Source organism: Streptosporangium sp. NPDC050148, assembly GCF_055586505.1.
In genome coordinates this window covers 88,358-133,942 of sequence record NZ_JBVJIA010000018.1, presented here as the reverse complement: position 1 = coordinate 133,942, position 45,585 = coordinate 88,358, and the positions used below count along the sequence as shown (strand labels likewise).

Annotated in this window: 45 protein-coding genes; 20 read left to right on the top strand and 25 right to left on the bottom strand. The window is 73.5% G+C overall.

Annotated features, from left to right (window positions below; translation table 11 throughout):
* Nucleotides 1–161 precede the first annotated feature (161 nt).
* Nucleotides 162–2,501, bottom strand: a complete 2,340-nt coding sequence (locus ACZ6RT_RS21510; RefSeq protein WP_470155600.1) for an ATP-binding cassette domain-containing protein — start codon at nt 2,499–2,501, stop codon at nt 162–164.
* Nucleotides 2,502–2,564: 63 nt separating this feature from the next.
* Between ACZ6RT_RS21510 and ACZ6RT_RS21505 the strand changes: the two genes are divergently transcribed.
* The 5 genes from ACZ6RT_RS21505 (at nt 2,565) to ACZ6RT_RS21485 (ending at nt 6,306) form a co-directional block, all read left to right on the top strand.
* Nucleotides 2,565–3,353: a TetR/AcrR family transcriptional regulator gene (locus ACZ6RT_RS21505; RefSeq protein WP_399195009.1), complete on the top strand. Its 789-nt coding sequence runs from the start codon at nt 2,565–2,567 to the stop codon at nt 3,351–3,353.
* Between the two features lie 77 nt (nt 3,354–3,430).
* Nucleotides 3,431–3,622 (top strand): DUF6203 family protein, encoded by a 192-nt coding sequence (locus ACZ6RT_RS21500; protein WP_344897129.1) that lies wholly within the window; start codon nt 3,431–3,433, stop codon nt 3,620–3,622.
* Between the two features lie 138 nt (nt 3,623–3,760).
* Nucleotides 3,761–4,372 carry a dihydrofolate reductase family protein gene (locus tag ACZ6RT_RS21495; RefSeq protein WP_470155597.1) on the top strand — a complete coding sequence of 204 codons (612 nt, stop codon included), beginning with the start codon at nt 3,761–3,763 and terminating at the stop codon, nt 4,370–4,372.
* Between the two features lie 334 nt (nt 4,373–4,706).
* Complete coding sequence (locus ACZ6RT_RS21490) at nt 4,707–5,321, top strand: mycothiol-dependent nitroreductase Rv2466c family protein (RefSeq protein ID WP_470155596.1); 615 nt, start codon at nt 4,707–4,709, stop codon at nt 5,319–5,321.
* A 154-nt stretch (nt 5,322–5,475) separates the two neighbouring features.
* Nucleotides 5,476–6,306 carry a putative protein N(5)-glutamine methyltransferase gene (locus ACZ6RT_RS21485; protein WP_399195015.1) on the top strand — a complete coding sequence of 277 codons (831 nt, stop codon included), beginning with the start codon at nt 5,476–5,478 and terminating at the stop codon, nt 6,304–6,306.
* Here ACZ6RT_RS21485 and ACZ6RT_RS21480 read toward each other — a convergent pair.
* Nucleotides 6,275–6,748 carry a pyridoxamine 5'-phosphate oxidase family protein gene (locus ACZ6RT_RS21480; RefSeq protein ID WP_399195017.1) on the bottom strand — a complete coding sequence of 158 codons (474 nt, stop codon included), beginning with the start codon at nt 6,746–6,748 and terminating at the stop codon, nt 6,275–6,277. The two genes, ACZ6RT_RS21485 and ACZ6RT_RS21480, sit on opposite strands and share 32 nt — an antisense overlap.
* A 204-nt stretch (nt 6,749–6,952) precedes the next feature.
* On the opposite strand from ACZ6RT_RS21480, the gene ACZ6RT_RS21475 reads away from it, so the two are divergent.
* Nucleotides 6,953–7,114, top strand: coding sequence for a hypothetical protein (locus tag ACZ6RT_RS21475; RefSeq protein WP_470155593.1), 162 nt, complete (start codon nt 6,953–6,955; stop codon nt 7,112–7,114).
* Between the two features lie 49 nt (nt 7,115–7,163).
* The gene (locus tag ACZ6RT_RS21470; RefSeq protein WP_470155592.1) at nt 7,164–8,873 is read left to right on the top strand and encodes a sensor histidine kinase; all 1,710 of its coding nucleotides are present in this window, start codon (nt 7,164–7,166) and stop codon (nt 8,871–8,873) included.
* Between the two features lie 42 nt (nt 8,874–8,915).
* Here the strand turns inward: ACZ6RT_RS21470 and ACZ6RT_RS21465 are convergent, their stop codons facing one another.
* Nucleotides 8,916–10,130 (bottom strand): TetR/AcrR family transcriptional regulator, encoded by a 1,215-nt coding sequence (locus ACZ6RT_RS21465; RefSeq protein WP_470155590.1) that lies wholly within the window; start codon nt 10,128–10,130, stop codon nt 8,916–8,918.
* A gap of 100 nt (nt 10,131–10,230) precedes the next feature.
* On the opposite strand from ACZ6RT_RS21465, the gene ACZ6RT_RS21460 reads away from it, so the two are divergent.
* Both ACZ6RT_RS21460 and clpX read left to right on the top strand, forming a co-directional pair.
* Complete coding sequence (locus tag ACZ6RT_RS21460; RefSeq protein WP_470155588.1) at nt 10,231–11,472, top strand: cytochrome P450 family protein; 1,242 nt, start codon at nt 10,231–10,233, stop codon at nt 11,470–11,472.
* A 102-nt stretch (nt 11,473–11,574) separates the two neighbouring features.
* Nucleotides 11,575–12,861, top strand: a complete 1,287-nt coding sequence (gene clpX, locus ACZ6RT_RS21455) for an ATP-dependent Clp protease ATP-binding subunit ClpX (protein ID WP_470155586.1) — start codon at nt 11,575–11,577, stop codon at nt 12,859–12,861.
* A gap of 89 nt (nt 12,862–12,950) precedes the next feature.
* On the opposite strand, the gene ACZ6RT_RS21450 is transcribed toward clpX, so the two are convergent.
* The 4 genes from ACZ6RT_RS21450 to ACZ6RT_RS21435 form a co-directional block, all read right to left on the bottom strand.
* Nucleotides 12,951–13,592, bottom strand: coding sequence for a response regulator (locus tag ACZ6RT_RS21450; protein WP_399195028.1), 642 nt, complete (start codon nt 13,590–13,592; stop codon nt 12,951–12,953).
* Nucleotides 13,593–13,686: 94 nt separating this feature from the next.
* A complete protein-coding gene (gene nhaA, locus ACZ6RT_RS21445) occupies nt 13,687–15,027 on the bottom strand; it encodes a Na+/H+ antiporter NhaA (protein WP_399195030.1) in 1,341 nt (446 codons plus the stop codon).
* A 283-nt stretch (nt 15,028–15,310) separates the two neighbouring features.
* The gene (locus tag ACZ6RT_RS21440; protein ID WP_399195032.1) at nt 15,311–15,922 is read right to left on the bottom strand and encodes a TetR/AcrR family transcriptional regulator; all 612 of its coding nucleotides are present in this window, start codon (nt 15,920–15,922) and stop codon (nt 15,311–15,313) included.
* Between the two features lie 211 nt (nt 15,923–16,133).
* On the bottom strand, nt 16,134–16,610 hold the full coding sequence (locus tag ACZ6RT_RS21435; protein ID WP_470155584.1) for an NUDIX hydrolase: 477 nt from the start codon (nt 16,608–16,610) through the stop codon (nt 16,134–16,136).
* A 323-nt stretch (nt 16,611–16,933) separates the two neighbouring features.
* Between ACZ6RT_RS21435 and ACZ6RT_RS21430 the strand changes: the two genes are divergently transcribed.
* Nucleotides 16,934–17,446, top strand: a complete 513-nt coding sequence (locus tag ACZ6RT_RS21430) for a hypothetical protein (RefSeq protein ID WP_470155650.1) — start codon at nt 16,934–16,936, stop codon at nt 17,444–17,446.
* Nucleotides 17,447–17,617: 171 nt separating this feature from the next.
* Here ACZ6RT_RS21430 and ACZ6RT_RS21425 read toward each other — a convergent pair whose 3' ends face one another.
* Nucleotides 17,618–18,238, bottom strand: a complete 621-nt coding sequence (locus ACZ6RT_RS21425; RefSeq protein ID WP_470155583.1) for a lytic polysaccharide monooxygenase auxiliary activity family 9 protein — start codon at nt 18,236–18,238, stop codon at nt 17,618–17,620.
* A gap of 349 nt (nt 18,239–18,587) precedes the next feature.
* Between ACZ6RT_RS21425 and ACZ6RT_RS21420 the strand changes: the two genes are divergently transcribed.
* From ACZ6RT_RS21420 to ACZ6RT_RS21410, 3 genes are all read left to right on the top strand, one after another.
* A complete protein-coding gene (locus ACZ6RT_RS21420; protein WP_470155581.1) occupies nt 18,588–19,196 on the top strand; it encodes a TetR/AcrR family transcriptional regulator in 609 nt (202 codons plus the stop codon).
* A 19-nt stretch (nt 19,197–19,215) separates the two neighbouring features.
* Nucleotides 19,216–21,180 carry an alpha/beta hydrolase gene (locus ACZ6RT_RS21415; RefSeq protein ID WP_470155580.1) on the top strand — a complete coding sequence of 655 codons (1,965 nt, stop codon included), beginning with the start codon at nt 19,216–19,218 and terminating at the stop codon, nt 21,178–21,180.
* Nucleotides 21,181–21,410: 230 nt separating this feature from the next.
* A complete protein-coding gene (locus ACZ6RT_RS21410) occupies nt 21,411–21,992 on the top strand; it encodes a GNAT family N-acetyltransferase (protein ID WP_470155579.1) in 582 nt (193 codons plus the stop codon).
* A gap of 117 nt (nt 21,993–22,109) precedes the next feature.
* Here ACZ6RT_RS21410 and ACZ6RT_RS21405 read toward each other — a convergent pair whose 3' ends face one another.
* The 3 genes from ACZ6RT_RS21405 to ACZ6RT_RS21395 all read right to left on the bottom strand — a co-directional run bounded on the left by ACZ6RT_RS21405 (nt 22,110) and on the right by ACZ6RT_RS21395 (nt 24,899).
* Entirely contained in the window at nt 22,110–22,877 is a 768-nt protein-coding gene (locus tag ACZ6RT_RS21405; RefSeq protein ID WP_399195044.1) for an MBL fold metallo-hydrolase, read from the bottom strand.
* A 59-nt stretch (nt 22,878–22,936) separates the two neighbouring features.
* The gene (locus ACZ6RT_RS21400) at nt 22,937–24,319 is read right to left on the bottom strand and encodes a BNR repeat-containing protein (RefSeq protein WP_470155578.1); all 1,383 of its coding nucleotides are present in this window, start codon (nt 24,317–24,319) and stop codon (nt 22,937–22,939) included.
* Nucleotides 24,320–24,431: 112 nt separating this feature from the next.
* Nucleotides 24,432–24,899 (bottom strand): MarR family winged helix-turn-helix transcriptional regulator, encoded by a 468-nt coding sequence (locus ACZ6RT_RS21395; protein WP_470155577.1) that lies wholly within the window; start codon nt 24,897–24,899, stop codon nt 24,432–24,434.
* Nucleotides 24,900–24,942: 43 nt separating this feature from the next.
* Here ACZ6RT_RS21395 and ACZ6RT_RS21390 point away from each other — a divergent pair, with 43 nt between their 5' ends.
* Nucleotides 24,943–25,422 carry a MarR family winged helix-turn-helix transcriptional regulator gene (locus ACZ6RT_RS21390; protein WP_470155576.1) on the top strand — a complete coding sequence of 160 codons (480 nt, stop codon included), beginning with the start codon at nt 24,943–24,945 and terminating at the stop codon, nt 25,420–25,422.
* A gap of 174 nt (nt 25,423–25,596) precedes the next feature.
* On the opposite strand, the gene ACZ6RT_RS21385 is transcribed toward ACZ6RT_RS21390, so the two are convergent.
* The 3 genes from ACZ6RT_RS21385 to ACZ6RT_RS21375 form a co-directional block, all read right to left on the bottom strand.
* Nucleotides 25,597–25,734, bottom strand: coding sequence for a hypothetical protein (locus ACZ6RT_RS21385; protein WP_470155575.1), 138 nt, complete (start codon nt 25,732–25,734; stop codon nt 25,597–25,599).
* A gap of 70 nt (nt 25,735–25,804) precedes the next feature.
* Nucleotides 25,805–26,893, bottom strand: a complete 1,089-nt coding sequence (locus ACZ6RT_RS21380) for a TRM11 family SAM-dependent methyltransferase (protein ID WP_399195054.1) — start codon at nt 26,891–26,893, stop codon at nt 25,805–25,807.
* 416 nt (nt 26,894–27,309) lie between these two features.
* Nucleotides 27,310–28,251, bottom strand: coding sequence for a lysostaphin resistance A-like protein (locus ACZ6RT_RS21375; RefSeq protein WP_470155573.1), 942 nt, complete (start codon nt 28,249–28,251; stop codon nt 27,310–27,312).
* A gap of 85 nt (nt 28,252–28,336) precedes the next feature.
* On the opposite strand from ACZ6RT_RS21375, the gene ACZ6RT_RS21370 reads away from it, so the two are divergent.
* Nucleotides 28,337–28,960, top strand: coding sequence for a TetR/AcrR family transcriptional regulator (locus ACZ6RT_RS21370; RefSeq protein ID WP_470155572.1), 624 nt, complete (start codon nt 28,337–28,339; stop codon nt 28,958–28,960).
* Nucleotides 28,961–29,094: 134 nt separating this feature from the next.
* On the opposite strand, the gene ACZ6RT_RS21365 is transcribed toward ACZ6RT_RS21370, so the two are convergent.
* Genes ACZ6RT_RS21365 through ACZ6RT_RS21355 form a run of 3 tightly spaced genes read right to left on the bottom strand, consistent with a single transcriptional unit; the run spans nt 29,095 to nt 31,979 of the window.
* Entirely contained in the window at nt 29,095–29,892 is a 798-nt protein-coding gene (locus tag ACZ6RT_RS21365; protein WP_399195060.1) for an NAD-dependent epimerase/dehydratase family protein, read from the bottom strand.
* A 57-nt stretch (nt 29,893–29,949) separates the two neighbouring features.
* Nucleotides 29,950–30,933 (bottom strand): glycosyltransferase, encoded by a 984-nt coding sequence (locus ACZ6RT_RS21360; protein ID WP_399195062.1) that lies wholly within the window; start codon nt 30,931–30,933, stop codon nt 29,950–29,952.
* A 5-nt stretch (nt 30,934–30,938) separates the two neighbouring features.
* Nucleotides 30,939–31,979, bottom strand: a complete 1,041-nt coding sequence (locus ACZ6RT_RS21355) for an iron-containing redox enzyme family protein (protein ID WP_470155569.1) — start codon at nt 31,977–31,979, stop codon at nt 30,939–30,941.
* 162 nt (nt 31,980–32,141) lie between these two features.
* Here ACZ6RT_RS21355 and ACZ6RT_RS21350 point away from each other — a divergent pair, with 162 nt between their 5' ends.
* Both ACZ6RT_RS21350 and ACZ6RT_RS21345 read left to right on the top strand, forming a co-directional pair.
* The gene (locus ACZ6RT_RS21350) at nt 32,142–32,561 is read left to right on the top strand and encodes a pyridoxamine 5'-phosphate oxidase family protein (protein ID WP_399195066.1); all 420 of its coding nucleotides are present in this window, start codon (nt 32,142–32,144) and stop codon (nt 32,559–32,561) included.
* 96 nt (nt 32,562–32,657) lie between these two features.
* A complete protein-coding gene (locus ACZ6RT_RS21345) occupies nt 32,658–33,479 on the top strand; it encodes an APH(3'') family aminoglycoside O-phosphotransferase (RefSeq protein ID WP_470155567.1) in 822 nt (273 codons plus the stop codon).
* 155 nt (nt 33,480–33,634) lie between these two features.
* On the opposite strand, the gene ACZ6RT_RS21340 is transcribed toward ACZ6RT_RS21345, so the two are convergent.
* Entirely contained in the window at nt 33,635–34,684 is a 1,050-nt protein-coding gene (locus ACZ6RT_RS21340) for an Acg family FMN-binding oxidoreductase (RefSeq protein ID WP_470155566.1), read from the bottom strand.
* Nucleotides 34,684–35,610, bottom strand: coding sequence for a universal stress protein (locus ACZ6RT_RS21335; protein WP_399195072.1), 927 nt, complete (start codon nt 35,608–35,610; stop codon nt 34,684–34,686). The genes ACZ6RT_RS21340 and ACZ6RT_RS21335 overlap by 1 nt, the downstream gene beginning before the upstream one ends.
* Before the next feature lie 435 nt (nt 35,611–36,045).
* On the opposite strand from ACZ6RT_RS21335, the gene ACZ6RT_RS21330 reads away from it, so the two are divergent.
* Nucleotides 36,046–36,894: a universal stress protein gene (locus ACZ6RT_RS21330; RefSeq protein ID WP_399195074.1), complete on the top strand. Its 849-nt coding sequence runs from the start codon at nt 36,046–36,048 to the stop codon at nt 36,892–36,894.
* 143 nt (nt 36,895–37,037) lie between these two features.
* Here ACZ6RT_RS21330 and ACZ6RT_RS21325 read toward each other — a convergent pair whose 3' ends face one another.
* Together ACZ6RT_RS21325 and ACZ6RT_RS21320 are read right to left on the bottom strand one after the other, a co-directional pair.
* Nucleotides 37,038–37,457, bottom strand: coding sequence for a DUF6157 family protein (locus ACZ6RT_RS21325; RefSeq protein WP_399195076.1), 420 nt, complete (start codon nt 37,455–37,457; stop codon nt 37,038–37,040).
* A gap of 200 nt (nt 37,458–37,657) precedes the next feature.
* A complete protein-coding gene (locus ACZ6RT_RS21320) occupies nt 37,658–38,824 on the bottom strand; it encodes a DUF418 domain-containing protein (RefSeq protein WP_470155564.1) in 1,167 nt (388 codons plus the stop codon).
* A gap of 206 nt (nt 38,825–39,030) precedes the next feature.
* Here ACZ6RT_RS21320 and ACZ6RT_RS21315 point away from each other — a divergent pair, with 206 nt between their 5' ends.
* Together ACZ6RT_RS21315 and ACZ6RT_RS21310 are read left to right on the top strand one after the other, a co-directional pair.
* The gene (locus tag ACZ6RT_RS21315; protein WP_470155562.1) at nt 39,031–40,326 is read left to right on the top strand and encodes a hypothetical protein; all 1,296 of its coding nucleotides are present in this window, start codon (nt 39,031–39,033) and stop codon (nt 40,324–40,326) included.
* A 209-nt stretch (nt 40,327–40,535) separates the two neighbouring features.
* Entirely contained in the window at nt 40,536–41,234 is a 699-nt protein-coding gene (locus tag ACZ6RT_RS21310) for a (2Fe-2S)-binding protein (RefSeq protein ID WP_470155560.1), read from the top strand.
* An 84-nt stretch (nt 41,235–41,318) separates the two neighbouring features.
* Here the strand turns inward: ACZ6RT_RS21310 and ACZ6RT_RS21305 are convergent, their stop codons facing one another.
* From ACZ6RT_RS21305 to ACZ6RT_RS21290, 4 genes are all read right to left on the bottom strand, one after another.
* Nucleotides 41,319–41,981 (bottom strand): response regulator, encoded by a 663-nt coding sequence (locus tag ACZ6RT_RS21305; RefSeq protein WP_470155558.1) that lies wholly within the window; start codon nt 41,979–41,981, stop codon nt 41,319–41,321.
* 126 nt (nt 41,982–42,107) lie between these two features.
* Nucleotides 42,108–43,316, bottom strand: coding sequence for a sensor histidine kinase (locus ACZ6RT_RS21300; protein WP_470155557.1), 1,209 nt, complete (start codon nt 43,314–43,316; stop codon nt 42,108–42,110).
* 17 nt (nt 43,317–43,333) lie between these two features.
* Nucleotides 43,334–44,350, bottom strand: coding sequence for a DUF418 domain-containing protein (locus tag ACZ6RT_RS21295; RefSeq protein WP_470155555.1), 1,017 nt, complete (start codon nt 44,348–44,350; stop codon nt 43,334–43,336).
* A 471-nt stretch (nt 44,351–44,821) separates the two neighbouring features.
* Nucleotides 44,822–45,274 (bottom strand): hypothetical protein, encoded by a 453-nt coding sequence (locus ACZ6RT_RS21290; RefSeq protein WP_399195090.1) that lies wholly within the window; start codon nt 45,272–45,274, stop codon nt 44,822–44,824.
* Nucleotides 45,275–45,585 lie beyond the last annotated feature (311 nt).

Below are 45,585 nucleotides of genomic sequence, written 5' to 3'. Positions count from 1 at the left end.
CCCCAAGCCCCCCCCCACCTCCCCTCCCACCCCCCCCCCCCCCCCCCCCCCCCCCCCCCCCCCCCCCCCCCCCCCCCCCCCCCCCCCCCCCCCCCCCCCGCCCCGGGCCCGTTCCCGTGCTCGCCCGGCGGCCACGTGCCGCGCGGGCCGGGCTCGAACGGTCAGCCGGTGTTCTTCCCCAGGTAGACGCGCAGGTGCCGGGCGGTGAGCGAGTCCCCCCGGGCGACGAGCTCGGCGGGCGTGCCGGTGAAGACCACCCGGCCGCCGTCCTGACCGGCCCTCGGACCCATGTCGATGATCCAGTCCGCGTGGGCCATCACGGCCTGGTGGTGCTCGATGACGACGACCGTGTTGCCGTCGTCGACGAGCCGGTCGAGCAGCGCAAGCAGCTGGTCCACGTCCGCCAGGTGCAGGCCGGTGGTGGGTTCGTCCAGCACGTACGTCGTGGCCCTGTCCGCCATCCGGATGGCCAGCTTGAGCCGCTGCCGCTCGCCACCGGACAGCGTGGTCAGCGGCTGGCCCAGGCCGAGGTAGCCCAGGCCCACGTCGGAGAGCCGGTCCAGGACGGCCCGCGCCGCGCCGGAGCCCGCACCCGCCCCGAAGAAGTCGCGCGCCTCGGTCACCGACATGGCCAGCACCTCGCTGATGTCCTTGCCGCGCAACCTGTGGGTCAGCACCTCGGGGGTGAACCTCCTGCCCTCGCACTCCTCGCACACCGACGCCACCCCGGCCATCATCGCCAGGTCGGTGTAGACCAGGCCGATGCCCTTGCAGTTGGGGCAGGCCCCCTCGGAGTTGGCGCTGAACAGGGCCGCCCGTACCCCGTTGGCCTTCGCGAAGGCGGTGCGGATCGGGTCCAGCAGCCCGGTGTAGGTGGCAGGATTGCTGCGCCGGGAGCCGCGGATCGGGCTCTGGTCGACCACGGCCACGTCCGGGCGTCGGGGGAGCGACCCGTGGATCAGCGAGCTCTTGCCCGAGCCCGCCACGCCGGTGACCACGGTCAGCACGCCGAGCGGGACGTCGACGTCCACCTTCCTGAGATTGTGCAGGTCGGCGCCCCTGATCGGCAGCCACTCGGCGGGCCGGCGCACCCGCTCGCGCAGCCGGGCCCGGTGGTCCAGGTGACGGCCGGTGAGGGAGCCCGAGCGCCGCAGGCCGGCCACGTCCCCGGTGTAGCAGATCCGTCCCCCGGACGTGCCCGCGCCCGGACCCAGGTCGACCACGTGGTCGGCGATCTCGATCGTCTCGGGCTTGTGCTCGACGACCAGGACCGTGTTGCCCTTGTCGCGCAGGCGCAGCAGCAGCCCGTTCATCCGCTCGATGTCGTGCGGGTGCAGGCCCACGGTGGGCTCGTCGAAGACGTAGGTGACGTCGGTCAGGCTGGAGCCGAGGTGGCGGACCATCTTCACCCGCTGGGCCTCGCCACCGGACAGGGTGGCGGACTCGCGGTCCAGGCTCAGGTAGCCCAGCCCGATCTCCACCAGCGAGTCCAGCGTGTTGCGCAGGGTGGCGATCAGCGGCCCCACCGACGCGTCCTCGATGCCCGCGACGAAGGCGGCCAGGTCGCTGATCTGCATGGCCGAGCACTCGGCGATGTTGCGGCCGTCGATCCTGGAGGCCAGCGCCGCGGGGTTGAGCCGGGTGCCGCCGCACGCGCGGCAGCCGGTGAAGGTCACGACCCGGTCGACGAACGCCCGGACGTGCGGCTGCAGCGACTCGCGGTCCTTGCCGAGGTAGGTCCGCCGGAGCTTGACCAGCAGTCCCTCGTAGGTGGTGTTCGTGGTCCCGATCTTGATCTTGGTGGCGGGCCTGTTCAGCAGGTCGTCCCACTGGGCCGGGGTGTAGTCCCTGAGCTTGACGTCGGGGTCGAAGAAGCCGGACAGGGCGGTGTTCTGCCAGTACCAGGAGCCCACGGTGAAGTTGGGCGCCGTGATCGCCCCCTCGTTGAGCGAGAGGCCGGTGTCGACGAAGGCGCCGACGTCGATGTCCGACACCCGGCCGAGCCCCTCGCACTCCGGGCACATGCCCTCGGCGCTGTTGAAGCTGAACGCGCTCGAGGTGCCGACGTGCGGGACGCCGATCCGGCTGAAGACGATCCGCAGCATGGTCTGGGCGTCGGTCGCCGTGCCGACCGTGGACCGGGAGTTGGCGCCCATCCGCTCCTGGTCGACGATGATCGCCGCGCTCAGGTTGCGCAGCGAGTCGACGTCGGGCCGGCCCAGGCTCGGCATGAACGACTGGACGAAGGCGGTGTAGGTCTCGTTGATCAGGCGCTGCGACTCCGCGGCGATCGTGCCGAAGACCAGCGAGGACTTCCCGGACCCGGAGACGCCGGTGAAGACGGTCAGGCGGCGCTTGGGGATGTCCAGGGAGACGTCGGCCAGGTTGTTCTCCCTGGCCCCGCGGACCTCGATCACGTCGTGACCGTCCGCGGCGCGGGCCCGCCACCGGGCGCGACCGCCGGGAGCCGGCCGGTCGGACGGGAATGCGAACCTTCTCATTGATATCCTTAGGGTGTAAGGAGATGGCCCGGACAAGTTAGTTTATGTCGTAAGGAGTTGCAAGTGACGGTCTTCGCCGGACAGGGTGACGCGCACCGCTCCATGGCCCTGCTCTGGCGCGTCACCGACCCCCCGCAGGCGCGTCCCGGGCCCAAACCCGCGCTGAGCGTGGAGTTGATCGTGGCGGCGGGCATCGCCGTCGCCGACGACGAGGGGATGGCCGCCCTGTCCATGCGCGCGGTGGGCGAGCGGCTCGGGCGCACCGCCATGGCCCTCTACACCTACGTCCCCAGCAAGAGCGAGCTGGTCGAGCTGATGTACGACCACGCGCTGGCCGAGCTGCCCACCGGCTACGACCTCACGGCGGGCTGGCGGGCGGCCGTGACCGCCTGGGCCGAGGACGTCTGGGAGTTCTACCTGCGGCACCCGTGGGTGCTGCAGGTCTCCCCGGCGCGCCCCGTGCTCGGCCCCAACGAGTACGTCATGCTGGAGACGGTGCTGCGCGCGCTCCGCGAGACCGGGCTGCCGGCCGGCGTGCTGCGCCGCGTCGTCGGCGCGCTGACGCACTTCGTGCGCGGGGCGGCGCAGACGATCGCGGAGACCCGGCGGGCCCCGGCCGAGACCGGGGTGTCCGACGACGAGTGGTGGTACGCCCGCTCGGCCCTGCTGCAGGAGGTCGCCCCCGACTTCGCCGACCGCTTCCCCGTCCTGACCTGGATGGAGGGCGAGGGAGCCTACCGCTCCGAGGACGAGACCGTCCCCTACCTGGAGCAGGAGGCCAGGGAGACCTTCGCGGCCGGGCTCGCCGTGTTCCTGGACGGGATCGAGGCGGCCGTGAGCCGGAACGGGTGACGTACCGGCCGGGAGTTCACCGCATCGTTCTGCGTGCCCCTCGTCTAATCGGCTCTTCCCAGGGCAGGAACCGTCCCATGAGAAAGTTCTTCAAGGTCGTGGTGGCACGCTGGCTGGCCCGTACGCCGTTGGGCCTGGCCGTCCTGGGAGTGGGCTGGCTGCTGGGCCGGCGCAAGCAGCGCGCCCAGGTCGAGCAGGGGCGCGGCGGCAGGCGCGCCTACGGTTCGCAGAAGACCAGGCCCCTGCCCCGCTCGGGCCGGCGCCGCTGAGAGGACCGGGCGTCCTCCGGGGCGTCCGGTCACGCGGCTCCGATCTCGCCGCCTCCGGTGTCGATCCGCGCGACGGCCGTTCGTGTAGGGGGTGAGACGCCGGCACCGGGCCGGCGGGACCCCTGAAGCGGAGAGACGATGAGCATCGTCGTGACGGTCAACAACATATCGCTCGACGGCGTGATGCAGGCCCCCGGCCGGGCCGACGAGGACCCGCGCGGCGGGTTCGAGCACGGCGGGTGGAGCCGGCCCTACAGCGACGAGGTCGCGGGCCGGGTGATGGGCGAGGGGATGAGCCGGACGCGGGCACTGGTGCTCGGCCGCAGGACCTACGAGGACTTCTTCGGCTTCTGGCCCAGGCAGCGGGACAACCCCTTCACCGAGGTACTCGCCGCCACGCCCAAGTACGTCGCGTCCAGGACACTGCGGGAGCCGCTGCCCTGGGCCAACTCCGTCCTCATGGCCGGTGACGCCGCGGACGAGGTGGCCCGCCTCAGGAAGGAGCCCGGGGGTGACCTGGTGGTGCTCGGCAGCGGAGACCTGCTCCGGTCGCTGATGCGGCGCGGGCTCGTCGACCGGTACGTCCTGCTGATCCACCCGCTGGTGCTGGGAGCCGGACGGCGCCTGTTCGCGGAGGACGGCGCCTTCGACGCCCTGCGGCTCGCCGACTCCGTGACCACGACCACCGGTGTGGTGATCGCGACCTACGAACCGGCCGGGTCCGCACCGGGCGCGTCCGGCCCGGTCTGACGCGTCGGCTTGATGCGCCCGGCGCGTTCCCCTTCGGCCTCCGAACGGCCCCACGACGTCACCGGTGCGGTGGCGCGACGTCACGGTGCGACGCCCGGGTGTCCGGACGTCCGGGCGCCGGGTGTCCACGCGTCCGGGTGTCCGGGTGTCCTGGTGTCCGGACGTCACGATGGCGCGGCGGCACGCGCCTTCGCCGCGGGCTCCGTACACTGCGCCAGGACGGGGGCGACCCCGCGGTGCCCCGCCCCCGACCGGCCCGCCTCTCGCGGGGCCGCGCGGGGGAGCGGTGCGTGAGGCGGCCATGGCGCCGGTGACGACGAGCGGAGAGCGTGCGATGACGGACAAGGCGATCGCGGACTTCTGGTTCGACCCCTCCTGCCCCTACACCTGGATCACCTCCCGGTGGCTGCTGGAGGCACGGAAGGTCCGTCCCGTCGAGGTGCGCTGGCACCTGATGAGCCTGTCGGTGCTCAACGAGGGCCGCGACGACGACCCCGAAGGGGACACCGAGGGCTACCTGTGGGTGCCGGTGCGGGTCTGCGCCGCCGTGCTGGAGCGGTACGGGCAGGAGGCCCTCGCGCGGTTCTACACCGCGATGTGGACCGCCGGGCGCGCGCACGGGCAGCAGTGGCCCGACTCCCTGCACGACGCGCTGACCGCCGCGGACCTGCCGCTCGACCTGGCCGAGGCCGGTGCGTCGACCGCCTACGACGAGGCGATACGCGCCTCGCACGCCGAGGGCATCGGCCTGATCGGCGAGCACGTGGGCACGCCGGTGGTGGCGGTCACCGGTGCGGACGGGGAGCGCGTCGTGTTCTTCGGTCCCGTGCTCTCGCAGGTCCCCACGGGGGAGCAGGCCGGCCGCCTGTGGGACGGGACGCTGCTGGTGGCCGGGACCCCCGCCTTCCACGAGCTCAAGGGCTCGCCGCACGCCACCCCCCGGCTCTGACCCGGATCGGGTAGTGTTGCCCCGTCCGCAGGACCTACCGAGGAGGTGAGACCCATTACCGCTGCATCAGGTCGGGTGCTCCCTTCTCGCATCCGCGCGGTCCGTCCGGCATAGGAGACCGAGGGAGCCCCGTGGGCTTCCCGAAAGGTTCTCCATGTCGCTTCTTCCGTCGCTTCTGTCCTTGCCCGTCGTCGTCTCCAGGCTCCGTGCCGCCGGCTGTGTCTTCGCCGAGGAGGAGGCGGAGCTGCTGCTGTCCACCGCCCGCACGCCCGCCGATCTCGCCGGGATGGTGGAGCGGCGGGCCGAGGGCCTGCCGCTGGAACACGTCCTGGGCTGGGCGGAGTTCTGCGGCACGCGGATGGCGGTGGATCCGGGGGTGTTCGTGCCGCGCCGCCGCACCGAGTTCCTGGTGCACCGGGCCGTCGCCCTGGCCCGCGGTGCCCTTCCCGCCCGTCCCGACCGTCCGGCCCTGCCGAGGGTGGTCGTCGACCTGTGCTGCGGCTCCGGTGCGGTGGGCGCCGCGCTGGTCGCGGCCCTGGACGACATCGAGCTGTACGCCGTGGACATCGATCCCGCCGCGGTGCGGTGCGCTCGCCGCAACGTGGGCGACGGCGGGCGGGTCTACGAGGGTGACCTGTACGAGCCGCTGCCCGCGGTGCTGCGCGGCCGGGTCGATCTTCTGGTGGCCAACGCGCCCTACGTGCCCACCGAGGCCATCGGGTCGCTGCCCGCCGAGGCCCGGGTGCACGAGCCGCTGGTGGCCCTCGACGGCGGCGAGGACGGCGTCGAGGTCCAGCGGAGGGTGACCGCCGGGGCGCCGCTCTGGCTGGCGCCGGACGGTCACCTGCTGGTCGAGACGAGCGAGCGGCAGGCGCCGCGGACCGTGGCGGCCTTCGCCCGGAACGGGCTGGAGGCGAAGGTGGCCCGTTCCGAGGAGCTGGACGCCACCGTCGTCATCGGCCGCCGTGGACCCGGCGGCCGGTGATCTCGTTGGCCGAGATCCGGACGTAGAGCGTCCGCTCCCCGCCGGCCCAGGGCTGTACGCCGGTGGCCTGTGCCGCGGCCAGCTCCTCGGGGTCGGAGACGTGGTGCACGCCACCGCGTACCAGCACGCTCCACCCCTCGCTGGCGGCGGCGTCGAGCTGGTCGACCTCAAAGGCGATCTTGAACTCGACGCCCTCCACGCCGGTCCGCAGGCCCGCGTCGAAGGGGCCGCCCACGGCGGTACGGAAGATCACCGTTTCCTCGTGCAGCACGTAGTTGACCGGGAGGATCACCGGTCCGCCCTGGTCGTCGAAGGCGACCCGGCCCACCCCGCCCGGGGCGATCAGCCGCAGGCACTCCTGCCGGTCGAGCGTCTCCAGTGCGCCGGGAACGCCCCCGTGCCCGTCGCCGGCCGCACCCTGCTCGCCCATACGCTCCTCCACGGTCGATCCCCTTCACTCCGGCCTCGCGAGGGAGACGTCCCCTCAGAGGAAACGTTACCGCCGGGCACGACCGGCCGAGCCGGGGACGACGGGGACACGACGGGGACACGACGGGGACACGACGGGGACGGGGCAGCGGGCACGGCGGGGCACGACGGGGCACGACGAGGCCTGCACCTTCCCGGCGGGCAGGTCACCGTCGAGGTGGAGACGGGTGTCGTGACGCTGGGCGGCGAGGTCGCCCGGCGCTCGCAGGTCGCGCCGCTGCTGGAGGCCGTCCGCGAGGTCGACGGGGTGGTGGACGTCAGGGGCGCCCCGGCCTTCCGGTCCGATGACCTGGCCCGCGTCCCGGCGCCGTACCTGTGAACCCCGGACGAGGTGGGCCGCGGTGCCGCCGGATGCCACACTTCCCCCTATGACGGAAAAGGAGTCGCGTTCCCTGATCCCGAACATGCGGTTGGACGAGCTGCTGTCAGAGCTGCAGGGGCGTCTGGAGGCGGTGCTGGCCACCCGGGACCGGGTGCACGCGCTGCTGGAGGCGGTCGTCTCGGTGGGCAGCGACCTCGACCTGGAGGTGGTGCTGCGCCGCATCGTGGAGACCGCCACCGAACTGGTCGACGCCACCTACGGAGCCCTGGGCGTGGTCGGGCAGGAGAGCACGCTGGTGCAGTTCGTCCCGGTGGGCCTGGACGAGGAGGAGATCGCCCGGATCGAGCACTGGCCGCACGGGCTGGGCCTGCTGGGGCTGCTGATCAAGGAACCGCAGACCCTGCGGCTGGCGCACATCACCGACCACCCGGCCTCCTACGGGTTCCCGCCCGGCCACCCGCCCATGGGGTCCTTCCTGGGGGTGCCGATCCGGGTGCGCGACGAGGTGTTCGGCAACCTGTACCTCACCGAGAAGCGCGGCGGCGGGGAGTTCGACGAGGAGGACGAGGCGATCGTGTCCGCGCTGGCCAGCGCGGCGGGCGTGGCCATCGAGAACGCGCGGCTGTACGAGGAGACCCGGCGGCGGGAGATGTGGCTGCAGGCGTCGGCCGAGGTCACGACCGGTCTGCTGTCGGGGGCCGAGCCGCACGAGGTGCTGACCCTGATGGCGAACCGGGCACGGGGCCTGGCCGGCGCCGACATCGCGATGATCATGCTCCCGGACCGGGACCGGAAGATCCTGCGGGTGGTGATCGCCGACGGTCCGGAGGCCGAGGAGGTCGAAGGGGCCGGCGGGGCCGAGGTGGACGTGGAGGGCTCGCTGGCCGGGCGGGCCCTGTCGAGCGGGGAACCCCTCATGGTCAGCGCCCTGTCCGAGGCGGGCCTGCCGGACGCGCTGTCCGACCGGCTGTCGGTGGGACCGGTGGCCGCGGTGCCGCTGGGGGCCACCGGTGCGGTACGCGGGGTGCTGACGCTGGGCAAGCGGCCGGGGCGCATCCCGTTCAACCCCACCGAGCTGCGCACCCTGCACTCCTTCGCCGGTCAGGCGGCGATCGCGCTTGAGCTGGCCGAGGCCCGCCAGGACGCCGAGCGGCTGGGCCTGCTGGAGGACCGCGACCGGATCGCCAAGGACCTGCACGACGTGGTCATCCAGCGCCTGTTCGCGGTGGCGATGACGCTGATGAGCATCGTGCGGTTCGTCGAGCACCCCGAGGCGTCCGACCGTCTCCAGCACGGGATCAACGAGCTGGACGAGACGATCCGGCAGATCCGCTCGACCATCTTCGCCCTGCAGACCCCTCGCCAGGCCGCCGATCCGAGCCTGCGCGCGTGGATCGTGGAGCTGGTGGAGGGCGCGCGCGGGCACCTGGGCTTCATGCCGGGCCTGCGGATGGAGGGCCAGCTCGACAACAAGGTCCCCGAACCGGTCGCCGAGCACCTGCTGGCCGTGCTGCGCGAGGCGCTGTCCAACATCGTGCGCCACGCCAGGGCGACCCGGGCCGACGTCTTCGCCGAGGCCGCCGACGACACCCTCACCCTCATCGTCACCGACGACGGGGTCGGGCTTCCCGGTCAGGGCAGGCGCAGCGGCCTGCGCAACATGAGCGACCGGGCCACGGCGCTGGGAGGCTCCTTCGAGGCGGGCGCGTCCGCGACCGGCGGGACCCGGCTGGTCTGGCGCGTACCGCTGCGCTGAGAACATGCCGCCCCCGGGTGGCCCCCGGAGCGGTCCCGCAGGTCAGCCGCGGTGCCCCGCCCGTCCCGGGGGGACCGGGCCGTCCGACGGGGCCCGGCCGGGCGGAACCGTGCCGGTGCCGGTGGTCACATCGGGATCGGTGCCGGTGGCCGCGTCGGTGCCGGTGCCGGCGTCGGCGGTACGGGTCCCCGCGGTGGCCGAGGCGACCCTGTGGCACGCACCGCGGCCGTCGGCGCGCAGCACGATCCGGCCGGCCTCGACGCGTACCGCGGACTCGGTCCCCTCGCCTGCGGCGGGCAGGCCGGCCGCGGCGGCGATCGCGCCCGACCCGTCGAGGACCACCCGCAGCCGCGGCCAGGCCGGGCGCGGGAACGCCTGGCGCAGGCAGCCGCAGAGGTCGGCGACGGCCAGCCGGGCCAGCGGGGCCAGCTCGTCGGAACCGCCGGTGACCACGACGGCGGTGATCGCGACCCCCGGCGGGGCCGCCCGTACGGCCTCCTCGACGGCCTCCAGCCGGTGCAGGCCGAGGATCGCCACCACGCCGTCGCCGGCGAGCGGCGCGGGCTCGCCGCGTACCGCGTCCGCCGCCTCGGGCGGTGACCAGGGCTCGTCGGCCGGTCGCGCCCGGGTGTTCCACGGGGTGGCGAACCGGCGGTCGTCGAGATCGAGTTCCGTCAGGTGCTCGCAGGCGCTGACGATGTTGAACGGCTCGGTGAAGCCGGGCGCGGCGGCGGCCATCAGGCTCGCCCCGTGCAGGGTGGTGAGCGCGGCCTCGGCCATCCACACCAGCCCTCCGGCGGACGGCGCGGACGGGCGCAGCCCCTCCAGGGCCAGCCCGAGCAGGATCGCGTCGAGTTTCATCAGCTGCGCGAACGGCAGCCGGAGCCGCTCGTCGGCGAGGATCTCGGGCATCAGCTCCATGCCGAGCCGGGCGAGACCGCGGGGCTCGTCGGTGGTGAGGGGGAGCCTGGCCAGCCAGGCGCGGGCCAGCGCGCCGAGGGCCTCGCGGGGGGTGAGGCCGGGTTCCTGGTGCGGCGGCTCGGGACCGCGCTCGGCAAGGTCGGCCAGGACCGTGAAGTACAGCGCCCGTTTGCCGGAGAAGTTCGAGTAGACCGCGCCCCGGGTGAGCTCGGCGCGCTCGGCGATGCCGTCGATCTTGGCGTCCCGGAAGCCGCGCTCGGCGAACTCCTCCCTGGCCGCGGCCAACACCCTGGCGCGGTTGTGCTCCTGCGACTGCGCCCTGCTGAGCCGGCCCATCGCCCTCCCGCCTCACGTTGCCGCCGATTCCGATCCAAGATACCGTCACCACTCAGATGATGAGATCATATGATGTGACCATCCGAAATCGGGAGGACGTATGACCGCAGCCGACCGGCACGTGGACCAGGCCCCGGATGGCCCGGGGATCCCAGAGATCCCGGAGATCCTGCTCACCGACCCGGAGGTGATGCGCGACCCCTTCGCCGTCTACGGCCGGGCGCGGGAGCGGTCACCGCTGGCGCGGCTGTCGGCACCGGGCTTCGGCCCCATGCTGGCCGTCACCCGCCACGAGGACGCCAGGACGATGCTGAGCGACCCGCGGTTCGAGATCACCGCCGGCAGCTTCATGCGGCCCGACGTCCCCGAGGACTGCGTGCCCTACATGCGGACCATGAGCGAGATGGACGGGACCGAGCACGGCCGGCTGCGCAGGCTGGTCTCGCCCGCGTTCAGCGCGCGCCGCGCCGAGCGGTTCCGGCCGAGGATCGAGCCGCTCGTCGCCCGCCTGCTCGACGCCCTGCCGGAACACGCCGAGAACGGCACGGTGGACCTGCTGCCGCACTTCGCCAGGCCGCTGCCGATGGACGTGATCTGTGAGCTGGTCGGCATCCCCGAGTCCGACCGCCCGCGCTGGCGCGCGTACGGCCTCACCGTGGCGTCGGTCATGGGTCCCGAGTTCACCGCGGCCGTTCCCGGCATCATCGAGGGCGCCAAGGCCGCGGTCGCGCTGCGGCGCGAGGAGCCCGGTGACGACCTGCTCTCCGACCTCGTCCGCGCCCAGACCGAGGACGGCGACCGGCTCGACGACGTCGAGCTCGTCACCCTGGTCTGGCACCTCGTCCTGGCCGGGCAGACGCCCGCCAACCTCATCGCCAACGCGGTGGAGTTCCTGCTCACCCACCCCGAACAGCTCGGCGCGCTCCGCGAGGACCCCTCCCTGATGCCCCGCGCCGTCGACGAGCTGACCCGCTGGTGCGGCCCGGTGCTGCTGTCGATCCCCCGCTACGCCACCGAGGACGTCGAGCTCTTCGGCACGCCGGTGCGCAGGGGCGAGCCCGTCACCGCCGTCATCGCCGCCGCCAACCGCGACCCGCGCGCGTTCGACGGCCCCGACCGGGTCGACCTCACCAGGCCCGCCGGGGCGCCCGGCCACCTCGGGTTCGCCCACGGCCCGCACTTCTGCCTGGGGGCCTCGCTGGCCCGGGTGCAGACCGAGGTCGCGATCACCGAACTGCTGCGCCGCTTCCCGGACCTGGCGTCCGTGCCGCCCCGGGAGGGGGCCGGGCGCGCCCTCGACCCGGGGACCTGGCGCCTGGTCTCGCTTCCCGTGACCCTGTGACACCGCCGGGCCGGCCCCCGTACCCACCGGGCCGTCCCCGGCGACCCGGGGGCCCGGCCCCGGCCCCTTTCCCGGAGCGCGAACATCGAGGAGACGCTTTCCATGGCACGCATCGGTGACCGAGGCGCCCTGCCGAGGTGCACGTTCTGCGGCAAGAGCAACAGGCAGGTCGCACGGCTGATCGCGGGCCCGGCCGGTGTCCACATCTGCGACGAGTGCATCGCGGTGTGCACCGAGCTCATGGAGGAGGACCGCGAGGACGTCCCGCCGGCCGGGCCGGCGCGGGTGCCGGCGCCCAGGGAGATCGACGACTTCCTCGGCCGGTACGTGGTCGGCCAGGAGAACGCCCGCAGGACGCTCGCGGTGGCCGTCCACAACCACTACAAGCGGCTGCGGTCGGCGGCGGCGGGGGACGGCAGGGACGGCCCGGTCGAGCTCGCCAAGTCCAACGTCCTGATGGTCGGCCCGACCGGCTCCGGCAAGACCCACCTGGCCCGCACGCTCGCCCGGATGCTGGACGTCCCGTTCGCGATCGCCGACGCCACCGCGCTCACCGAGGCCGGGTACGTCGGGGAGGACGTGGAGAACATCCTGCTCGGACTGATCCGGGCCGCCGACGGCGACGTCGCCAGGGCCGGGACCGGCATCGTCTACATCGACGAGATCGACAAGATCGCCCGCAGGAGCGAGAACCCGTCCATCACCCGGGACGTCTCCGGGGAGGGCGTGCAGCAGGCCCTGCTCAAGATCCTGGAGGGCACCGTCGCGAACGTGTCCCCCGACGGGGGGCGCAAGCACCCCCAGCAGGAGTTCCTCCGGATCGACACCACCGGCGTGCTCTTCATCTGCGGGGGCGCCTTCGACGGCCTGGAACGGATCGTCGAACGGCGGACCGAGCGCTCGGGCAGCGGGTTCGGCGCCGCGATCCGCACCCGCCGGGAACGCGAGGAGCGGGACCCGCTCGCCGGGGTCATGCCCCAGGACCTGCTGGAGTTCGGGCTGATCCCGGAGCTGGTCGGCCGCCTCCCGGTGATCTCGACCCTGCGGGCCCCGGACCGGGCGGCGCTGACGCGGATCCTCACCGAGCCGCGCGACGCACCGGTCGGGCAGTACCGCACGCTCCTCGCGATGGACGGCGTGGAGCTGGAGTTCACCGAGGAGGCCATCGCCGCGATCGCCGACCAGGCCCTGCTGCGCCGCACCGGCGCCCGCGCGGTCCGCGCGATCCTGGAGGAGGTCCTGCTCGACGTGATGTACGAGGTGCCGAGCCGCGACGACGTGGCCCGGGTCGTGGTCGGCCGCGACACCGTCCTGGACAGGGTCAACCCGACCCTGGTGCCGCGCGAGCGGCGCGACGACGGCCGGGAGCGGCGCGAGAGGTCGGCCTGAACGGCCGTCACGACCGCTGGTGCCGCGAGGGCCCGGCCGTGATCACCGGTGCCGTGGCACCCCCGCCCGGGTGGCCGACCGGTCCCGGCTCAGCCCCTGCCGTCGCTCTTCAGCCGCGCCGCCATGGCCGCGACCTGGGTGCGGCGCTGCATGTTGAGCTTGGCCAGCAGGTTGGAGACGTAGTTCTTGACCGTCTTCTCGGCCAGGAACATCCGCTCGCCGATCTGCCGGTTGGTCAGGCCCTCGCCGATCAGCTCCAGGATGTGGCGCTCCTGGTCCGACAGGGCCGCCAGCGGATCCTCCTTGTGCGACCTCTCCCGCAGCCGCGACAGCATGGAGGCGGTGGTCTGCGGGTCCAGCAGCGACTGCCCGGCGGCCACGGTACGGACCGCGCCCACCAGATCCGAGCCGTGGATCTGCTTGAGCACGTACCCCGACGCCCCCGCCATGACCGCCTCGAACAACGCGTCGTCGTCGGCGTACGAGGTCAGCATCAGGCACGCCAGCCCCGGCAGCCGCGAGCGGACCTCGCGGCACACGTCCACCCCGCTGCCGTCGGGCAGGCGCACGTCCAGCACGGCCACGTCGGGCTTGAGGGCCGGGATCCGGGCGATGGCGGATTCGGCGGTACCGGCCTCGCCGATCACCTCGATGTCGTCCTCGGAGCCCAGCAGCGCGGCCACACCCCGCCGTACCACCTCGTGATCGTCCACCAGGAAAACGCGAATCATGTCCCGAACGCTAGCCGCTCGGCGGACGGGCCGCATAGAGGCCAAGGTCCCCGCCGCCCCGTCGGTGCTCGCGCGTGCCCGCGCGGTCGTTCCGTCACGGGGTGTCCCGCGGCCGCTCCCGGCCGGAGGCGGTGGCCTGGTAGAGGTCGGGGATGCCGTCGTGGTCGTGGTCGGCCGCCTCGGCCTCGCTGATGCGCCGGTAGACGCGGTTGCGCAGGCGCAGGATCACCGCCGCCAGCAGCGCGGCGGCCAGCGAGCCCACCAGGACCGCGACCTTGACGTGATCGTCGCGCTCGCTGCCGATCCCGAAGGCCAGTTCCCCGATGAGCAGCGAGACCGTGAAGCCGATACCGGCCAGGATCGACAGCCCGGCCACGTCCACCCAGGACAGGCCCTCGTCCAGGTGGGCACGGGTGAAGCGGGCCACCAGCCAGGTCGCGACCATGATCCCGGCGGGCTTGCCGACCACGAGCCCGGCGACGATGCCCACCGACACCGGGTCGGTCAGGGCGGTGGCCAGGCCGCTCAGGCCGCCGAGGGCGACCCCGGCCGACAGGAACGCGAAGACCGGCACGGCCACGGCGGCCGAGAGCGGCCGCAGCCGGTGCTCGAAGTGCTCGGCCAGGCCGGGACCGGCCTCGGGCCCGCCCGCCCGCTCGCTGCGCAGCACCGGGACCGTGAAGGCCAGCAGCACGCCCGCGACGGTGGCGTGCACCCCCGAGGCGTGCACCAGCGTCCAGGTCGCCGCGGCCAGGGGCAGCAGCAGCCACCAGCTGCGCACCCGGCGCTGGACCAGCACCGCGAACACCGCCAGCGGCACCAGCGCGCCCAGCAGCGGCAGGATCGACAGCTGTGCGGTGTAGAAGACGGCGATGATGACGATGGCCGCCAGGTCGTCGACCACGGCCAGGGTGAGCAGGAAGGTGCGCAGCGCCGAGGGCAGATGCCGGCCGATGACCGCCAGCACGGCCAGGGCGAACGCGATGTCGGTGGCCGTGGGGATCGCCCAGCCCCGCGCCGCGCCGTCCCCGGCGTTCAGTGTGAGCAGCAGGTACAGCGCGGCCGGGACGATCACGCCGCCGAGCGCGGCCGCCACCGGCACCGCGGCCCGCCGCACCTGGCGCAGGTCACCGGCGACGAACTCGCGCTTGAGCTCCAGGCCCGCCACGAAGAAGAAGATCGCCAGCAGGCCGTCGGCGGCCCAGGTGGCCAGGGTCAGGTCCAGGTGCAGGACGTGAGGGCCGACCGTGACCTCGCGCAGGGCCTGGTACCCGTCCGACCAGGGGGAGTTGGCCCAGATCATCGCCACCACCGTGGCCACCAGCAGCAACGCCCCGCCCACGGTCTCCCTGCGGAGGATGGCGGTGATACGGCTGGTCTCGGCCCACGAGCCGCGGCCGAACAGGTTGGACATGCCGGACAGGGGACTGGACATCGTGCTCCGTTTCCGGGTCGGGTCAGAGACTGCCGACCAGACTTCCCGGCGCACCTGTGCCATCCACCCTACCGGGGGGCCCGATGGAATCCGGTGGGCGGGGGCACACGACCGCTCTGTTCCGTCCGGTCCCCGTCGCGTCCGGTTCCGTCCCGTCGCGTCCGGTCACGGCCGGGTTCGCCGTGACCGTCCTGCCTGAGACCTGTTCTGCCGGGTCCGTCCCGCCTGGTCCGGCTCGCCTCGGGCCGGGCCGTTCCGGCCTCAGGCGCTCCCGTGAGCATGCTCAGGTGGAGGTGATCCCCGCGTCCGTGAACTCGGAGCGGTACCGGGGGCCCGGAGCGGGGGCCGGCCGGGGCGTCCTGCGACCCCGTCCCAGCAGGCGGATGCCGGTCAGCCGCAGGCTGCGGTGCAGCTCCTCGTCGGACAGCTCGGGGAACGACGCCACCGCGCTCATCAGCCCGGCCAGCGCCGCGGTCAGGTAGACGCGTTCCCACGCCTCGGTCCGCCCGTCGTTGCACAGGCCGCGCACCTGGTCGCGGTAGCGGTCCATCCGCTCCCGGATGACCGGCCTGGCACGGATCTCGGGATCCCGCTCCAGCAGGGCTATCACGGTCCGGTGCTCGACCAGGAAACCGATGAAACCGTCCAGCGGGGGGCGGGCGCACCCGGAGCCGTTCTCCGCGGAGAGCCGTTCGAGGTCGGCCAGGACGGGGGCGAGGGCCGCGTCGAGCAGCGCGTCCTTGGTCCGGAACAGGCCGATGACGGCCCTGCCGGACAGGCCGGCGGCGGAGGCGATCATCTGCAGGGTCGTACGGTCGTAGCCGTTCGCCGCGAACAGGCCGAGCGCCGCCCGGGTCACCTGGTCGTTGCCCTGTGCCGGCACGGTCATGGTCATGGTCATTTTCTCCCCGTCGTCGCAGCGCCCCGCGGGTGGCTCTGGCGTGAGGGGTAACAATGCATATGCGCAGGTCATTTCCACTTTTAGGGAATTTTACCGTCGTCGGTGACATACCTCCCGGGGCTCCGTCAAAGGCGCCGCCCGGTCGCTCGTCCGGTCGCTCGTCCGGTCGCCGGCCCGCCCGCCCGGTCGCTCGTCCGGCCGCGTTCTAGGGCGCCATGCGGCGCAGCATCCGCAGCGTCCACGGCGGGCAGGCCGGATCGGCCTCGGCCTCGGCGAGGGTGAGCCAGACCGTCTCCGCGACCTCCAGGGGAGCGGCGGGAACGGGCCTGGCCCGGTCCGGCATCCGCCCCGAGAACGTCACGTTGATCACCGGGTCGCCGTCGTCGGTCACGAAGAACGTGCTCTCCACGTAGGTGAGCCCGACCCCCGTGACGTCGACGCCGATCTCCTCCATGACCTCCCGGCGCGCGGTCTGCTCCAGCACGTCGACCCCGGCGCCCTCGATCTCGACCTTGCCGCCGACACCGGCGAGCACACCGGGGGCGTGCGCCTCCCGCGCGCCACGCCTGATGAGCAGCCAGCGGTCATCCCTGTACAGGAAGACCTCGACGTTCACGACGAAGGCCGGTCGGCCGCCTCCGGTCGTACAGGCCCGCACGCCGGGCGTGGATGCACTCGTCACATCCGGAGACTCTACGCAAGGACCACCGCTCTCGATCATCGAACGGCGGCTTTCACGTCACCCCGGTGCCGCCGGACACGACCGGGTCCGGCGTGCGGGCGCACGTCGGCGGTTCCGCAGGGTGCGGGCGGGCTCCGGCAGGGTCGAAAGTCCCATGGGGGCGGGACGTTCGGGGCCCGACGGGGTGTCGTTGGGCACTGTGGGCGAAGGCGGGCCAGGCGATGGAATGAGGACGTAAGAGAGAGCAGGAATCACCACAGCGGATGGAAAGGGGAGCCGTCATGGCCACCACGAACGCACGAGGCACCGATGCCGGGCAGGTCATGGACGCCACCTTCATGCCGGAGACACGCCGGCCGGAGGCCTACGCCTGGGCGATCACCCGGATCGGGCTGGGCTTCATCTTCCTGTGGGCCTTCCTGGACAAGACCTTCGGCCTGGGGTTCGCCACCCCCGCCGAGCGGGCCTGGCTCAACGGCGGCAGCCCCACCACCGGCTTCCTGAAGGGCACCGGGGAGAACGCGCTGGGCGGGGTGTTCACCGCGCTGGCCGGCCAGGCCTGGGTGGACTGGCTGTTCATGCTGGGGCTGCTGGGCGTGGGCACCGCCCTGCTGCTGGGCATCGGCCTGCGCATCGCCGCCGTCGCCGGAGGCCTGATGATGGTCCTGATGTGGGCCGCGGCACTGCCGCTGGAGACCAACCCCTTCCTCGACGACCACCTGATCTACGCCGTGGTGCTGGCCGGGCTGGCACTGAGCGGAGCCGGTGCCACCTGGGGCCTCGGCACCCGCTGGGCCGCCACCGGCCTGGTACGCCGCCACCCCGTCCTGCGCTGACCCCTCCGCAGAGCACGAAAGGCCCGCTCCCCGCACCATGCGGGGGGCGGGCCTTTCGCCGTTCCCGGCCCCGGCCCTTTCAGGGTCCCGCCCTCGTCCTGGCCGGCGGGCCGGCCGTTGACGTCGGACGAGGGCGGGGGACGGAGGACGGCCGATCCGGTGGACGGCGGCTCAGGTGAAGTTCACGTCACTGCAGATGTAGTACGACTGGTCCATGTGCGAGGCCTGCCAGATCGTGTAGACGACCGCCCGGCCGCTGCGCCCGGAGGTGTTGACGTCGATCAGGTAGTTCTGGCTGGGCGCGTACCGGCCGGTCGTCCTGACCAGTTGCAGGTCGTTCCAGGTCAGCGGCCGGGTGGCGGGGTCGAAGCCCTGGCGGGTGATGTAGACCCGGAAGTAGTCGGCGCCGTGGCTGGCCTGGTCGTACAGGCGCAGGGTGAAGTTGGCGCCGATGTTCGTCGTCTTCCAGGCGCCGACGGTGTCCAGGGCGGTGTACCGGCCGCCCTGGGTGCGACCGGCGCTGCACAGCTGGCCGTTCGGGATCGCGGCCTGGTGGTTGCCTCCGACGCCTTCGCGGTAGAGGCCGTTCCAGTTCCACATGGCGTTCGGGTCGGTCCGCCACGCCTGCCAGCACATCGGGTCGGACTGCTGCATGGCGGGGTTCTGGAAGTCGTTGCCCCAGCGTAGCCAGCAGCCGTAGTTGCGCGACGCCGGATCGACGACCGATCCGTGCGCGGAGGCGGAGCTGGCCCAGGGGATCATGGCGAGCACCAGTGCGGTGAGCAGGGCCACGGCGCGAAACGCCGAGCGGCGTCGTGCGGGGCCCGTCGTCCTGGGGCGTGGTGCGGGGAGTGCAGGACGGTGCATCGTGCGTTCTCCTCTTCCGGCGGGGGGTTCCGGGAAATGGGAGCGCTCCCATGCGCTATGGCGATATTACCTGACAAATCACGGTTGGGAAGTGTCAAGGTGAGAAGTTGAAACTTTCAGGCCTCGGCTTCGTGATCTCTCTCCGTGTACGGATGATCGTCGGAGATGGTGCTGCTCCCGGTGTCGGCGGGACGATTACGAAACATCGGTAGCGAAACAAGAGGCATGACGGTACCCTCATTTTCGCTACTCGTGTATCGAAAAGAGGGCGGACATGACCGAGAGCCGTCGCGGCCGGCCCCGCGACACCGACATCGACGAGCGCGTCCTGCGGGCGGCCACCGCGATGCTCCTCGAACACGGCTATGCCGGGCTGTCCCCCAACGAGGTCGCCGAATGGGCCGGGGTGGCCAAGACCACGCTCTACCGTCGCTGGCCGACCAAGGACCACCTGGCCATCGCGGTGGTCGCCCGTCTCCAGGAGGACGACGAGATCACCGACACCGGTGACATCCGGCGCGATCTGACCGGCTACATGGTCAAGATCGCCGCAGCGCTCGAACGCCTGCGGTCGGCGGGCAGACCGGCCGGAGAGCACGACGCGTCGGCCGGGGTGGTGGCCGAACTGGTCGCCGCGGGCGCGCGTCACGACGACATCGGGCGGCTGGGACGCGAGGTCTTCGCCCGGCGCAACGCCCTGGCCCACGCCCTCATCACCCGGGCCCGCGAACGCGGGGAACTCCGCCCCGGCCTCGACCCCGTCGTGCTCCTCGACCAGCTCGCCGGAGCCCTCTACTACCGCGTCCTGATCACCGGGGCCCCCATCGACCGTGCCTACACCGAACGCCTCGTGGCGACCGCCCTCGACGGCGCCCGGACCTGACGAAGGAACGCCCCCCGCGATGCCCCTCCCCTCACCGAAGCACCTCACCGCCGCCCTGACCGCCCTGACTGTGCTCGCCACCGTCACCGCACCCGCGTCCGCCGCGCCGCCTCCCGCCGCGTCGTCCTCCGCCGCCGCGCGGAACGCCCCGGCCCTGGAGGACCGTCCCTGTCCCGTACGGGTGCCCGAGGGCACCCGGTGCGGGTACCTCGTGGTCCCCGAACGGCGTGACCTGCCGGGCGGGAGGAGCACCAGGGTGGGCTTCGCCGTCCACCGCTCCACCGACGCCGGACGCAGGCCGGACCCGGTCGTCTTCACCAGCGGAGGCCCGGCCTCCGCCTCGATCCCGCTCACCGGCCTCATGGCCGAGATGTTCCGGGACCGGGACGTGGTCGTCCTGGAACAGCGCGGGAGCAGATGGTCCAGCCCCTCGCTCGGCTGCCCGGAGACGGTACGGGCGATGCTGGACACGCTCGCCACCCCCGGGCAGGCGGCGCAGGAGACGTCCGTGATCGCCGCCGGTGCGGCGGCGTGCCGAGAACGGCTCGGCGTGGACCTGCGGGGGTACCGCACCGGGGAGATCGCCGCCGACGTGGTGGACCTGCGGCGGGCCCTGGGATACCCCCGCTGGAACCTGTTCGGGGTGAGCTACTCGACCCGGTCGATGCTGGCGGCCGCCGCCGCCGATCCCGAGGGCACCCGCGCGGTGGTGCTCGACTCCTTCCTCCCGGCCCCGGTGGACTGGTACGACGAGGCCACCCGCGACCTGACCGACACGGTCGCGAAGCTGGCCGGTCAGGGATGGCCCGGCCTTCCGGCGCGGTTCACGGAGATGGTCACCGGCCTGAACAGGACACCGGCCGTCGTCACCGTCCGGGATCCGCTGACGGGCGGGCCGCTCACCCTGCGGCTCACCGGTGACGACGTGGCCACGATGCTCGGCGAGGCCATGCAGGCGGTCGAGGTCCTGCCGATCGTGCCGGTCCTCGTCGACGCGCTGGCGGCGGGCCGTCACGAGGTGCTCCAACCGCTGGCCGACGCGGCAGGCCCCGGGCTGGCCACCCACGAGTACGGCCTCTACCACGCCGTGCAGTGCCAGGACGAGGTGCCGTACAACACCTTCGCCCCGGCGCGGCCCCGGCTGTTCACCGCGGTCCACGACCGCGCGGTGTGCGGGGAGTGGAGGCTGCCACCGGCCGCCGTCACCCCGGCCACCACGCGGGCGCCGGTCCTGGTGGTCGGCGGCGCGTACGACCCGACCACGCCCACCCGGACGGCCCGTCACGCCGCCGGGGCACTGCCCGGCGCCCGGTTCGTCGAGTTCGCCGGGGTCGGGCACGCGGTCTTCGCGTCCAGCCGGTGCGGCAGGCAGACCATCGCCGCCTTCCTCTCCGACCCGGCGGCCGGGCCGCCCTGCGACCCGTCCAAGGCCACCTACCGGATCCTGCGGCCGGGGGAGCTCCACCTGACCTCCGCCCTCTACCGGGCCCGGCGTGAACCGTGGACGCTGCTGCCGGTCGTGCCGCTCGTGATCGTCGCGCTGGTCCAGCTCGGCGCGGGCCTGCGGCGCCCGCGCCGCCGCCTTCCCTCGCTGGCCGCGGGAGCGTCCGGCCTGGCCTTCATCGGCCTGACGGCCGCCACGCTGTACAGGACGATCGCGGAGAACGAGATCGTGGCCGCGGTGGGCGTGCCCTCCGCGGTGCCGTGGTACGGCCTGCTGGTCGGGCTCGCCCTCGCCACCACCCTCGTGGCCGCCGCCCGGGGCACGGCCGCCCGGCACCCTACCGGCCGGGGCGCGGCCGCTCGGGACGCGACCGGAAGGGAGGAGACCGGTCGCGAAGCGGGCTCCGGGGGAGTGACCGCCGAGGGAACGGCCCTTGGGGAGGCGGACGGGCTCGGGGCGTGGAGGCGCCGGGGCGTCCACCTGCTCGCGGGGTCGGTGTACGCGGGATTCCTCGCCTGGTGGTGCCTGTACGTCGTGTGACCGTTGTCGGCGGGAGACCGATCGCCTATCGTCGGTCACCGATGAACACCGACGTCGATCCCGGACCGGATCCCGGACCGGATCCCGGACCGGATCCCGGACCGGATCCCGGACCGGATCCCGGACCGGGCACGGAACCGGGCCGCCCGGCGGACGGGCGGGGAGCCGCGGGCCCTGACGCGGGAGCGCCCGTCGGGCCCGTCCTGTCGCCCGGCCTGGAGATCCGGCCGATGCGCGACGACGACGCCGGGCCGGTGCTCGCGATCTACCAGGCCGGCCTGGACGGAGGGCAGGCCGGCTTCGAGACGACCGCCCCGAGCTGGGAGCACTTCGTCTCGGGAAGGCTGGCCCATCCGCGCTACGTCGCCGCCCTCACCGGCACCCCTGCCGGAACCGACCGTCCCTCCGAGACCGGCACCCCTGCCGGAACCGGAACCCGTACCGGAACCGGCGCGCCTGCCGGGATGGGTGCGGGCCCCGTCCCCGGCGAGGTCGTCGGCTGGGTGGCGGCCTCACGGGTGTCGGCGCGTCCGGTGTACGCGGGCGTGGTCGAGCACAGCCTCTACGTCCGCCCGGGGCTTCGGGGCCGCGGTGTCGGCCGCGCGCTGCTGGCCGCGTTCATCACCGCGAGCGAGGAGGCGGGCATCTGGACGATCCAGAGCGGGATCTTCCCCGAGAACACGGCCAGCCTCTCCCTGCACCTGTCGCTCGGATTCCGCGTGGTCGGCGTCCGCGAGCGCGTCGGCCGCCATCACGGGGTCTGGCGCGATGTGATCATGCTGGAACGACGCAGCACGGTCGCGGGGACCTGACGGCGCGCTTCTCGTGCGGATCCCCTCGCGCGACGTCCGGCGCCGGTCTTGAGGGGGGCCGGGACCCGGTACACAGGTCCGGGTGGCCTTCGAGCCGGTTCGAGCCGGACCGCAGCGCTAACCGACCGGGAAGACGGCGTCGGGGGCGGCGTGGTCGACGGGGCCGGTGAACCGGGTGGAGGCGCGCTCCACCGCCTGCCGCGGCGTGAGGAACGGGCCCACGTGGGTGACGATCAACCGGCCCGCCCGGGCCGAGGCGGCCGTGTCACCGGCCTCCTCGGGCGTGTGGTGCACCCGCTCGCCCTCGGCCGGTGCCTGCGCGCTGTCGGCCTCGCACAGCAGCACGTCGCAGTCCCGGGCCAGGCTCGTCAGGTTCGCGCACGGCGCCGTGTCCCCGGAGTAGACCAGGGAGGAGTCCCCGTCCTCGACGCGTACGGCGAAGGCCGGCATGCCGTGCGCCACCTCGCGGCTGGTCAGGGTGAGCGGGCCCACCCGCGCCCGGTGCCCGTCGTGCAGCTCGTGGACGGCGAAGGCCGACTCGATCGGGCTGCGGGACGGGCCGTTGGTGAGGAAGCGCGCCAGCCGGTCGGCGATGCCCGGCGGGCCGTACAGGGGGATCGGCGCGCTGAGCCGTACGTCGGCGTAGAGGGCACCGTAGTAGGCGGTGAGCAGGTCGGCGCTGTGGTCGGCGTGCAGGTGCGAGATCCAGATCGCGTCCAGCTCGTCCAGCCCGACGTGCCGCCGGAGCCGGGCCAGCGTGCCGGTGCCCGCGTCCATCCACACCCGCGTGCCGCCGCCGGAGACCAGATATCCCGAGCACGGGTTGTCCACGTCCGGGTAGGGCGTCGCGCTTCCCAGAACGGTGAGACGGAGATCGTCGCTCATCCGGAGAGCGTAGAGCACGTGCTCCCCGGGATCGGGGGACGGGGTCACCGAGGACGCGTTCAGGCCGGGGACGCGGCCGTCCTGACGTCGAGGACGCGCAGCGCCGAGGGCCTCGTGCCCTCCGACGCCTCCTGGTACATGATCGACATCAGGTCGTGGGTCCGGACGCGGGAGGCGTCGACCAGCACCTCGCCGAAGGCGTTCAGGCCGGCGCCGTCGTGGCGCGTCCTCCAGTCCGTCCAGCCGCTCGCGGCGCTCGCCGTCACGATGCGGCCCCTCGGCATGATCACGTAGGCGTCGTCGTTCCGGTCGAGCACCAGCCGGGAACGCCCGTGGTCGTCCAGCGGTTCGGGAAGCTCCCGTTTCCGCCAGCGGCCGTCGGCCCGCAGGGACAGGTGGAAGACGCGGCCGTGGGTGCGGCGCTGGGCGGCGAAGTCGCTGACGCACCGGGTGAAGCGGAGCGGGACGTGGCTGATCAGCACGTGGGGGCGGCCCTGGGAGTCGACGGCCTGCGCCTCCTGGTTCATCAGGGCGTGGTCGACCCCCAGCGGGTCCACCACGTGGCCCGGCGTGTCCAGCGACACCAGCAGGTCCGTTCCGGTCACGGCGGCCACGGCGCCGTCCCCGGTCCTCCAGGTACGGCCCTCGTCGTCGCTGTGGACGTAACCGGTGTCGTGGTTGGAGCACCCTCCCGGATGGCAGAGCACCGCGCCGCCCCGGGCGTCCTCGCGCCAGGTGAAGGTCGCGTGCAGCCGCCCCCGGGTGTCGTAGCCGATGCCGTGCAGGTACATGTTGCGGGTGTCGCTGACGCCGAAGGCCGTGGTGTGGCGGCCCTCGGCCGACGACCACCGGCCGAGCCTCCTCCAGGTCCCGCCCGCGTACTCCGCCAGCTCGCACCAGCCGTTGCCGGAGTGGCCGGTCCGGTAGCCGAGCTGCAGGTCGCCCCGGGGCGTGTTCAGGAAGCGGGGATAGGTGATGTCGCCCAGGTCCACCCCGCACAACGACCGCTCCACCTCGCCGAACGCCGCCGCCGTCCACGCGGGTCCCCCGGCCCCGCCCGCGAGGTGCGGTACGGACCGCAGGTAGAAGACCCGGTTGCCGTGGGTGTCCATGGCCACGTGCAGCCGGCCGTCCTTCGCCGACACCCCGAGGGAGATCGTGTTGTGGGAGTCGTCGGCGCTGAGACGGTGGGGCAGCGCGACGACCTCCCAGGGGCGGCCGGTGCCGGTCACGTCGCGCCGGGCGACCAGGGCGTGCCGGTCGGCGGTGTACCAGGCGGCGTACTGGTGGCCGCCGTGGGTGAGGATGCCGTCCTGCTGGTAGGAGGCCGTGTTGACCAGGCCGTCGTAGGAGACGAAGTACAGCGCCCGCGGATCGAGCGTCGTGTGCCCGGCGATCCCGACCGAGGGCGGGCCGGCCGGGCGGGAGGTCGGCGCGTCCACGGCCCCAGTGAAGCAGCCGATCGTCACCTGATCAACCGGCCGGCGGATCCGGTCCGGGGGATCCGGGGCCCGGCCGAGGGGGCGGGGCCGCCCCGCCCGCCGGGCCCGGGTGTCAGCGGGCCTCCAGGTTGGCCGACATCCGCGCCAGCACGTCGATCGCGGCCAGGTACTCCTCGGTTCCGATCCCCTCGGTGGCGCGGGCCCGGACGGCGTCCACCCGCACCCGCAGCTCCTCGTGCGCCCGGACCCCGTCCGGGGTGAGGGTGAGCCGTTCCCCGTCCGCCAGCCACCCGCGCTCGCGCAGGTCGCCGGCCACGGGGCGCAGGGTCGGCGTCTCCTCGTCGAGGAAGGGGGCCAGGACGGTGTCGAGCTCGGCGACGGTGGGGGAGCCGGTGGGGGAGCCGGTGGCGAGGACGTTCAGGACCTGCCAGTGACGGCGGGTGAGCCCTTCGCCGGCGAGGAGGTCGTCCAGGGACCCCTCCAGGGCGCCGTGCAGGTGCCTGATCCAGTAACCGAGGGGACGTCCCTGCCCGATGATCTCGGAGGTCTCCATGGTGATCGCCTTTCTCGAGAGATACATGTACTTTGACATTAACATGTCTTATTACATGTACAATCGAGGCGTGGAGGATGAGCAGGCGGTCGCCGCCGTCGAACGGGCCATGGTGGAGATCCGGCGCAGCCAGACCCGCCGGGCGCTCCAGCGTCTCGCGGCCGCCACCGGCCCCGGAGCCCCCGTTCCGCTCGATCCCGCCCTGTTCGGGGTGATCGACGCGGTGGAGGAGGGGGAGGGCGCCGTGACGGTCACCTCGGTCGCCGGCCGGCTGGGCGTCGACCAGCCCCGCGCCAGCCGTCTGGTGGCCAGGGCGGTCGAGGCGGGGCTGGTCCGGAGGGTGGCCGACCCGGACGACGGCCGTCGCAGCACCCTGGAGCTGACCGCGCTCGGCGCCGAGCACGCCGAGCGGGTCCACCGGTTCCGCCGCGAGGTCTTCGGCGCGGCGATGCGCGGCTGGCCCGAGCGCGACCGGCGGGAGTTCGCCCGCCTGCTCACCGCCTTCGTGGCGGAGCTGGGGGCGCGCCACCGCGGGACGAGGGAAGCGTGAGGCCGCAGGTCGTGTCCGGCGGCGATCCTCGCGGCCCGGCCCCCGGCCCGATCCCGCGCCGGGGGCCGGGCCGAGGACGCCGGAGTCCGGAGTCGGATGCGCGTGCTCCCGGCCGGCCCGGGAGCGGGATCCGGTCGTACGGGAGCGTGGCCGGTCACTTCACCGCGCCGCCGGTTATCCCGGAGATGATCCTCCGCTCGACCCCAGCACGATCCCGCTCGCGCTGGGGTCGCTGACGTACTCGGCGGCGTGCCGCACGTCGGCGGCGCGGTCGGACTCGATCACCCGGACCCCGACGACCGGCCCGGCCACCCGGCGGCCTCCTCGACCCCCTGCAGGGTGCAGGCGTAGCCGTAGAGCGTCGTGTCCGACGTCACCACCGTCACGGCGCTCGCCCGGCCGGAACCGAGCGCGCGGGCGCGGTGAACCGGGCGACGAACGGCTGCGCGCCGGAGATCCGGACCCGCTGCACGTGCGTCGGGACGAGGCCCCACCGGATGCCGGTGGCGATGTCACCGGCGTCGGGCAGCAGCAGCACGGCCGTGCCACCAGGGGCCAGGACGCGCCGCAGCTCCGCCCACCAGCGCTCCGGGGAGGAGGCGAGCAGGCCGCCCGCGGCGACCTGACCGCCCCAGGGCGGGTTGCACAGGACGCGGTCGGCCCCGCCGTCCGGCAGCGGCAGGCGACCGGCGTCGGCCCGCGCGACGGTCACCGGCAGCGTGCCCGCGTTCTCCCTGGCCGCCCGCACCGCGTCCGGGGACAGGTCGAAGCCGCGGAGCAGGACCCCCGGCCGCTGGGAGGCGGCCTCGATCAGCAGGGTCCCGGCGCCGCAGCAGGGGTCGAGGACCGTCAGCCCCGGCCGAAGGTCGGCCATCCGCGCCATGGCGGCGGCCAGCGGGGGGTGCAGGGTCCCGGCCAGGGAACGCCGCTTGTACTCGCGCCGGTGCAGGGGCCGGTCGGTGATCCTCAGCATGAGGGTGGCCCGCGCGCCGTCGAGGGTCAGCCGCCACCCGGTGTGACCGGCGGGCGGCGCCAGGCCCGTGCGGCGCGAGTGGTACCCCACCCCCAGCCGGTGTGCCAGGACCCGGCCGACCGCGTCCTCGGCGTCGTAGCGGTTGAAGTTCCGCCCGCCCAGGAACGACGCCGAGACCTCGACGCCGGTGACCGGGCCGGAGCCACCGTGCCGGCGCCGCGACCGCGTCAGCTCGTCGAGGTCGGCCTCACCGGCCAGCTCGGCCAGCCCGGAGAGCCCTTCCTTGGCGGTACCGATGTCGGGCCCCTGCGCGGCCAGGAGGAACACGTCGTCGGCGGTGCTCAGCCCGACGGTCCGCGGCCCCGGGCGGAGGGTGTGAAAGTGGACTTCGCGATGCCCCAGACGGGTGACCGTCGAGAGCCCGGGCTGGAGGATCTCGGCGGCGACCGCCTGCTCCAGACCACGGACGCACCGCGCCACCAGGCGCGCCGCCGTCACCGGACGGCGAGGACGCTGGGACGCGGAGCGGTGAGGAAACGTGCGCGTTCGCGCATGATGATCGTTCTTCTCCCACGTCGGCCCGAGGCGGCGCCACGCCGCCTCGCGTCACCGGCGACGGGACGACCTCGTCTCGCCGGTGGGGGCCTAACGCAGGCTGAAGAAGAACGCGAACGTCATGGGGGAGATCATAATCGGCCGGGACCGCACCGGCAACCGGACGCCTCGCCGCGGGCAGGGCGGCGCTCACCGGTGCCCGCCGCGCTCACCCGCTCACCGTGCTCACCGGTGCTCACCCGCTCACCGTGCTCACCGGTGCTCACCCGCTCGCCGTGTTCACTCGCTCACCGTGCTCAACGGTGCTCACCGTGTTCATCGGCGACCGGAGCGACCGGGGCGGCCCGTGGCGACGGGCGCTACAGCAGGCCGAGCAGGGTGGGGGCGGCGTTCATCGCGCCGTGGACGGTGAGAATGGGCCACATCAGCCGGTACCGGCTCCACAGGTAGCCGAGGAAGAGTCCCTGCACCCCCTGGCCGGCGAACACCGAGGCGAGATCGGTGGGAAGGTCGCCGGTGCCCTGGATGCCGATGTGCCAGGCCGCGAAGGCCAGCGAGGCGAGCACGATGGCGGGCCAGGGGCCGAGGAGGTGTTCCCACCGGGTCTGGAGCCAGCGCCGGTAGAAGACCTCCTCGAGCAGGGCGTTGAGGACGAACACCGCGACCACGGTGACCAGCACCGTCACCGGGTCGAGGCCGGTCGTCCAGTCGCCGTACGGCCGGGCGAACGGGCCGGCGAAGGACAGGACGATCCAGGCCGCCACCGGCACCGCCGGCCCGTAGCGGCGCCAGGCCGAGGGCCGCTCGCGCACCTCCCGTCCCGGTGTGGCGTCGCGACGTGCCGTCCGGGACGACGGCACCGCCTCCCGGTCCGAGACGTCGCGGCGTGCCGGCGCCGCCACCTCCCGGTCCGGCGCGCCACGGCGCGTCAGCCGGAACAGCAGCAGCGGGACCGCCACCAGCAGGACGAGCTTGAGGATCGTGTGCGCAGGCTCGGCGCCGTGGCCGCCGGCCGTCACCAGGCGCAGCGACACCGCGAACAGCACGGCGGCGGCCAGCAGGACGCCCGCCTGCAGCCGGAGCTCCCGCGTCACCGGAGCGCCGCCGGCCCGGGGCGGCCGGGGAGGCACCAGCCGGGTGAGGACCAGCCCGGCCAGGACCGGGATCCAGGCGTGCCACATGGGCCGGGTTCCGGCGTGGTCGGCCGTGTACCTGATCTCGCCGCCGGTGGTCCAGGCCAGCCAGAGGGCCGATCCGGCGATCACGGCCAGGCCGACGACCAGCACGGCCAGGGCGGGCACTCCGAGGGACGGCGACCGCCGTGACGTCTTATTTAGCACATTTGTACTTTATAGGAAATCGTACGGGCGTGCTGTAATGGGAGCCATGCCGAAGATCGTCGACCACGACCAGCGACGGGAGGAGCTCGTCCGCGCCGTGTGGCGGGTCATCAGCAGCGAGGGGATCGAGGGCGCGACGGTCCGCAGGGTCGCCGAGGCCGCGGGCGTCTCACCCGGCGGGCTGCGCCACTACTTCGACAACCAGTCCGGCCTGCTCGTCTTCGCGGCCCAGGCGATCGGCCGGAGCCTCGCCTCGCGCATCGCCGGGCACCTGCGCGCGGACCTGCCCGGTACGCGGCGCGCCCGGCTCATGCTCGAGGAACTCCTCCCGCTGGACGAGAACCGCCGCGTCGAGGTGGACGTGTGGCTGGCCTGCCTGGTGCGCTCGCGCGTCGACGAGTCGCTGGCCGGCCTGCGCGCCTCGGGCTGGGAGGGGGAGCGTCACGTCTGCCGGCTCGCCGTCGCCTCCTGCGCCGGGACGCCGTTCCCCGAGGAGATCGGGCGACGGCTCGGGGATCCCGAACTGGAACGGCGGGCCGCACGGCTGCACCTCTTCATGGACGGCCTGACGCTGCAGACGGCGACCTACCCGCACCTGTTCACCGCGCGGGACGTCCGCACGATCCTCGCCGAGGAGCTGCGCCCGCTGAGCGAGGCGCCGACCCGCTGACGGCCCGCTTCCCGGAGAGACCGACGACCCGCTCCCGGAGACAGGGGGACGGCCGTGGCGCGTTCCGGACGGGCGCTCGCCCGAGGACCCGTTCCAGGAGGGGGCCGCGGCCCCGGCGTGCCCGGGACGGGCTCTCACCCGCCGGAGAGGTGCCGGAGGGTGTAGTCGGCGGCGGCGAAGTCACCGCCCTGGGGGTCGTCGTCGCCCAGGTGACCCGCCGCCCCCGCGAACCGGTCCGCGTACGCCTCGGCGTCGTCGATCGGGCGGTATCCGAGCCGGTCGTCCAGCTCCCAGAACCGGCGCGTGTTGGCCGAGACCGCGTACACGGCGGCGAAGGTGACGTCCGGCCCGGTCAGCGCGGCCCAGACGAAGCCCGCGCAGTCTCGGGGGCTCAGCCAGGTGGCCAGGTGCCGGGGATCGGCGGGCTCGGTCTCCAGGCTGCCGATGCGCAGGCAGACCACCTGGAGGCCGAACTTGTCGGCGTACAGGCGGCCGAGCGCCTCCACGGCGACCTTGCTGACCCCGTACAGCCCGTCCGGCCGGGGAGGCATGTCCGCCGAGACCGTCCGGCCGGCCGGGTAGCAGCCGGTCAGCCGGTTGCTGCTGGCCAGCACCACGCGCCCGACGCCGGTGCGCCGCGCGGCCTCCAGCACGTACTGGGTGCCCAGGACGTTGCCCTCCAGGAGGTCGGGGAGCGGAGCCTCGTCCGGGACCCCGGCCAGGTGCACGACCGCGTCGGCGCCCTCGATGATCGACGCCACCTCCCCGGCCGAGGACAGGCCGGACCGGTGGACCTCCTCGTTCGGCCCCCCGGCGGTCAGCGGCACCCGGTCCACCGAGATCAACCGGCGCACCCGGGCGCGCAGCGGCCCCCGCAGCACGGACCCGACCCGCCCGGCGGCACCGGTGAGCACGACCGTTCCCATCGTCATGGGTCGCAGTCTGTCACCGGCCACCGACGCTTTCCCTCACCGGCCGGTCGGGTTCCCTCACCGGCCGGTCAGGACACGATCCGACGGCGGGAGCCTCCTGAGGTGACGGACGGGGTGCGCGGGGGTCCGCAGGCGACGGCCGGCGTAGCGGACGCCGCCGTGGACGACCCGTGAGGCCAGGGCCAGCCAGATGCAGGTGGCGCGCTCCAGCACCCAGACCGGCGCGAACAGCACGGTGACCGGGGGGAAGACCCTGCGCCCGCCCGCCTTCCTGCGGCCGGTCTCGGCCATCGCGACCGTCAGGGCGGCACCCGCGAGGATCGGGCGGGGACGGCGCCGCAGCAGGCCGGCGACCAGCAGGGGGGCGATCGCCAGGAAGAGCACCATCCGGGCCGGCTGCGCCAGGTCGTCGTAGGCCTGGCGGACCCGCTGTGACCAGAACCTGGCCGGATCCGGAGGCAGGCGGCGGACGTAGAGGTCCAGCGGGCGCTCCTCGCGCCCGCCGTGGGCGCGGACGGTGCGGATGAGCTCCAGGTTCTCGAACAGCACGTCGCCGTCGTAGCCGCCCATCGCGACGAACGTCGAGCGGCGGATGCCGAACGTGCCGGGATAGTCGGCGCCCAGGGCGCGGTTCAGCAGGGTCCGGGCGGTGTCCCAGCGGGCGTGCCAGGGCAGCGGGTCGAAGTAGTTCTGCGGGCGGACCAGGTCGGTGGTGCGCAGCAGGGCGTCGATCCTGGCGAGCTCGGCCTCGTCGTAGCGGACGTCGTCGTCGGCGATGACGACGTGCTCGGCGCGCGCCAGGCGCATGCCGGTGATCACCCCGTTGACCTTGCCGTTGGCGAACCGCAGGTCGGCGTCGGGGGGCACGTGGCGCACCAGGCCCTTCCAGCGGTCGGCGTGCCGTTCGAACAGGGGAGAGGGGGAGCCGTCGACGACGGTGACGTTCACGAGCCCGCCGAGCCCGCGCAGGTACTCGGTCAGCTCGTCCAGGTCGCCGTCGTCGTCCCAGCGCAGCGGCAGGACGTAGTCCATGGTCGGCATGTCCGTCACCGGCCCGCCGCCATCAGGTCGGCCTGGCGCAGCGAGGTGACGCCGAGCCGCCAGCGGTCCATCAGGTGCTCGGCGAACAGGCGGTCCAGGGTCAGGCCGCAGGCCGCGCCGTACAGGACGTCCTGGGCGAGGCCCGGCTCGGCGTCGGCGAACCCACCGCACATGTCGTGGGCGGCGATCTGCTCGTGGACGGCGTCGGCCTGGACGTGCTCGTCGTAGAAGCGGCAGGCCGCGGCGTCCCCGCCCAGCCGCCGCAGCCCGCGGGCGTAGGTGAGGTTGGGCAGCGACGAGGTCATCTCGAAGGCCGCGAGGTGGCCGAGCAGGGCGCCGCGGTGGCGCCGGTGCAGGCCGAACAGCGACATGGTGTTGCCGATCGCCAGGGTGATGGCCGGGACCCGCTCCAGGTGGGCGCCGTAGGAGTCGTCCAGGTCCAGGGCGCGCATGGTGGCGCGGAACAGCTCCGAGTGCATGCGGTCCAGGCGGCCGCCGCCGTACTCGTCGGTCTGGATCTCCACCAGGGCGGCCTTGGCCGCGCCGTGCAGGCGGGGGATGGCCCAGGTGTGCGGGTCGGCCTCCTTGAGGTGGTAGATCGAGCGGTGGGCGACGAACTCGCGGAACTGCTCCAGATCGGCCTTCCTGGCCAGGAAGGCGGCGAGCCCGGGGCCGCCGTCGGTGGTCGCCACCAGATCGGCGAGCGCGCGGCGCATGGGCGTGCCGCCCGGCGGGGAAGGGCGGGGGACGGTACGGCGCAGGCCCTCCTCGAACAGACGCTCCAGGTCCTGTCGCAGCGCGAGCAGGGAGGGGTTCCACTCCCACTCGTCGTCGACCTCCTCGAAACCCCGGTAGTGCAGCTCGTAACAGGCGAAGAGGGCCAGCTGCAGGTCCTCGTCGTACAGCGCAGGTCCCTGAGGGGAGAAGGAGGGAGGATCGAAACGACGGGGCGGGCTCGCCAGCTCCTCGAAGAGGAAGGCGGTGAGGGGACCTCGGGGTGTGGGCAGCTTCATCGTGGACTCCCACTCGTCGAACACCTGTGCCATACGCACCTCCGTGCCCCCACGTCGCGGGGGCTAACCTGCGGGGATGTCCGGCGGTGAGAACGCCTGGTCAGGGTCGTGACGGGACGACCAGGGCAGATCGCCGGGAAGGACGGGACTTTGGTCCCTAACGTCCGCCGGAGGCGAGGAGGCAGCCTGGAGGGTATGAAGCTCGACTCGGCAGGTCTGCAGATCCTCTCCCGGCACGAGTGCGTGGCGCTCCTGGGGTCGGTCCCGATCGGGCGCATCGTGTTCACCGACCGCGCCCTGCCCGCGGTCCAGCCGGTCAACTTCGTGCTGGACGCCGAGCGGGTGGTGATCCGTACCGCCGCCGGTTCCAAGCTGGCCGCGGCGGCACAGGACGCGATCGTGGCGTTCGAGGCCGACGAGTTCGACCCGGGGACGCGTACCGGATGGTCGGTCACCGTGGTCGGGCCCGCACGGGCGGTGCGCGAACCCGAGGAGATCGAGCACCTGGCCGGGCTTCCGCTGCACACCTGGGCGCCGGGCGGCCGGGACCACTACATCGTGGTGGGGACCGAGCACGTCACCGGCCGCCGCCTGTCCTCGGTGGACGTGGGCTAGGTCGTCTCGTCCGGCTCACGCCCTGCCGCACGCCGGGTACGTGGCGGGAGGTCCTGCGATCCCGGACCGGCGTGCCGAGCCGACTAAGGTGTCGCCATGAGTGATCGTCCCGGACCTCGGGCCATGTCGCCGGTGCTGCTCGGCGCGGGCGGTGGCGACTGGTCGCCGGTCACCGCGGGCGAGTCGGGAGCCGCCGTCTTCCGCGACGCCGACGCCACCCGGTACGCCAAGTGCGTGCCCGCCGCGGACGCGGCCGGCCTGAGGGCCGAGCGTGACCGGGTCGCATGGCTGAACGATCAGGGTGTGCCCGGCCCCCGGGTGCTCGACTGGCACTCCGGCGACACGGGCGCCTGCCTGGTGACCAGCGCCGTTCCCGGCGTGTCCGCCGACCAGGTGCCCGCCGAGGACCTCCGGGCCGCCTGGGAACGCATCGCGGACGCGGTCCGCCGGCTGCACGAGGTGCCGGTGCCGCGATGCCCGTTCCGCCGGGACCTGGACGCCATGGTCGCCCTGGCGCGCGACGTCGTGGCCCGTGACGCCGTCAAGGCGGAGTTCCTCCCCGTCGAGCAGCGGCACACGCCCCCCGGGGAACTGCTGGACCGCCTCGTCCGGCAGGTACCACGGCGACGGGAGCAGGAGACCGCCGACACGGTCGTCTGCCATGGGGACCTGTGCCTGCCCAACATCATCCTCGATCCGCGGACCCTGGACGTGTCGGGCTTCATCGACCTGGGCCGCCTCGGACGGGCCGACCGTTACGCCGACCTGGCGCTGCTGCTCGCCAGCGCGCGGGAGACGTGGGAGGACGAGGAGCGGGGGCGGGCCGCGGACACGGCGTTCGCCGAGAGGTACGGCATCGTCCTCGACCACGACCGCCTGCGCTTCCACCTCCATCTCGACCCGCTCACCTGGGGCTGATCGATCCCGCGGGGATCGTCTCCCGCGGGGATCGTCGGGCGGGCCGGAGGAGGACGCCTGCGACACGGGGTCCGGCCGGAGGACGGCCCCGGTCCTCCGTAGCGGGTGGCGATGCCGCGCCGCCGCCCGAGGCGGCCGACGGTGTCGCGCCGCCCCTACGCCTCACGGCCGGAGGCCGACGGCCATGGGCGGGAGGGGGCCGGAGGTCGGCGTTCGTCGAGGATGTCGCCGACGGGACGCCGCACGGCCGAGGACCGGTCGAACGTGACCCCCAACCTCATGATCATTTGTGGGTGCCGTCCGTCGCAGAGCTCCTCGCTCAGGAAGGCGCGCAGGTGGGGGTTCTCCAGGGCCTGCGTGTGGAAGGCCGCGCTGACGCCGTGGGCACAGGCGTGCAGCAGCAGACGCTGCAGGGCCTGCCCGGCGCCGACCCGGTCGGGACGCCGGTCGTCGGAGGTGGTGAGGATCGCGACCACGCCGGTGGAGGTGGAGAAGAACTGGTCGTCGTCACCGCCCCAGGGATGGCCGTGGGCGTAGTCGCGCTGGGCGAAGTGCGGGCGGGTGACCCGGGGCTCGCGCGGGTAACCCGTGGCCGGCACCCCGTCGGTCCGGCCGCTGCCCGGGGGACGGGCCCAGCGGGCCACCTCCAGGTCGGCCGGGCGGTCCCGGGACAGGGCGTCCTGGGCGGCGCCGGTGATCTGGGCCAGGATGCGGGTCCCGGCCTCGGAGGTGACCGGTCGCAGGTGCGCCCCCTCGGTCCCGGCGCGGGCGGCGAGGGCCCTCAGGAGCCGGTCGGGGACGGGAAGGTCGGTGAAACCGGCCCGGTGGGTACGCCGGCGCTCGATCTCGGCGTACAGCAGCCGGGTGTCGTCGTCGGCCGTCACGGCCTGACCGGCGCGCACGGTGGCCACCAGGGCGGGCCGGTCGGGGTCGGGCAGGACGCGCACCACGGGCTCGTGGCCCAGGGCGCGCAGCGCGAGCCGGACGTTGAGCAGGGCCGCGCCGCAGCCGATCAGCATCTGCCGGCCGGTGGCGTCACCCAGGCGCAGCCTGCGCTCGTCGTCGGCGCGCAGCGCGAGCTCGGAGCCGTCGATGACGAACGACCAGGGCTGGGTGTTGTGCACCGACGGCGCCCACCTGCCCGCCTCCACCGCCGCGCGCAGCACCGAGGTGATCTCCGGGGAGGTCTCCGGGGAGGTCTCCATCACGCCCTCCCGGCGGCGCGTACCACGGCGACCGGGCAACGGGCGTGGTGCAGGACACCGTGGCCGACCGAGCCCAGCACGACCGCCCCGAGCCCTCTCAGGCCGCGCGACCCGACGACGACCAGGTCGGCGGTGGCGGAGGCGTCGCAGAGCGCGCCGGCCGGGTGCCCGCAGACCACGACCTGCTCCACCTCGACCTTCGGGTACTTCTCACGCCAGGGAACGAGCGTCTCGGCGGCGACCCGCTCCTCCGCCGCGGAGATGTCCTCGACCAGCGGCGTGTAGACGGCCGCACCCGGGCTCAGCACGGGCATCTGCCAGGCGTGGACCGCCCTCAGCCCGGCGCCGCGCCGGGCGGCCTCCTCGAAGGCGTATGCCAGGGCGGCCTCAGAGTGGTCGGAGCCGTCGAAGCCGACGACGATCCGGCCGTACGTCCGCCCGGGGCCATCGGAGGTGCCGGGGGTCCCGGGGGTCTCGGGTTCCCGGGGCTCGGGGGAGTGCTCTCCGGGACCGACGACCACGACGGGGACGTCCAGGTGGCCGGCCAGGGTGCGGGAGACCGAGCCGAGCAGCAGCCCGGTGAACCCGCCCAGCCCACGGCTGCCCACCACGATCTGCACGGCCTCCGCGGCCTCGTCCCGCAGAACCTCGGCCGCCGGCCCGTCCTGGAGGACGGTCAGGACGTCCAGGCCCGGAACCCGTTCGCGGGCCAGGTCGGCCGCGGCCCGCAGGGTGTCCCTGCCACGCTCGGACACCGCCTCGTGGAAACCGGGCGGGGTGTGCATCGGGATGTCGTACGTCCACGGCTCGCACGCGTGGACGATCCTCAGCGGGAGCCCGCGGCGTGCCGCGTCCTCGGCGGTCCAGACGACCGCCCTGTCCGCCGCGGCCGAGCCGTCCGTTCCCACCATCACGTACGCCGTCATGCGGGCCTCCTCGACGTGTCCGATTCTCGGTTCACCTCTCCATACGACCACGGTCGGGTTGTCTCCACAGCGGCCGAACGACCCTCCCGGCAGGGACTTCGGTCCCATGGTGGTGCGGTGGCTCGACGGCGCGACGGCTCGACGGCGCGGTGGCCGCCGTGACGGGGCCGCGCCGATCGTGTACGGCATCGTGTCCCCGGCGGTCCGGCGGTCCGGTGTGCCCGGATATGCCGGGGGCGTGCCGATCCTGGGCGGCATCGTGTCCACGCCGGCCCGGTGTGCCCGCGTGTGGTGGGTCCTCCCGGCGGGAAGGGACGAAAGACCCTGTCCCGAGGCGGTGAGGTCGGGACCTGCGACCCTGGAACCGGGATGCCCGGCCGAGGTCCCATGGTGGAGGAGGATCCGACGGACCCTCCTGAGGAAGGGAGAACGGCCATGTCCGGTCCGATCATCGCCGGGACCGACGGCTCCGCCGGCGCCACCACCGCCGTCGAGTGGGCCGCCGACGACGCCGCCCGCGCGGGCCTGCCGCTGCGCGTCGTCACCGCGGTGTACCCCCGGCCGAGCGACGTCCCCAGGTCCATCGTCCTCGAGGAGGACGTGATCACCGCCGACGCCCGCAGGGTGCTGGCCGAGGCCGAGGCCACGGTGCGCGCCCGGCGGCCCTTCGTCGAGGTGAGCACCGCCCTGATCGAGGGCCCGCCCCCGCTGGTCCTGCGCGACCAGGGCCAGGCCGCCGAGGAGATCGTCATCGGCACCCGGGGGCTCGGCGGCTTCGCCGCGGCCGTCCTCGGCTCGGTCAGCATGCACGTCGCCGGGCACGCGCACTGCCCGGTCGTGGTGGTCCACCCGAGCACCGGGCCGGCGCACGACGAGATCACGGTCGGTGTCGACGACTCCGACGCCTGCGAACCCGCCCTCGCCTACGCCTTCCACCAGGCGGGCCTGCGCGGCGCCAGGCTGCGCGTGGTCCACGCCTGGCAGCTCCCCGTGCACGCCTTCGCCCCGGAGGCCGCCTACGCCATGGACGACATCCGCGCCGCCCAGCACGTGGTCGTGGCCGAACGGCTCGCCGCCTGGCGGCAGAAGTACCCCGGGGTCGATCTCGTCGAGGACGTCCGGTGCGCGCACCCCGTCGACGCGCTCGTCGAGGCCTCCGAGGGCAGTGACCTGCTCGTCGTCGGCTCCCACGGCCGCGGCGCCCTGAGCTCGCTGCTGCTGGGCTCGGTCAGCCGGGGCGTCCTGCACCACGCCCGCTGCACCGTGGCGGTCGTGCGCTCGTAGGTCGCGCGGTTCCCCGCCGGGACCGGCCACGAGGACACGCCGTGCCCGTCGGTGCCCGCCCGTTCCCGTCATGCCGGAGAGGCAGGGGAGGCCGCCCTGTCCCGTTTCGCGTCGCGCTGGACACCCGGGACGTTCTGGGCGGGCTACGCCCGGCGGGAGCGGAGCGCCTTGAGGATCTTCACCCCGGTCACCTCTCCGGCGACGACGGCCCTGTACTCCTCCGACTCCATCGGGCAGAGCCTCACCCGTCCGGCCCCGTCGAACAGCAGGCCCCAGCCGTACTTCTTCGGCAGCGGCGACGAGCGCAGGCACGCCTGCGGGGTGGCGAAGAACCGCTCGCGCAGCTGTACCCGCTCGGCCGCCGGTGGCGGCGGCTCCTGCCGGTTCAGCCAGCTTCCGAAGAGCACGTCCTCCTGGGTCAGGCCACCCGGATCGGCGTTGATCATCTCGAACTGCACCACCGCGACCGTCCTCTTCCCGGCCCTGGGCACCGGCACCACGGAACCGTCTACCGGGCAGTCGTCCGCGACCGCGATGAGGGTGTCGTAATAGTTCAGATCCATGCAGGCATGATGCCCCGCCCCCCTCTCATCCGGGTAACCGCGGTTCTCCGCACGTCGCGGGACGAGGGCGGCCGCGCCGGAACGGTCCGGCCGCACCGTGACGCGGGTTCGGCGACCGGGACGGATCCGGTGATCTCCCGCCCACGTACCGACGTGCCGACGTGTCGGGGGTAGGGGAACGGCGCGCGGGGACGAGGCGGTCAGCGGGCTCGCGCCGGAGCCGGGGTGGACGTGGTGAAGCGTCTCAGCACCCATTCGACCGGGCCCTGCCGGTGGTGGCGCAGCCAGCGGTCGCTCAGCACCAGCAGGATCACGTAGATCGCCGCGGCCACGCCCATCACGGCGACCGGCGTCAGCCTGCCGGCCAGCCCCAGGCCGTACCCGGTGAAGACCAGGCAGGCCAGCACCGACTGGCCGATGTAGTTGGAGGCCGCGGCCCGGCCGGCCGGAGCCAGGGCCCTGCCGATCGCCGGGACGCGGCCGATCAGGGCGAGCAGGGTGACCACGTACGCGGCCGACAGCAGGGGTGAGGTCACCGTGTTGACCGCCAGGCCGAACAGCTCCGTGGCGCCGTGGGACTGGGACGTCCAGGTGACGGCGACCGCGACGGGCATGCCGACGCCGTACCCCAGCCACAGGATCCGCGGGACCAGGTGGGCCCAGCGCTCCCGCTCCTCGAAGAGCCGGCACTCACCGGCCACCATGCCGAACAGGAACATCGCCATCGCCGTCGAGCCCTGGCCGAGCCACACGATCGGCGCGAGGACCGGATAGGTCTCCAGCTGGAACCGCAGGAAGGTCAGCGGCCCACCGGTGACCATGGCCTCCACCCGCGCGGAGGCCGCGCCGCCGGGGGCCGGGGGAGGCATGCCGACAAGGTCGGACATGACGAGCCCGGCCAGCACGAGCCAGATCGCCGCCGTCACGCCGATGATCCAGCAACCGGCCCTGATCGCGGTCCTGGGCCGGATGCCGCGCATTGCCAGCAGCAGCACGCCGAGCACGGCGTACAGGGTGAGGATGTCGCCGGCCCAGAGCAGGAGCCCGTGCAGCACGCCCAGGACGAACAGGCTGAGGCAGCGGCGGAGCATGCGCGTCCTGACGTCGCCCTCACCCCAAGCCCGCCGCTGCAACGTGAAGGAATAGCCGAACAGGAACGCGAAGATGACGTAGAACTTCGTCAGCGTCAGGGTGCGGACGACCAGATCGACGGGACCCTCGCTGAGCGGCATGGTGCCCAGGTCGGCGGCGTATCCGGGGTCGGCGAAGAAACCGATGTTGGCGGCCAGGATGCCGCCCAGTGCGAAGCCGCGCACGGCGTCGATCTCGTGAACGCGCCGGGGCGCGGGTGCCGTGGACTGGTTCATGCCCTGATGCTACGAAGCCGGAGAGTGACAGGGCCGGTACTTCGGGTGAGCGAATCTGGCCGGAGTCGGCCGCCGGTGCGCGGGACCCGCCGCGTCATGCCCAGGCCCGGTCGGGCCGGGGTCCTGCCCGACCGAGGCGGGTCCCGGTCCGGGCGTCCGCCCGTCCCGCGACGGAGGTACGGGCCGATGGCCCTACAGTTGCTGTCGTGGATCGAGTCGAGGTCGCGGTACGCAGGCCGCAGGGTCCGGATGAGCGACTCCGCGTGGGAGCGGTGCTCTCACGCACCGGGACCCTCGCCAGAGTCCGGTGGAACGACGACGGTGTGGTGGAGGAGAACGTACGGCTCGGCGGTGAGAACCTGCTGGCCGTCGTCGGCACCCGGCGACACCAGTTCCTGATGGACCTGCCCTCCCTGATCGAGCGCTTCACGGCCGATCCGGTCACCGTGGTCCTGGACCTTCTGCGCGAGAGCCCGCGAGGGCTCAAGGCGCCGGCGATCAAGGAGCTCCTCGTCGAGCTGGGCCTGGACCCGGCGATCGTGGACCGGACCTGGCGGAGCGTGCAGGCGCGGCTGTCCAGGCACGACGACGTGTACATCAAGGCGAACACCTACCGGTGGAAGCGGCCCGTCCGGTCCAGGGACGGGCTCGGTGACTCGACGGCCGGTGATCCTCCGGCGCCCGCGACTCCCGAGAGCGAGACGAAGCCCGGGGCGGGGGTCGGCCCGGAGCCCGGGACCGAAGGCGGGGCGGCCGGTTCCCCGGCTTCCGGAGCGGCCCCCGAGACCTCCCGGACGGTCACGGCTCCCGCGGTTCCGGAAACGGTTCCCGGCACGCCCGAAGCGGCTCCCGGCGCTCCCACGTCCGGAGACCCTGTCCCTGCTCCCGGTGACCCCGAAGGGGATCGCGCGCTTTCCGAGGCGACCCCGGCGCCCTCCACGGCCGCGGATGAGAAGCCCGGCCCGGAGGCCGACGGGGAGATCGTCCAGAAGCCCGTCCAGAAGCCCGGCCGGAAGTCCGACCAGAAGGCCGATCGCAGAGCCGCTCGGAAGGCCGACTCCAAGGGAGATGAGACGGCCGCTCCGGTCGAGACGGCGGAAGAGCGCGCACGTGCGCTCGCCGAGCGGTGCGAGCGGCTGGAACAGGACCTGCGGACCGTCGCCGACAGGGCGATCGGCCTCCGTGCCGTCCAGGAGCGGCAGCTTCGGCTGGACGGAGCCCGGGTGCTCGCCGACCTCGCGGCGGAGATCGAGGAGATGGTGACCGGCGGGGCCACCCCGGAGGTCGTGGTGGGACGGGTCCGGGACCTCGTGGCGGCACAGGCGCTGCGTCCCGTCGGGAAGGCGGGCGAGGAGACGGCCTTCGACCCGGCCGAGCACGAACCGCTGACCGGCGCGCCCGAGCCGGGAACGCCCGTGCGCGTCGTCCGTCCCGGATACCGCTGGACCGCCTCCGAGGGGATCCTGCTGCACAGGGCGCTGGTCGAACGATCGGGGACCTGATCAGGGTTCTGACCGCGCCGACGATGCCCGCCGGTCCGCACGAGGGCACCGGACGCGCCGTCGAACGAGACGAGGGCACCGGAGAGGCCATCGAACAAGACGAAGGCGGCGAAGGGGTCATGGAACGGGACGGGGTCACCGGGCGGGACGAGGACACCGGACGCGCCGGCGGACCGTCTCCCCGCGGGGCCCCGCTCGCGAGGACCGGCATGACCTCGTTGCGTCCCGCTCCGCCGGAAGCGGTCGCCGCGGCCCTGGCCGAGGTCGCCGAGCTGGGGCCGTTCTTCTCCATCGGGGCCGGGGAGCACGGGGGGATGTGGCGGTCCGTCGAGGAGGCCTACGCCGACGGTTTCGCGCATCTGGTCTCGGCCTTCGCGACCCGCCACGGCCTGTCGGAACGGCGCGTGGCCGTCTCGGTGGTCCAGCTGGGCCACGCGGCGAGGTTGTGGTCGCCGGTGCTGGGCTGTGCCGTGACGCACGGCATCGTTCCCGACCTCGGCGGCCTGCGGCAACGGGTGGACGGTTCCGCCCTGTGGCTGCCGGAGGCCCGGGGCTGGTGGGCGCCCCGCGGTCAGGCGCTCGTGCGGGTGATGTACCGGCTGGTGATGGAGGAACACCTGGCGGTCCTGGCCAGGGGGCTGCGGGTCAAGGTGGCGGCCGGGCTCCTGCACGGGAACGCGGCGTCCGCTCTCGCCGGGGCGGCCCATGCCGTCGTACGGGCCCGTCCCGGTCTGCGCCGGCCGGTGACCTCCCTCGCCGTCGCGCTGCTCGGCGTCGGCGACCTGCGTGGCACCGGCGCGTTCACCGGACCGGATCTGGCGTTCCGCCGGCGGAGCTGCTGTCTGTACTACCGCCTTCCGGACGGCGGGGTCTGCGGGGACTGCTGCCTGATCGGGAAACACCCCTGAGGTCACTCACCTGAGCAGGAGGTGCCCGTGAGGTCACCCGCCTGAGCGGGAAACACCCCTGAGGTCACCCGTGGGGACGGCGGATCACACGCCTGGTTCGACGACCCCGTGTTCGTAGGCGTAGATGATCACCTGGACGCGGTCCCGGCAGCCGAGCTTGGCCAGGAGGTTGGCCACGTGGGTCTTGACCGTGGAGATGCTCACCGTCAGGGCCTGGGCGATCTCCACGTTGGACAGGCCCCGGGCGATGAGCACGAGGGTGTCGCGCTCCCGGCCCGTCAGGGCGGGCTGCGGCTCCGAGGAGCGCGGACGCTTCGAGGTACGGGCGAACTCGGCGATGAGGCGCCGGGTGACGCCGGGCGCCACCAGACCCTGCCCCGAGGCGACCACCCGGACCGCCTCCACCAGCTGGTCGGGCTCGACGTCCTTCAGGATGAAACCGTGCGCGCCGCCGCGCAGGGCGGCGAAGACGTACTCGTCGAGGTCGAACGTCGTCACGACGAGGACGGAGATCGGGTTCTTCACGCCCGGCCCGGCCCGCTGCTCGGTCGCGGCGATGCCGTCGAGGACGGGCATGCGCACGTCCATCAGGACCAGGTCGGGCCGGACGTGCCTGGCGAGTCGGACCGCCTCCTGGCCGTCGCACGCCTCTCCGATGATCCGGAGGTCGGGTTCCGACTCCAGGATGGTGCGGAAACCGGCCCGGACCACGGCCTGGTCGTCGGCGATGAGGATGGTGACGGTCATGGGCGACCGCCTGGGGGGACGGTCATGGGCGGCCCTCGGGAAAGACGGTCATGGACGACCGCGTGGGAAGACGGTCATGGGCGATCCTCGCGACAGAGGACCATGGGCGGCTCACGGGAAGGACGGTCATGGGTGCTCCGCGGGGAAGGAGGCGCTGACGAGCCAGCCGCCGTCGGGTTGCGGGCCGACGGTGAGCTCCCCGCCCGCGTGACTGACGCGCTCGCGCATACCGAGCAGCCCGTAACCGCAGTCGGTGGCCGGGGGCGTGGGCCTGCGGGCGGGCCTGGTGTTGCGCACCGTCACCGCGAAGCCCGTGTCGTCGAACGTCGTCGTCACGCTGACCGCGGAGCCGGGGGCGTGGCGGCGGGCGTTGGTCAGCGCCTCGCGCACGAGGCGGGAGACGGCGAGGTCGGTGGTGACGGGCAACGGGCGTGGCCGGCCCGAGGCGCGGACCTCGACGTCCATGCCGGTGGCCCGAGAGCGCCGGACGGTCTCCTCCAGGCGGGCCAGTGCGGGCGCCCGGCCGTCGACCGAGTCGGGGTCGGTCTCTCGCATGAGGCCGACCAGGGCTCGCAGCGCGGCGAGGGTGTCGCGGCCCTGGGATCTGATCGCGCGCAGCGTCGCCCTCACCGCCGCGGGGTCGCGGTCGAGGAGGCGGTCCGCGGCGCCCGCCTGGACGACGATCGCGGACAGGTCATGGGCGGCGATGTCGTGCAGTTCCCTGGCGATCCTGGCCCGCTCCTCGGCCACGGCCGCCCTGGCCCGTTCCTCGCGCTCGTGGGCGATGCGCGCGGACGCCCTGGCGGCAGCGGCCCGGGTGGCCTGGACGTAGAAGCCCGCGGTGGCGGGGAGCAGGTACGCCGCCGCGGCCGCGGCCACCATGCCGGGGATGTCACCCGGAAGCACGCCCCAGAACGTGAGCAGGCCGCCGTGGTCTCCTCCCGCGGCCGTGCCGAGCAGGGCACCGAGGGTGTGGACGGCCGCGCAGACGGCGATCACGATGGGCGCCCTGGCCAGGGGGAGGCGGCTGGCCACGGTGTAGGAGCAGACCACGATGCCGATGCCGATGAAGGCGGGACGGGTGGGCAGCAGGACGCCCACCAGCGGGATCACGGTGGCCGTGGCGAGCGCGAGGACCGGGCGGCGACGTCGCACGGCGATGGCGGCCAGGTCGGCGGTGGCCAGGAGGAAGCCGATGCCCACGGCCCAGGCGGGCAACCCGGCCAGCCGGTCACCGTGGACGGCGGGCAGCAACCGGGCCGAGCTGAGAGCGATGAGGACGGCGGCGGCCAGCGTGTCGCGCCCCTGGGGCGTGCGGACACCAAGCCGCGCCATTCCCCTGCTCCACGCGCTCATGCCGTTCCGCGAGCCTCTCCGGCGTTCGCGGCACCACCGATCGGCAGCAACCGCCAGTACGTCACGCACCGCCAGGCCCACTCCAGCGGGCCATAGCCGAACCTTCGCAACCACAGATTACTCACCACGGCCTGGGCGAGCAGTATGCCGACACCGAGAAGCAGCGCGGCCGTCCACCGCTTGGAGCCGGGCAGGCCGATGGCCGTGCCGATGGGAACGAACAGCAGGGCGGCGCCGAAGTAGTTGGTCAGAGCCATCCTGCCCATCGGAGCGAGCACCCAGGACAGCGCCGGGCCCACCGGCGTACGGAGCAGGAGAAGGAAACCGGCGACATAGCAGCACGCGGTCGCCAGTGACAGGGTCATCCCGAGCCGGATCTGCGCCGGGTCGGGCGGTGGCAGGGTGATGATCCAGAACGTCAGCGCGCACACGGCCAGCGCCACCACGCCCAGGACGGCCAGGCGGCCGGGATGGTCGTCGAGGGCCTCGGGCACCCTCATCTCGGCCAGTGCGAAGCCGAGCGCGAACAGACCCGGCAGCAGGCCCAGGCCGCCCACTCCGGCGAGGACCCCCGCAAGGATCAGGACCAGCGCCACGGCGAGCAGCGCACGCCGGGGGAGATAGCTGAGAGGCAGCAGGACGAGCAGGCCGGTGACGGCGAACGGCAGCAGCACCTCACCGGGCTGCAGCAGGTGCAGGACGGTGCCCAGCACGGCCAGGGCGAGGAACCGTCTCAGCAGGAGCAGTCTGGGCCTGTACGAACGCTTGGCGGCGGAGCGCAGGAAGATGCCGAACCCCACCCCGAACAGCAGATAGAAGATGGGATAGAAGCGGCCCAGGAAGAACACGCGCAGCGGCTCGGGCAACTGGCCGGCATAGGCGAACATCCCCATGGTCTGGGGGATGTTGATGAAGATGATCCCGCACAGCGCGAAGCCGCGTAGCGCGTCGAGCGCGGAGATCCGCTTCGTCGGCGAGACGGAGGTCTGGGGGAGTGTCGGGGAGCCGGGCATGTGGCCATGGTCGCCGTGGGAGCGGGACCGGCGCTTCGGGACGGCGGCCATTTCTCTCTCGTTCCCGAGAGGGAGGAGGCCTCGGTCGCAGGGCCCACATCACGCCTGCGCGCGACCGGCACAACCGACCGGCACAACCGACCGACGCGGGCGACCGGCACGGACGGACGGACGGCACAACGTATCCGGGCGTTCGTCCCGGAGAGCCGGGGGCGGCCTCCCACCTCGTCCCACCTGCCCGCCGACGCGATCGCGGGTCTCCGGACGGTCCCGGGCCTGTGGACGGTCCGGAGGTCTCCGGACGGTCCCGGCGGCCGGGCGATCCGTCGCGAGGGTGACGCCGCCGACCCGCCACCCGTGACACCCGGCCGTGACACCCGGCCGTGACACCCGGCCGTGACACCCGGCCGTGACACCCGGCCGTGACACCCGGCCGTGACACCCGGCCGTGACACCCGTCCGGCCGGACCCTCAGGCGTGCGTCCGCCGCAGGACCCTGCCGGCCGCCCAGGCGACCAGCCCGCAGACCGCCCCGACCACCACGCCGGTGACCACGCTGCCGACGGCCGAGAACCCCCTTATGATCACCGCTTCCGTGTCCGGCGCGAGCTCGCTCAGGGTGCCGCCGAGCGAGGGCGGGTCGTCGCCCCAGGCGACGTCCCAGAGCAACTGGTGTCCCAGCGCGAGGAACACCCCGTAGAGGGCGCCGACGGCCAGGAGCGTCATGAACGGGGACGGTACCCGCCTGACCAGGACGACGGCGATCCACACGATCGGCGGGACGAAGACGAAGAGGGCGTTGACGAACGTCCCCTCCTGGATCACGTCGAGGTCGTGCAGCACCACGCGGGGAGCGGCCAGCAGGGCCAGCCCGATCAGGGCGGTCATCGGTAACCCCGGAGCGGGGGATCGGTGTCCGGTCATGCGGATCACGGTAGGAACACCGGGCAGGCGGGCACATCCGTCCACGGTCTCGACCGGGTACGTCGCCGGGCGACACGTCACCCGGCGACCTGCCCGTCCCGGGTGACGTCCCGTCCCGGCGAACCGCCCGTCCCGTGTCATACGCCTGTCCGTATGCGCCTGTCCGTATACGCCTGTCCGTGCGACGCACCTGTCCGCGTGACGTGGGGGAAACCACCCGAGTTGCCCCCCCCCCCCCCAGGGGGAAAAGGAACACGCCCTACCCCGCATCCTCTCGCCAGATTTATCTCCGTGGCCTACCCGCGCTAACG

What these genes read in the sequence shown, in the direction of transcription:
- ACZ6RT_RS21510 (WP_470155600.1), bottom strand. Translation starts at nt 2,501, where the DNA reads ATGAGAAGGTTCGCATTCCCGTCCGACCGGCCGGCTCCCGGCGGTCGC.
- ACZ6RT_RS21500 (WP_344897129.1), top strand. Translation starts at nt 3,431, where the DNA reads ATGAGAAAGTTCTTCAAGGTCGTGGTGGCACGCTGGCTGGCCCGTACG.
- ACZ6RT_RS21495 (WP_470155597.1), top strand. Translation starts at nt 3,761, where the DNA reads ATGAGCATCGTCGTGACGGTCAACAACATATCGCTCGACGGCGTGATG.
- ACZ6RT_RS21490 (WP_470155596.1), top strand. Translation starts at nt 4,707, where the DNA reads ATGACGGACAAGGCGATCGCGGACTTCTGGTTCGACCCCTCCTGCCCC.
- ACZ6RT_RS21485 (WP_399195015.1), top strand. Translation starts at nt 5,476, where the DNA reads ATGTCGCTTCTTCCGTCGCTTCTGTCCTTGCCCGTCGTCGTCTCCAGG.
- ACZ6RT_RS21470 (WP_470155592.1), top strand. Translation starts at nt 7,164, where the DNA reads ATGACGGAAAAGGAGTCGCGTTCCCTGATCCCGAACATGCGGTTGGAC.
- ACZ6RT_RS21465 (WP_470155590.1), bottom strand. Translation starts at nt 10,130, where the DNA reads ATGGGCCGGCTCAGCAGGGCGCAGTCGCAGGAGCACAACCGCGCCAGG.
- ACZ6RT_RS21460 (WP_470155588.1), top strand. Translation starts at nt 10,231, where the DNA reads ATGACCGCAGCCGACCGGCACGTGGACCAGGCCCCGGATGGCCCGGGG.
- clpX (WP_470155586.1), top strand. Translation starts at nt 11,575, where the DNA reads ATGGCACGCATCGGTGACCGAGGCGCCCTGCCGAGGTGCACGTTCTGC.
- ACZ6RT_RS21450 (WP_399195028.1), bottom strand. Translation starts at nt 13,592, where the DNA reads ATGATTCGCGTTTTCCTGGTGGACGATCACGAGGTGGTACGGCGGGGT.
- nhaA (WP_399195030.1), bottom strand. Translation starts at nt 15,027, where the DNA reads ATGTCCAGTCCCCTGTCCGGCATGTCCAACCTGTTCGGCCGCGGCTCG.
- ACZ6RT_RS21440 (WP_399195032.1), bottom strand. Translation starts at nt 15,922, where the DNA reads ATGACCATGACCGTGCCGGCACAGGGCAACGACCAGGTGACCCGGGCG.
- ACZ6RT_RS21430 (WP_470155650.1), top strand. Translation starts at nt 16,934, where the DNA reads ATGGACGCCACCTTCATGCCGGAGACACGCCGGCCGGAGGCCTACGCC.
- ACZ6RT_RS21420 (WP_470155581.1), top strand. Translation starts at nt 18,588, where the DNA reads ATGACCGAGAGCCGTCGCGGCCGGCCCCGCGACACCGACATCGACGAG.
- ACZ6RT_RS21415 (WP_470155580.1), top strand. Translation starts at nt 19,216, where the DNA reads ATGCCCCTCCCCTCACCGAAGCACCTCACCGCCGCCCTGACCGCCCTG.
- ACZ6RT_RS21410 (WP_470155579.1), top strand. Translation starts at nt 21,411, where the DNA reads ATGCGCGACGACGACGCCGGGCCGGTGCTCGCGATCTACCAGGCCGGC.
- ACZ6RT_RS21405 (WP_399195044.1), bottom strand. Translation starts at nt 22,877, where the DNA reads ATGAGCGACGATCTCCGTCTCACCGTTCTGGGAAGCGCGACGCCCTAC.
- ACZ6RT_RS21395 (WP_470155577.1), bottom strand. Translation starts at nt 24,899, where the DNA reads ATGTATCTCTCGAGAAAGGCGATCACCATGGAGACCTCCGAGATCATC.
- ACZ6RT_RS21370 (WP_470155572.1), top strand. Translation starts at nt 28,337, where the DNA reads ATGCCGAAGATCGTCGACCACGACCAGCGACGGGAGGAGCTCGTCCGC.
- ACZ6RT_RS21365 (WP_399195060.1), bottom strand. Translation starts at nt 29,892, where the DNA reads ATGACGATGGGAACGGTCGTGCTCACCGGTGCCGCCGGGCGGGTCGGG.
- ACZ6RT_RS21360 (WP_399195062.1), bottom strand. Translation starts at nt 30,933, where the DNA reads ATGCCGACCATGGACTACGTCCTGCCGCTGCGCTGGGACGACGACGGC.
- ACZ6RT_RS21355 (WP_470155569.1), bottom strand. Translation starts at nt 31,979, where the DNA reads ATGGCACAGGTGTTCGACGAGTGGGAGTCCACGATGAAGCTGCCCACA.
- ACZ6RT_RS21350 (WP_399195066.1), top strand. Translation starts at nt 32,142, where the DNA reads ATGAAGCTCGACTCGGCAGGTCTGCAGATCCTCTCCCGGCACGAGTGC.
- ACZ6RT_RS21345 (WP_470155567.1), top strand. Translation starts at nt 32,658, where the DNA reads ATGAGTGATCGTCCCGGACCTCGGGCCATGTCGCCGGTGCTGCTCGGC.
- ACZ6RT_RS21340 (WP_470155566.1), bottom strand. Translation starts at nt 34,684, where the DNA reads ATGGAGACCTCCCCGGAGACCTCCCCGGAGATCACCTCGGTGCTGCGC.
- ACZ6RT_RS21335 (WP_399195072.1), bottom strand. Translation starts at nt 35,610, where the DNA reads ATGACGGCGTACGTGATGGTGGGAACGGACGGCTCGGCCGCGGCGGAC.
- ACZ6RT_RS21330 (WP_399195074.1), top strand. Translation starts at nt 36,046, where the DNA reads ATGTCCGGTCCGATCATCGCCGGGACCGACGGCTCCGCCGGCGCCACC.
- ACZ6RT_RS21325 (WP_399195076.1), bottom strand. Translation starts at nt 37,457, where the DNA reads ATGGATCTGAACTATTACGACACCCTCATCGCGGTCGCGGACGACTGC.
- ACZ6RT_RS21320 (WP_470155564.1), bottom strand. Translation starts at nt 38,824, where the DNA reads ATGAACCAGTCCACGGCACCCGCGCCCCGGCGCGTTCACGAGATCGAC.
- ACZ6RT_RS21310 (WP_470155560.1), top strand. Translation starts at nt 40,536, where the DNA reads ATGACCTCGTTGCGTCCCGCTCCGCCGGAAGCGGTCGCCGCGGCCCTG.
- ACZ6RT_RS21305 (WP_470155558.1), bottom strand. Translation starts at nt 41,981, where the DNA reads ATGACCGTCACCATCCTCATCGCCGACGACCAGGCCGTGGTCCGGGCC.
- ACZ6RT_RS21300 (WP_470155557.1), bottom strand. Translation starts at nt 43,316, where the DNA reads ATGGCGCGGCTTGGTGTCCGCACGCCCCAGGGGCGCGACACGCTGGCC.
- ACZ6RT_RS21295 (WP_470155555.1), bottom strand. Translation starts at nt 44,350, where the DNA reads ATGCCCGGCTCCCCGACACTCCCCCAGACCTCCGTCTCGCCGACGAAG.
- ACZ6RT_RS21290 (WP_399195090.1), bottom strand. Translation starts at nt 45,274, where the DNA reads ATGACCGGACACCGATCCCCCGCTCCGGGGTTACCGATGACCGCCCTG.